The following is a 56,761-nucleotide window of genomic DNA, read 5'->3' as shown; positions in this document are numbered from 1 at the left end:
GCTGCCCCGGTTCGACATCACGCTGCCGTTCTTCACCTTCGCGGTGCTCGCGCTGGGCTGCTACACCTCGGCGTTCGTCTGCGAGACGCTGCGCTCCGGGGTGAACACGGTGCCGGTCGGGCAGGGCGAGGCGGCCCGCAGCCTGGGCCTGACGTTCACCCAGACGCTGGGCCTGGTGGTCCTGCCGCAGGCGTACCGCTCGGTGGTCGCCCCGCTGGGCAGCGTGATGATCGCACTGGCGAAGAACACCGCGATCGCCGGGTCGTTCAGCGTGGTCGAACTGCTCGGCACCTACCGGACCATCAACGAGCTGGGCTACAGCATCGTCTGGACCTTCGTCTGGATCGCGGTCGGCTACCTGGTCCTGACGCTGGCGATCAGCGCCCTGTTCAACCTGCTGGAACGACGGGTGGCGGTGTCCCGATGACGGTGGAGTCCTCCGCGCTGTACGACGTCCCCGGCCCGAAGGCGCTGGCCCGGCACCGGCTGTACGGGTGGCTGGCGCTGCTGGCGATCGCCGCGGTGGTCGGCTGGGTGGTCTACATGCTGTTCCACACCCAGCAGTTCACGTACCAGAAGTGGATGCCCTTCGAGTACAAGGGCGTCCAGGAGCTGCTGCTGCGCGGGCTGGGCAACACCCTGAAGGCCTTCGGCTGGACGGCGCTGTTCGCCCTCCCCTTCGGCGCGCTGTTCGCCGCCGGGCGGCTCTCCGACCACCGGGTGGTGCGCTGGGCGTCGACCGTGGTGGTGGAGTTCTTCCGGGCGATGCCGCTGCTGGTGATGATCTTCTTCATCTTCGTGGCGCTCAAGGCGCCGCCGATGTGGGCGCTGGTCGCCGGGCTGACGCTGTACAACGGCTCGGTGCTGGCCGAGGTGTTCCGGGCCGGGGTGCTCGCGGTGCCCAAGGGGCAGCGGGAGGCGGCGTACGCGCTGGGGCTGCGCAAGACCCAGGTGATGGCGTACGTGCTGGTGCCGCAGGCGAACCGGGCGATGCTGCCGACCATCGTCAGCCAGCTGGTGGTGGCGCTGAAGGACACCTCGCTCGGCTTCCTGATCACCTACGAGGAGTTCCTGCACGCCGGGAAGCTGATCGCCACCAACCTCGACTACGACCTGCCGTTCATCCCGGTGGTGATGGTGATCGCCCCGGTCTACATCGGCATGTGTCTGCTGCTGTCCTGGTTCGCCAAGTGGCTGGAGCGGCGCGGGCGGCGCAGCCCGAAGGTGAAGGGCGGCGCGCCGGTCGCCCCGGCCGGGCTGACGCCCGATCCGCAGGGGTAGCGGACGGTGACCGGCCGGGTCGGTTAGGGTCAGTGGGACCACGATCGGTACCGACCCTCCGAGGAGTTGCCGCATGTCCGTGGAGTCAGCAGGGGCCGTGCTGCCCAGCCGCCGGGGCCTGGGCGAGGCCGAGGTGCTCGACCGGCGGGAGAGCGCGAGCGGCGAGGTGGTGCTGCGGCGGCGCGGGGCGCACTGCGAGGTCATCGTGAACGGCTGCTTCCTGATGGACACCGTCGACGGCCGCTCCGAACGGCTGCTGGTGCGGGCCGCGTCGGACGCGCTCGCGGCGGTGGAGCGCCCCAGCGTGCTGATCGGCGGCCTGGGCGTCGGCTTCTCGCTGGCGCACGCCGCCGCCGAACCGCGCTGGTCGCGGATCGCGGTGGCCGAGCGGGAGGCGGCGATCATCGACTGGCACCGCACCGGCCCGCTCGGCGCGTTCTCCGCCGGGGCGCTGGACGACCCCCGGGTGGAGGTGCTGCACACCGACCTGGTGGCGTACCTGGCGGGGGCGGGCGAGCGCTACGACGCGCTCTGCCTCGACATCGACAACGGGCCGGACTGGACGGTCGGCGCCGAGAACGACCGGCTGTACGGGCCGGCCGGGCTGGCGCACGCCGCCGCCCGGCTCAACCCCGGCGGCGTGCTGGCGGTGTGGAGCGCCCAGCCGTCCGCCGCCTTCGAACGGGCGCTGCGGGCGGCCGGGTTCACCGACGTCCGCACCGAGGAGATCCCGGTCGAGCGCGGCGTGCCGGACGTCGTCCACCTGGCACGCCGCGCCTGAACTACGGCGTCACTTCAGGCCGTTGGCGAGCGCCGTCATCAACTCGCCGTTGGCGGTGTCCCCGTCGAAGGACCAGATCATCGCCCCGGCGAGGCCCTGGTCCTTGATCCAGTTGGCCTTCCGGGTGATCTCGGTGGGGTCGTCGTAGGTGTAGAGCACGGTGCCGTTGTAGAGGTACGCGTGGCCGGCCACCGCGTCCCGGTAGAGGGTGTAACCGCCGCCCGCCAGCTTCTCCTTGAGCTTGTGGTAGTCCTCGAAGCCGTTCTCGTAGCTGCCCGGCGCGGGGCCGGTCGCGGTCTGGAACAGCCCGTTGGTGGTGCCGCGCGGGACGCCCGTCCAGCCGCGGCCGTAGAACGGCACGCCCAGGGTCAGCTTGGACTTCGGGGCGCCGCCGTCGACGTACGCGTTGACGGCGATCTCCGAGCTGAACCGCCGGTCCGGGGTGGACGGGTCGCCCGCGGCGACCTTCAGCGCGGACTGCTGGTTGGTGGTCGTCTCCCAGGCGCCGTGGTAGTCGTAGCCCTGGACGGTGGCGAAGTCGAACGCCCCGAACAGGCCCGGGATGTCGATGCCCGCGGAGATCTTCGCCGGGTCGGCGGGCAGGAAGGCGCTCAGCGTGTAGTGCTTGCCGGTGGTGGCGCCGAGGGCGTCCAGCTGGCGGCGGAACTCCTGGGCCAGCAGGGTGTAGTTGGCCTTGTCGGCCGGGCGGATCACGTTGCCGAGGTGGCCCTCCGAGTTCGGCCACTCCCAGTCCAGGTCGATGCCGTCGAAGATGCCCGCCGCCGAACCGGCGCCGCCGCGGCCGTCGATCACCGGCAGGTTGCCCTTGATGTACAGGTCGATGCAGGAGGAGACCAGCGCCTTGCGGGAGGCGTCGGTGGCCGCCGCGTCGGAGAACCACTTGCTGTAGGACCAACCGCCCAGCGAGATCTGCACCTTGAGGTTCGGGTACTTGGCCTTCAGCTGCTTGAGCTGGTTGAAGTTGCCCGCGAGCTTCTGGTCCCAGGTGTCGGTCGTCCCCGCCACCGAGGTGCCCGCGTCCCAGCCGCGCCCGAAGTCGGCCCAGGCGTCGCCCGCGCCGTCGCCCGCGTTCGGGTCGGAGTCATTGCCCGCCGCCTTGTTGGTGAGGAAGCACTGCTTGGTGGAGGGGTGGATGTTGGCGAACGCGTAGTTCAGGTAGTCCAGCTTCGCGGCGCTGCCCGAGGTGTCCAGCTTCTTCACGCTGTAGCCGCGCGCGTACACCGACCACTGGGTGAAGTAGCCGATGGTCAGGCCGGTCCGCGGGTTGACCTTGCCGGTGCGCAGGGTCACCGGGTTGGAGGCCGGGGAGGTGTTGCCCGCCGCGTCCCTGGCCTTCACGGTGAAGGTGTACGGGGTGTCCGGGGACAGGCCGGAGACCGTCGCCGAGGTGGCGGGGGCGGCGACCGTCAGGGCCGGGGCCCCGCCGTTGTACACGTCGTACGCCGTCACCCCGACGTTGTCGGTCGCCGCGCCCCAGGCCAGGCCGATCGTGCCGGCGCCCGCCGAGGTGCCCACCGGGGTGCCCGGGGCGGTCGGGGCCTCGGTGTCCGGCGGCGGCGGGGTGATGGTCACCGTCGCCGGGGCGGAGGCCGCCGAGCGGTTGGCCGAGGTGTCGAACGCGACCACGGTGAACGCGTGCCGGCCGTCCGCCAGGCCGGTGAGCGTCACCGCCGTGCCGTCGCCCGTCACCGTGGACACCTTGGCGGCGCCCTCGTACACGTCGTACCCGGCGACCCGCACGTTGTCGGTGGAGGCCGTCCAGGACACCGTCGCCCGGCCCGCGCCGGACTGCGTCGCGACCACGTTCGTCGGCACCGACGGCGCCTGGGTGTCGGCGCCGCCGCCGTCGCACGGCCGGCCGTTCAGCTTGCAGTTCTTCAGCTCCGCGAACGGGCCCGAGTAGGCCACGTTGAAACCGAAGTCGTACGAGGCGCCGGGTGCGATCTGCGGCTGCCAGCTCGGGTTCTTCACGGTGACGTGGGAGGCCGCGGCGGTGTACGTGGCGTTCCACAGCGAGCCGAGGGTGTTGTTCGCCGGGAGGTCGAACTCCAGCGTCCAGCCGTTGATCGCAGCACTGCCGGCGTTGGTGATGGTGTAGCCGCCGCCGTAACCCGAGCCCCAGTCCTGGTCCTTGTGGAAGACCGCGGTGGGCTCGGCCGCGTGCGCGCTCTGGGCCGGGAGGGAGACGGCCAGCAGCGGGGCGAGCAGGCTGCCGACGGTGAGGAGGGGGAGGCGGTACCGACGTCTGCGCATGTGGGGCTCCTGTGTCCGGGAGCGGCGCCGCGGGGCGAGGCGCGCGGCGGGCTCCACTGCCTGTGGGGGAGGAGTTGTGCGTGTGCAGGTGCGGATCGCAGGCCGCGGCCCGGCGGGCCGGTGGGCGCGCGGGCAGCGGACTCCTTGGCCGTCGGGGAGCCCTGGAGGTCCTGTGTCATTGGAGGGTAGGGAGCAGGTAATGGAATGGCAATAGGTCTGGACCGCGCGCGGGTTTCCGCGATGAGGAGGGAATTCGCCGCACCGGCGGCCCGTTCGACGGGTGCCGGATCGCGGGGGAGAGGTGGGGGTGATGTGTGCGACATGCGTTCCCATCCGCCCGGCGGTGCGGCATGATCATTGGCATGCTCGAACATCAGATCGAACTGCTGGCCCAGCTCCTGGAGGAGTTCGGCGCCCTGCGGTTCCCCCCGGACTGGTACGACCGGGAACCCCAAGGCGAGTCCCTGGCCACCACGCTCGCCGGCTGCACCGTCGCCACCCTCGACGGCCCGCTCGACGCCCGCCACCGCGAACACCTGCGCCGGCGCCGGGCCCTGCTCGCCGAACTGCTGCCGGCCGTCGCCGCCGACACCTACGCCACCGGGTACTTCGTCGCGCTCTACCGGATGGCCGTCCTCGCGGAGGAGGTCGACGACCGCCGGGCGCAGGTGGCCTGACGGGTCGTTCCGGCGGGTCGTTCCGGGCAGCGTCAGAACAACAGGGTCAGAACAGGGTGTCCTGGCCGGGAACGGGGGCGCGGGCTCGCGCAGGACGGCGTGCAGCCGCTCCGACCCGCCCCGCCAGGTGGGCGGCGTACGTGCACCAGCCCTCGACCAGGTCGGAGTCGGGGCCGAGGGCCCGGGCGACCACTCTGGCCGCGAGCGGACGCAGTTCGACGAGCGACGGCAGCGGCTGCTGGGGACCGTAGCCGCTGGTGACCGGCTCGCCGCCCGGGCACTGCGCGGCCACCAGCGCGGCGGCGGCGACGGTGGGCAGGCCGACGGAGTGGTCCAGGCCGTCCGGGGCGCGCAGGGCGCGGGTCGGCGCGGTGCGGACCAGGGCGGCGCGCCGCTCCGGGGTGGCCTCGTCCAGGCCGTCCGCGAAGTCGGCGGCGACGTCGTTGTCGAAGGGGCCGGTGGCCCAGGTGCCCACGGTGTCGGCCCTCCTGCGGTGGGTGGTGCGGTGACCTTCGCAGGAGGCGCCGACAGGAGGTGTCGACAGGGCGCTCGGACGGCCCGGTCAGCCGAAGGGGCTGGCGGCGGGCGGCGGCGGCGGAGCCTGGGGCTGCGCCGGGGCGGTGGGGGTGCTGGTCTGGGCGAAGGGGTTGAAGTCCGGCGGGGGGACCTTGACCAGGCGGCCCTTGGTGGGGTCGGCCTCTTCGGTCTCCTCGGCGGGCGCGGTGGTGGCGGCGCTGGGGGCCGGGGGTGCGAAGGGGTTGAAGTCCGGCGGCGGGACCTTCACCAGCCGGCCCTTGGTCGGGTCGGCCTCCTCCGGCTCGGCGGCCGGGACGACCGGCGGGGCGCTCGGACGCGGCGGGATCGCCGGGGCCGGGGCGCTCGCGGACGGGCCGGTCACGGTGCCGAACGGGTCGACCGGTTCGGAGGAGAGCGTCGTTCCGAACGGGTCGGCGGCGGCCGGGCGGGGCGCGGCGACCGGGGCGGGTGCCGGGGCCGGAGCGGCCGGGACGGCAGCGAGGGTGGGGGTACTGGTCTGGGCGAAGGGGTTGAAGTCCGGCGGCGGGACCTTGACCAGGCGGCCCTTGGTGGGGTCGGCCTCTTCGGTCTCCTCGGCGGGCGCGGTGGTGGCGCTGGGGGCCGGGGGTGCGAAGGGGTTGAAGTCCGGCGGCGGGACCTTCACCAGGCGGCCCTTGGTCGGGTCGGCCTGCTCGGGCTCGGCGGCCGGTTCCGGGGCCGGGGCGGCGGCGGGGGCCGGGCCACCGAACGGGTCCCGCGCACCGAACGGGTCGCTGCCGGCGAACGGGTCGGCGGCGGGCGCGGCCTGCGCCTGCACCGGGGCCGCGGGGGCGCTGGTCTGGGCGAATGGGTTGAAGTCCGGCGGCGGGACCTTGACCAGCCGGCCCTTCGGCTCCTCGTCCTCGACCTGCGGGGCCGCCGCGACGGGCTGCGGGGCGGGCTCGTGAACGGGCGCGGACGCGAGGACGGGTGCGGGCTCCGGGGTGGGCTCCGGCTCCGGGACGAAGGCGGGCGCGGGCTGCGGGGCGGGCGCGGGCGCGGCGAAGGAGTCCGTGGAGGCCAGCACCGGGGAGGCGGTCGCCTGCGCGGGCAGGTCGCCGGGGGCCGGGGTGGCGAAGGGGTTGAAGTCGGAGGGCGGCACCCGCACCGCCGTCCCCGACGGGCTCTCCGGCGGTTCGGACGCCGCGACCGGCACCTGCACCGGCGGGGCGGCCGGAGGAGCGGTCGGCGGCGCGGCGGGCGCGGGGGCGGTCGCCGCCGGGGCCTGCGCGGGCACCGGCACGGACTGCGCCGGGAGGGTCCGGCCCACCGGCACCGGCGCCGGGGCCACCGCGACGCCGTCCCAGGCGAGTTGGACGGTGCGCAGCAGGTCCGCGAACACCTCGGTGTAGACGTCCCAGCTCTCGGCGTCCGAGGTGGCCAGCTGGACGGTCAGCACGGTGGCTCCGTCCGGCATCGGCACGAAGGCCTCGGCCACGGTGCTCACCACGCGGCCGGTCGGGTTCTCGTCCCGCAGCTCCTTCAGCGCCGGGACGGTCCGGGTCTCCACCAGCAGCGCCGCCGGGCCGGCCGGCAGCAGCACCGTCCACACCTCGGCGTACGGGCGCTCGGTGGACAGCTCCACCGCCAGCTCCTGGATCGGCTGCGAGCACTGGACGGTCGAGACCACCAGCGTCATCCGCGTGCGGCGCCCGTTCACCACCAGCGCGCCGACGCCCGCGTAGGCGATGTCCGCCGCGGCGAACTGCTCGGCGAGCAGCGCGGCCACCACCGCGAAGTCGTTGCGCTCGGCCGGGGAACCGCCCGAGAACACCTCCTCGGCGGTCTCCGCCAGGTGCGCGGACAGCGCGTTGCCCGAGCCGCGGACGGTCAGGGTGTGGAACGCGGGCGGCACCACCAGGCGCGCCTCCACGCCGGAGCCGGTCGACAGCTCCTCGGGCGCGACGATCGCCCGCGGCTCGGCGAGCGCGGCGAGGGCCGGGGTGAACCCGGCCACGTCCTCGCCCTCCAGCCCGGTCGGCTCGACGGACAGGCGCAGCGCGGTGGCTGACGGCAGGTCGGCCAGGCCGAGCGCGGACGCGCCGTAACGCTGCGCCAGCACCGGAACGGCCTCGCGGCCGGCGGCGGCGTTCGGGCGCCGGAGGTTGGACACCTCGACGACGGTGCCGAGCTTCGGCACGGCGAGCAGGCCGGGGCCGATCTGGCTGATCCGCAGGCCGAACAGCGCCTTGGCGGCGGGGTGTTCGGAGCCGCGGAAGGCGGTGAGCGCCTCGGCCTGGTAGTGGGTGGCGCGGCTGCCGAGAAGTGCGGCGCACGCCGCGTCCAGCGTGGCCGTGATCCGGTCTGCGGCGGCGAAGCCGTCCTGCGTCATTCGCCGAGCCCCCTCGTTCTCGGGTGTGGACAGTTCAGCCACTTTGTATCAGACCCGGGTGGCGGTGGTCGGCGGGTCGGGTGGGGGTGTGCGGGTGCGGGTGGGGCGCGGTGGGTCGGGTGAGGACGGATCGGCGAGGTGGGTGGGTCAGGGGCGGGGTGCGGGTGGCGGTGGTTGGTGGGGCGGGGGTCAGGGGGTAGGCGGGGTGGCGAGTCTGAGGAGGGAGTCGGCCAGGGTGGGGGAGGCGAGGGCGGTGGCGAGGTCGCGGACGAGTCGGGCGGTGGGGCCGTCGGGGCGTTCGGCGGCGAAGAACTCGCCGAGGAGGGAGGCGAGTTCGGGCTCGCGGGCGGCGGCGACGGTGAGGGCGGCGACGAGTTCCTGGACCAGGTGGAGCTGTAGCGTCTCGACCGGGACGGGCTTGTCGGCGAGCCAGTCCAGCGAGCTGATCTCGGCGTTGGCGATCCAGGCCCGGACGGTGCGGCGCAGGGTGGGGCCGGGGTCGGGGACGCCGAGGTGCCGCAGGATCTGCTCCTGCGCGGCCAGCCGGACCTGGTCGATGACGGCGCCCGCGTCGGGGCCGGCGACGACCGAGCCGCCGCGCAGCAGCGCGGTGAAGCCCGCCGCGTGGGACTGCACGAAGTCGAGGTAGCGGCCCATGACGCGGTACAGGCGTTCGGACAGCGCCCCCTCGCCGGGTTCCTCGAAGCGCCCGGCCAGCTCTCGCCCGGCCCGGCGCAGCGCCTCCTCGTACAGGGCCTGCTTGCCGGGGAAGTAGTGGTACACCAGCGGGCGGGAGGCGCCCGCGGCGGCGGCGATGTCGTCGATCGAGACGTCCTCGGGCGCGCGGTCCGAGAACAGCTGGAGCGCCACCGCGATCAGCTGTTCGCGGCGCTCGTCGACGCTCAGCCGCCGCCGGGGCGCACGGGTGGCGGAGTGCTGTTCCTCCGCGCGGGGGGCCGCGGACGGCGTACGGGAAGCCATGCGGCCCACCCTAGGGCCTCCGGCGTCGATCAGCCGGTGCTGCGCCGGGCCAGGTAGCGGCGGTAGGCCTCGCGGCCGTCGGGGACGAACTCCCAGGTGTCGAGGCGTTCGGCGAGCTGCTCCTCGGTGAGCCAGTCGTACCAGGCGACCTCCGACTCCTGCGGCTGCACCGGGCCGTCCCAGTCGGCCTCGTGGACGTCGGACCACCAGCTGTGGCGGTCGCCGTCGGTGTACAGGAAGCGGAACAGCGGGCGGGTGCGGATGCCGCTGACGCCCAGCTCCTCCTCGGCCTCCCGGACGGCGGCCTCGGGGTAGCCCTCGCCGGCGCCGACCACGCCGCCGACGAAGCAGTCGTGCGCGCCGGGGGCGAACGCCTTGGTGTCGGTGCGGCGGTGGGTGAAGATCCGGCCCTGCGGGTCGCGGACCAGGACGAAGACGCAGCGGTGGATCAGGCCGTCGCGGTAGACCTCGGAGCGGGGCGCGGTGCGCAGCACCCGGTCCTGCTCGTCGACCACGTCGAGGATCTCGTCGAGGTTGGTTGCGGGGTTCTCCATGTCGGCCATTGTGGCGGGCGGCGGCCGGGCGGCGCGGCGTCGGGGCGCTGCCGGGGCGCTGTCACCCGAAAGAGTTGGTATACGCAGGGATCGGCCCGGGAATGACCAGGCCGGACCGTCAGGAGCCCTCCCGAGGAGCAGAGTTGAAGAACCGCACCGTCGTCCTGTCCGTGGCCGCGGCCGCGCTGGCCGCGCTCGCCACCGCACTGCCCGCCGCCGCCGCGCCCGCCCCCGCCGCCAGGTCCGTCCGCTCGGGCCTGGACTGCACCACCTGGATCCACAACAACGACCCGCTGTACGGGGGCGTCGACTGCACCAACAACACCGGCGGCCCGATCACCTTCCACGCCGACATCGTCTGCGGCTGGGCGCCGGACGTCACGGGCAACTCGGTGACCGCCCGGCCGGGCCAGACCCAGGAGTCCTCCGGCCACTGCGCCATCTACTCCTCCGGCATCGGCCACATCGGGTGGACGGTGGAGTGACGCCCCGCAGTGCATAGGGTGGCGGGGTGGAGATCCAGCAGATCCAGGGGTTCGTGGCGGACGGGTTCGAGCCGGTCCGGGAGGCCTTCGCGGGCAACTTCCGGCAGTACGGGGAGCTCGGCGCCGCCTTCGCGTTGTACCTGGACGGCCGGAAGGTGGTCGACCTGTGGGGCGGGGACGCCCGGCCGGAGGTCGGGGCCAGACCGGCCCCGGCGGTCGGCTGGCAGGAGGGGACGGCGCAGGTGCTGCGCTCCGTCACCAAGGGGCTGACCGCCGCCGCCGCCCTGCACCTCGCCCAGCGCGGGCTGCTCGACCTGGACGCGCCGGTCGCCGCGTACTGGCCGGAGTTCGCCCGGGCCGGGAAGGAGCGCGTCCCGGTGCGCTGGCTGCTCTCGCACCAGGCCGGGCTGCCCGCGCTGGACGTGCCGCTGCGGATCGAGGACGTGCTGGCCTGGGAGCCGGCCGCCGCGGCCGTCGCCGCCCAGGCCCCCGCCTGGGAGCCCGGCACCGCGCACGGGTACCACCCGCTGACCTTCGGCTGGCTGGTCGGCGAGGTGGTCCGGCGGGCCGGGGGCCGCAGCGTGGGGCGGTACTTCGCGGAGGAGGTCGCCGCCCCGCTCGGCCTGGACCTGTGGATCGGCCTGCCCGCCGCCGCGGCCGACCGGGTCGGCCGGCTGGTCGACCTGCCCGCGCCGGAGGCCGCCAGGCTCGGCCCGGGCGGGATGCGGATGCGCCCCAAGCAGTCCGTGCTGGACGCCTACCGGGACCCGCGCTCGCTGACCGCCCGCTCGTTCGGCTCGGTGCGCAGCAGCGTGGACCTGAACGACCCCGCGGTGCAGGCCGTCGAGGTGCCCGGCGCGGGCGGGATCGGCACCGCCCGCTCGCTGGCCCGGTTCTACGCCGCGCTGATCGGCGCCGCCGACCGGGCCGACGCGCCCGGGCAGCGGCTGCCCGCGCTGTTCGAGCGGGAGACCCTGGCCGAGGCGGCCGGCCCCTCGGTGCAGGGGCCGGACCGGGTGCTGATCGTGAACACCGCCTTCGGGCAGGGCTTCTTCCGGCACGGCGGCACCTCGCCGATGGCCTCCCCGGCGAGCTTCGGCCACCCCGGCCGGGGCGGCTCGCTCGGCTTCGCCGACCCGGAGCTGGGCATCGGCTTCGGCTACGTCACCAACGGCATGCAGCCGGGCGTCACCGGGGACGTCCGCTCCCGGGCGCTGATCGCCGCCGTCCGGCAGTGCCTGGCGGCGTGCGGCTGAACCGGGGAACGGCTGAACCGGCGCGCGGCCGGGTGGCGGGACGGGCGGCGGGGCGTCAGGCCTGGCCGGTCTCGAACCGGCTGACCCGGCCCTCCGGGGTGACGGTGAAGCGCCAGGCGGTGCGCATCTCGCCCCAGGTGTCGTTGCGGTAGTCGGCGACCAGGGCGCGGCCGCCGGACTTCTCGGTCTGCACCTCGATGTGCCCGTGCGAGGAGAAGATCTCCCGGTCGACCCAGTCCGCCAGGTCGCGCTCGGAGCCGTCGTCGGACATCGTGGCGTCCTCGGTGAGGGTGGCGAAGAAGGCCTCCCGGTCGCCGGAGTTCACGGCGCCGATCAGGCGGCGGACGGCCGGGTCGGAGAGCTTGTCGACGGCGATGGTCATGACGCTTGGCTCCTCGGTGCGTGGATCGGTACCGGGCCGGTACCCGTCCGGACGGACGTGCTTCGACGGGACCACGCGCGGCCGCGGGCCGCCAGCCGCCATGGGCCACCCGGAGCCCGGCCGGGGGGCGGAGGGCAGCCGTTCGGACCACCGCCCCGGTCCGGCCGTCACCAGAGCTGGTCCCACCACCAGGCGATCTCGGGGTAGGGCGGCGGGGTGAGCCGGCCGTCGGCGGGCCGTTCGGCGCGCACGGCCGGGGGTAGTGCCCCGGGCGCCCGCTCGGTGTAGCGGGCGGAGGTGAAGCCCCACTCCAGGTTGCCGCTCACCAGGTTGGACAACTGCTTGATGTAGCGCTGCAGTTCGGCCCCGGCGCGGCGGGAGGTGCGGTCCGCGAGGCGGAGGAACAGGCACATGGTGCGGTCGTGCAGGGCGGCCGCCTCCAGCAGCGCCTGCTCCTGCCCGCAGCCCAGGTGCCGCTGGAGGGCGTCCACGATGTTGCTCTCCAGCGCGCCGTGGTGGTCCTCGCGGCGGAAGGAGTAGACGTCGGCCGAGACCAGCACCAGGAACTTGGCGGCCTCGGTGAGCGCGTGCACCCGGGGCGAGTCGAGCTGGGACTGCGGGATGGCGGTGCGCTCGCAGACCTCGATGATCTCGATGCAGGAGCGGCTGCCGCGGTCCAGCGGGCCGATCGTCAGGTACTCGGAGAGCGTCATCGGCCGGCGCTCGGAGCGGTAGGCGACCACGGCGGCGGCGCCGATGAAGGACTCCAACTGGCTGTCCGCCCAGCGCTTCACGGAGAGCGCGGGGGCCCAGGTGCGGGCCCGGCCGAACACGTCGCGGACGGAGGCGACGTAGAGGTCGTCCTCGTTCGGGTGCGAGTTCGCCGAATTGATAACAGCGAGTAGCGTGGCTGCTATGGTGAGTACGCGGGAGGGGTCCCGGCTGAGCCGTCCGGTGTCCCACTCGTCGTCCAGGGTGAGCATGCTGCACAGCCACTGCGAGACCAGTTCCAGGCCCGTGGTGCCCTCGGCGTCCCGGGCGATCCGGCAGACGAACTCGTGCGCGCCGATGGCCAGCAGGCGGCTGCGCCGCTCGGCGTCGGCGGTGAAGCCCATGGTGTCGAGCCAGAGTTCGGTGCTCTTGCCGACGGCCTCGTGCGCCGGGTGCAAGCTGGACGGGATGGGGCAGAAGAGCGGGGGTATAGCAGCCAACGTGTCTCCAGAGCAGCCTGTACCGGTGCAGCGCGGACCCGTGGGGTGCGGACCCGGCCGATGGCCTTCCCCCGCGAAGATCAATCACACCCTCGTGGCCTGAAAGTTATCCGATCGGATCGTCAGATGCCATGACTGGTAAGGCATTTGCCCCGGGCAATGGTCCCTAACCCTGCCCCGGGCGCCCCTGCCTGGGCGAACGCCGCCCGTACGGCCGACGGCGGCGCTAAGGTCGGGAACGGAGTGCCGGACGGTGAGGCGGAGGGGACGGACGTGGCCGAAGAGCAGAACGGGCCGCAGGAGAAGACGGCCGACGCGGGGCCGGTCGGGCCGCAGCTGTGGGAACGCGATCACGAGATGCGCTCCATCGAGCAGGCGGTGGAGAAGCTGTGCCGGGAGTTCGCCGCGGGCGGCCTGAAGATCGGCGAACTGCTGCTCTTCTCGGGCATGCCGGGCATCGGCAAGACCACCATGCTGGAGCAGGCCCGCCGGATCGCCGGAGCCCGCGAGGGCTGCACGATGCTGTTCGCCCGGGGCAGCGAGCGCGAGCGCAAGGAGCCGTTCCGCGTGCTGCGGCAGCTGCTCATGCCGGTGCTCGGCGGCCTGGGCGAGGACGAGCGCAAGGAGGTGTTCGGCAGCTGGTACAACATCGTCGCGCCGGCCATCGGCCTGGCCCCGCCGTCCGGTGAGATCGAGCGGATCGACCCGCAGGGCATCCACGACGGCCTGGACTTCGTCATCACCCAACTGGCGCCCCGCCGGGCCCCGTTGGTGGTGATCGTCGACGACCTGCACGCCGTCGACCAGGAGTCGCTGAGCTGGCTGGCCTCCTTCGCGGTGCGCGCCCGCGAGCTGCCCGTGCTGCTGGTCTTCGCCTTCCGGCACGAGTTCGAGGAGGAGGCCCTCCCGTTCGCCCGGCAGATCAAGGAGCGAGCCGCCCACAAGCACGAGCTGATGCAGCTCAACCCGGTGTCGGTGGCCGCCATCGTGCACGACGAGTTCGCCGAGGCCGACGACGCGTTCTGCCGCCAGGTCTGGGCGGTCACCGCCGGCACCCCGTTCGACACCCTGGCGCTGGTGCGCGAGGTCCGCGACCAGAACCTCGAACCGATCGAGGAGAACACGCCCCGGCTGCGCGACCTGGCCGCGGCCGCCCGCGGGCAGGGCCGCGACTACTGGCTGGAGAAGCTCGGCGTCACGGTCATCCGGTTCGCCTGGGCCGCGGCCCTGCTCGGCACCGAGATCAAGGAGGAGGTGGCCGCCGCGATCTGCGGCCAGAGCCCCACCCAGGCCGCCGAGTCGATCCGGGTGCTGCGCCGGATGCGCGTGCTCACCGGCCAGCCCGACGGCCGGCTGGAGTTCGTCCACCCGCTGATCGCCACCTCGATCTACCAGTCGATCCCGCCCAGCACCCGCACCGGCATGCACGGCCAGGCCGCCACGGTGATCGAGAACGCGGGCGGCTCGCTGCTGGCCGCCTCCCGCCACCTGCTGGAGACCCACCCCGGCGAGGGCGACGACGCGATGGTGCGCAAGCTGCGCCGGGCCGCCGCCGAGAACCTGGCCATCGGCGCCCCCGAAGCCGCCCGCCGCTGTCTGGAGCGCGCCCTCAACGAGCCGCCGGACGAGGAGGACCAGGCCGAGGTGCTGTTCGAGCTGGCCTGCGCCAGCCTGCTCACCGACCCCGAGGCCACCGCCAACCAGCTGCGCCGCGCCATCGACATGGACCCCGGGCTCAGCCCCGACCTGCGGGTCGAGGCGGTCTTCCGGCTCTCCGAGGTGGTGGCCCACAGCGGCGACCTGGGCGGGGCCGCCGCGCTCTGCCTGGACGAGTCCGAGCGCGCCGCCGAGGGCCCCGGCCGGCTCCGGCTGCTGGTCGCCCACCTGCTGTACACCGCGTTGCAGCGGGAGGAGAAGGACGGCCCCGAACGCGCCGAGCGGGTCCGCCGGCTGGTCGCCGAGGTCGACCCGGACAGCGAGGCGGCCCGGCCGGTCCGCGCCCTGTACGCCTGGGACCTCACGCTCCGCGGCCGCGGCAACGCCGAAGCGCTGCGGGCCGCCGAGGACGCCCTGGTGGACGGCCGGCTGCCGCGCAGCCTCGGCTGGACCAACACCACCTGGAACTTCGAACTGCCCGCCCTGCTCGGCCTGTGCTTCGCCTACAACGACGAACTCGCCCGCGCCGAGAAGCTGTTCAGCTCCGCCATCCTGGAGTTCGAGATCGCCGGGTGGAGCGGCGCCCACCGCGGCTTCGCCTACTTCCTGATGGGCTACGCCCGGCTGCGCCGCGGCTTCCTCCCGGAGGCGGAGGACTTCCTGCGCCGCGGCCTGCGGATCGCCGACCGGATGGGCACCGGCCTCCCGCTGACCTGGAACCTGGTGGGCGTACTGATCGACACCCTGCTCGCCCGCGGCCGCACCCAGGAGGCCTGGGAGATCGCGGTCAAGTACCGCTTCCAGCCGCCCTACCACCAGACCGCGCTGGTGCTCCCCGACGTGGCCACCACCTACGGCAAGCTGCTGATCTCGCGCGGCGAGCACCGGGCGGCCGTCGAGGTGCTGCGCGAGATCGGCGACCGGCTGGACCGGCGCGGCTGGCGCTCCGCCGTGCACGCCCCGTGGGCCGGCCACCTGGCCGTCGCCACGGCGGCGCACGACCCGGCGGCCGCCCGGGAGATCGCCGAGGACGCGGTCGAGCGGGCCAAGGAGTCCGGCGTCCCGTCGGCGATCGGCACCGCGCTGCGGCTGGCCGCCGCGGTCCGGGAGGGCGCGCAGGCCGTCCGGCTGCTCCAGGACGCGGTCGGCTGGCTGGGCCGCTCCCCGGCCGGCTACGAGCACGCGCACGCCCTGGTCGACCTGGGCGCCGCGCTGGCGCAGGCCGGACGCAGCCTGGAGGCGGCGGAACACCTGTACCAGGGGCTGGAGCTGGCCAAGCACTGCGGCGCCGACGGGTTGGAGGCGCGGGCCCGCGAGGTGCTCGCCGCGGCCGGGCTTCAGCCCAGCCGCCCGGCCGCGCCCGCCAAGGACACCCTCAGCCCGCACGAGCTCGCGGTCGCCCGGCTCGCCGCGCGCTCGCTGCCGCCGCAGCGGATCGCCGAGGAGCTGAAGCTCCCGCTGGGCATCGTCAAGCAGCGGCTGGCCTCCGTCCACCGCAAGCTCGGCACCGGCCCCGGGGGACTCGCGGACGCGCTCGGATTGCCCACCGACGGCCCCGGGCAGGCTGACTGACGGACCGGTCGATCCTGTCGGCGCGCGGGGCGGGTCGCCGGTCCGCGCGCCGGGTCGGGCTACGCTGACCGGGCAGGATGATCACGAACCGAGGAGCAGCCCCATGACCGCGCCGGCCGAGCCCACCGAGGTGCACCGGGCACCGTACGACCACTCCGGCGCCGGGATGGGGCTGGAACGCTGGACGCTGCGGGCCGGCCCGGTCGAGGCGACGGTGATCACCCTGGGGGCCGCGCTGCACACCCTCACCGCCCCGGACCGCTCCGGCGCCCCGGCCCAGCTGCTGCTCACCAGCGCGGACGTGGGCACCCTGCTCGGCCCGGCCAAGCACTACGGGGTCACCGTCGGCCGGTACGCCAACCGGATCGCCGACAGCCGGATCACCCTCGACGGCGAGGACCACCCGCTGCTGCCCACCGGCCACGGCGTCACCCTGCACGGCGGCCCGGACTCCTTCTCGCACCGGGTGTGGGACGCCGAGGAGATCCCCGACGGGGTGCGGATGCACCTGCACTCGCCGGACGGCGACCAGGGCTTCCCGGGCGCGCTGGACGTCTGGGTCGACTTCACCCTCACCGGCCGCGACCTGGCCATCTCCTACCGGGCGGTGACCAACAAGCCGACGGTGCTCAACCTGACCAACCACGCCTACTTCAACCTGGCCGGCGAGGGCCGCGGCGACGTGCTGGGCCACCTGCTGACCCTCGACGCGGACGCGTACACCCCGGTCGACGAGCGGCAGATCCCGTACGGCCCGTACGAGCCGGTGGCGGGCACCCCGTTCGACTTCACCACCGCCCGGCCGCTCGGCGAGGGCATCGCCGAGGGGCACCCGCAGCTGAAACTTTCCCGCGGCTACGACCACAACTGGGTGCTGCGCGAGCGCCCCGCGGACGGGCCGCCGGTGCGCGCGGCGCTGCTGGCGGACCCGGACAGCGGGCGGACGCTGGAGGTGCTGACCACCGAGCCCGGCATCCAGGTCTACACCGCGAACGGCTTCGACGGCGCGGTCACCGGCCCGTCCGGCACGGCCTACGGCCCGTACGCGGGGGTGGCGCTGGAGACCCAGCACCACCCGGACTCGCCGCACCAGCCGTCGTACCCGTCGACCGAGCTGCGGCCGGGGCAGGAGTTCCGCTCCACCACCGTGCTGCGGGTGGGCACCGCCGACTGACCGCCGGACGTCCGGCGAAGGGCCCCCGGGAGCGCTGCTCCCGGGGGCCCTTCCGCATGTCGGGGCCCGGTGACTGCAAGGAGTTTCCGCAAGGCGACGGATGGTCAAGGCGCGCGATGGCAACTCTAAGGACACGTGGACGTAACGATCCCCGTCATCTTGCAGAAACTTGCTGCAAGACCTTTCAGCAACGTTCGCCGCGCTGTTACGTTCCTGCTCAAGCCCGGCGGCCGCAACGGCGCAGTCGGCTTCGGACAGCCATTATGCGCCGTCCTCCTCCATCTCGGGCACCCCCACCTTTCATAGGAGTTTCCATGCGGCGTGGCATCGCGGCCTCCGCTCTCGTTGCGGCTCTGGCGGTCTCCATGGCGGCCTGCAGCAGCAGCGGCTCCGGCTCGGACGCCAAGGGCGACGGCGGACCGGTCACCATCACCTACTGGGACACCTCGAACGCCACCAACGAGGCCCCCAACTACCAGGAGCTGGTCAAGAAGTTCGAGGCCGCGAACCCGAACGTCAAGGTCAACTTCGTCAACGTGCCGTTCGACACGGCGCAGAACAAGTTGCAGACCGCGATGGGCGCCAAGGGCGCGCCGGACGTCTTCCGCGCCGAGGTCGGCTGGACCTCCGCCTTCGCCAAGGCCGGCTACCTGGAGCCGCTGGACGGCACCCCCGCGCTGGCCGACGCCTCCGTCTTCCAGCCCTCGCTGATCAAGCAGGCCACGTACTCGGGCAAGGTCTACGGCGTCCCGCTGGTCACCGACACCCTCGCCCTGATGTACAACAAGGACCTGTTCGCCAAGGCCGGCATCACCGCCGCCCCCACCACCTGGGACGAGCTCAAGGCCGACGCCGCGCAGCTCAAGGAGAAGGCGGGCGTCGACGGCTTCTGGCTGAAGGCCGGTGACGGCTACTACGCCATGCCGTTCCTGTACGGCGAGGGCACCAACATGGTGGACGCCGCGGGCAAGAAGATCACCGTCAACTCGGCCGAGGCCGTCAAGGCCGTCGACACCTACAAGTCGATGTTCACCTCGCCCGGCACCGCCAAGGCCGACGTCACCACCGACGCCTACGCGCACATGATGGACGCCTTCAACAACGGCAAGGTCGCGGCGATCATCCAGGGCCCCTGGGAGGTCACCAACATCTACAAGGGCACCGCGTTCGCCGACAAGAAGAACCTCGGCATCGCCGCCGTCCCGAACGGCTCCACCGGCAAGGGCGGCGCCCCCACCGGCGGCCACAACGTCTCCGTCTACGCCGGCTCCGACGCCGCCCACAAGGCCGCCGCCGAGAAGCTCGCCGCGTTCCTGACCTCCGCCGAGAGCCAGACCTTCCTCGCGCTGAAGAACGGCACCCTGCCCACCCGGACCGACGCCTACACCGACGAGGTCAAGGCCAACCCCGGCATCGCGGACTTCCAGGCGATCCTGACCTCCGCCCAGCCGCGCCCCGAACTGCCCGAGTACGCCTCGCTGTTCGGCTCCTTCGGCACCAACCTCGGCAAGATCGTCCAGGACCAGTCGGACACCAAGGCCGGTCTCGACGCCACCGCGACCGACTACGCGAAGCTCCTCCCGGACTTCACCAAGTAAGCCGACCGGCCGCCCGGCCCACACCTGACGGTGGGCCGGGCCGGCCCGTCATCCCCCCAGCAGTCGCCGAGGCAGGCGGCGGACCTCCCGGAGAAGGTGTCTTTCCATGGCAGTTGCGGTCGCACAGCGCATCAGGCTGTCGTACTCGAAGTACTGGTACGCGTACGCTATGATCGCGCCGGTCGTGATCGTCCTCGGCGTGCTGGTCGGCTACCCGCTGGTGCGCGGCATCTACCTGACCCTGACCAACGCCACCAGCCTCAACGTCGGCCGGCAGATCGGCGTCAACCACATCCCCGACAGCTTCGACTTCATCGGGCTGGACAACTACGCGGACGTGCTGTGGGGGCCGACCGCGTACGACCGGTTCTGGTCGCACTTCATCTGGACCGTCGCCTGGACCGCGATCTGCGTCGTCCTGCATTACGGCATCGGCCTGGGCCTGGCGCTGCTGCTCAACCGGAAGATGCGCGGCCGCGGCCTGTACCGGCTGGTGCTGATCCTGCCCTGGGCGGTGCCGACCTTCGTCACCGTCTTCTCCTGGCGCCTGATGCTCGCCGACGGCGGCGCCGTCAACGGACTGCTCTCCTTCCTGCACCTGCCCGAACCCGCCTGGCTGTCCGACCCGCTGGCGCAGAAGGCCGCCGCGATCCTGGTCAACACCTGGGTCGGCGTGCCGTTCATGATGATCTCGCTGCTCGGCGGACTCCAGTCGATCCCGCAGGAGCTCTACGAGGCCGCCGAGATGGACGGGGCCGGCCCCTGGCAGCGCTTCCGCCACGTCACCCTGCCCGGTCTGCGCACCGTCTCCTCGACCGTCGTGCTGCTCGGCGTGATCTGGACCTTCAACCAGTTCGCGGTCATCTTCCTGCTCTTCGGCTCCGGCGCCCCCGACGCGCAGATCCTGGTCACCTGGGCCTACCGCCTCGGCTTCGGCCAGCAGCCCTCCGACTACGCGCAGTCCGCGACCTACGGCATCCTGCTGCTGTCGATCCTGATCGTGTTCACCACCTTCTACCGCCGCTGGCTGGCCCGGAACGAGAAGGCCAACGGATGAGCAGCCGGACCACCCACCAGACCGAGGAACCCGACCAGGCAGGCAGCCCCATGACACTCACCGCCGACCGCCCCGCCGCCGAGACGGCCACCACCGAGCGCCCCGCCAAGGTCCGCCGGCGCGGCCGGTCCTCGCCGCTGGCCACCGTGCTCGCGCACGGCACGCTGATCGCCGCCAGCCTGGTCGCGCTGTTCCCGGTGCTGTACATCGCGTACATCTCGCTCGGGCCGGACGACAATGACTACCTGCACCCGGCGAAGATCTTCGACAAGATGACCTTCGCCAACTACACCAAGGTCATGAACGACACCGGGTTCTTCACCTGGTTCGGCAACTCGGCGATCGTGGCCGGCGGCACCACCGTGATCGGCGTGCTGATCGCCGCCTCCACCGGCTACGCGGTCTCCCGGATGCGCTTCCCCGGCTACCGGCAGCTGATGTGGACCCTGCTGGTCACCCAGATGTTCCCGATCGCGGTGCTGATCGTGCCGATGTACTACATCCTGTCGAACCTCGGGATGCTGGACAGCTACACCGGCCTGATCCTGGTCTACTCGGCCACCACCGTGCCGTACTGCGCCTGGCTGCTCAAGGGCTACTTCGACACCATCCCGATGGAGATCGACGAGGCCGGCCGGGTCGACGGGCTCTCCCCGATCGGCACCTTCTGGCGGCTGATCCTGCCGCTGGCCCGCCCGGGCCTGGCGGTGGCCGCGTTCTACTCCTTCCTCACCGCCTGGGGCGAGGTCGCCTACGCCTCGACCTTCATGCTCTCGTCCGACAAGTACACGCTGGCGGTCGGCCTGTCCTCGTTCGTCAGCGAGCACGACCACCAGTGGCAGCTGATGGCCGCCACCTCGGTGCTGATCGCGCTCCCGGCCGCGGTCGTCTTCTACCTGGTGCAGCGCCACCTGGTCACCGGTCTGACGGCCGGCGCCGCGAAGTCCTGAACGACCCGTCACCTCCCACGTCACTTCCACAGCCTCCAAGGGATGACCGTCCAATGACCCAGAACCTGGCCGACGCCTCCAGGCCCGCCGTTCCCGCCGCCGTTCCCGCCGCCCGGACGACTGCCGCGAACGACGCCGCCAGAGACGGCTGGTGGCGGGACGCGGTCATCTACCAGGTGTACCCGCGCAGCTTCGCCGACGGGAACGGCGACGGCATGGGCGACCTGCCCGGCATCCGGGCCCGCCTGCCCTACCTGCGCGACCTGGGCGTGGACGCCGTGTGGCTCTCGCCGTTCTACGCCTCCCCGCAGGCCGACGCCGGCTACGACGTGGCCGACTACCGGGCCGTCGACCCGATGTTCGGCACCCTGCTGGACGCCGACGCGCTGATCCGCGACGCCCACGACCTGGGCCTGCGGATCATCGTCGACCTCGTCCCCAACCACTCCTCCGACCGGCACGAGTGGTTCCAGCGCGCGCTGCGCGAGGGCCCCGGCTCCCCGCTGCGCGAGCGCTACCACTTCCGCCCCGGCAAGGGCGAGAACGGCGAACTGCCGCCCAACGACTGGGAGTCGATCTTCGGCGGCCCGGCCTGGACCCGCACCGCGAACCCCGACGGCACCCCCGGCGAGTGGTACCTGCACCTGTTCGCCCCCGAGCAGCCCGACTTCAACTGGGACAACCCGGCGGTCGCCGACGAGTTCCGCTCCATCCTGCGGTTCTGGCTCGACATGGGCGTCGACGGCTTCCGGATCGACGTCGCCCACGGCCTGGTCAAGGCCCCCGGCCTGCCCGACCTCGGCAGCCACGACCAGCTCAAGCTGCTCGGCAACGACGTCATGCCGTTCTTCGACCAGGACGGCGTGCACGCCATCTACCGCAGCTGGCGGCAGATCCTCGACGAGTACCCGGGCGCCCGGATCGGCGTCGCCGAGGCCTGGACCCCGACCGTCCAGCGCACCGCCAACTACGTCCGCCCCGACGAACTGCACCAGGCCTTCAACTTCCAGTACCTGGGCACCGGTTGGGACGCCGCCGCGCTGCGCGAGGTGATCGACGTCTCGCTCGACTCGATGCGCCCGGTCGGCGCCCCCACCACCTGGGTGCTCTCCAACCACGACGTCACCCGGCACGCCACCCGGTTCGCCAACCCGCCCGGCCTGGGCACCCAGATCCGCACCCCCGGCGACCGCGAACTGGGCCTGCGCCGGGCCCGCGCCGCCACCCTGCTGATGCTCGCGCTGCCCGGCTCCGCCTACATCTACCAGGGCGAGGAGCTCGGCCTGCCCGACGTCACCGACCTGCCCGACGAGGTCCGCCAGGACCCGTCGTTCTTCCGGCAGGCCGGCCAGGACGGCTACCGCGACGGCTGCCGCGTCCCGATCCCGTGGTCCGGCACCGAGGCCCCCTACGGCTTCGGCCCCGAAGGCGGCCCCAGCTGGCTGCCGCAGCCCGCCGAGTGGGCCCGGCTCTCGGTGGAGGTCCAGACCGGTGACCCGACCTCGACGCTGGAGCTGTACCGCTCCGCGATCGCCGTCCGCCGCGAGCAGCCCGCGCTCGGCGCCGGGTCCGACGTCGCGTGGCTGCCCGCCCCCGAGGGCGTGCTGGCCTTCCGGCGCGAGTCGTCCGAGGGGTCGTTCGTGTGCACCGTGAACGCCACCGGCGAAACCGTCCGGATTCCCGCTCCCGGCCGTATGCTGCTGTCCTCTACTGAGGCTGTCGTGACGGAGAACGGCGTCGAACTCCCGGCCGACAGCACCGCATGGTGGGCGGTCTGACGTGGTTGCAATAGGCTCTGGGATCGTGACTACGGCGCGACTCTCCGACATCGCGGCGCAGGCGGGGGTCAGCGAAGCCACCGTCAGCCGCGTACTCAACGGCAAGGCGGGCGTTTCCGCGACGACCAGGCAGACCGTGCTGGCCGCGCTCGACGTCCTCGGCTACGAGCGGCCCACCCGGCTGCGCCAGCGCAGTGCCGGGCTGATCGGCCTGATCACTCCGGAGCTCAGCAACCCCATCTTCCCGGCGCTCGCCCAGGTCATCGAACAGGTGCTCAGCCGGCACGGCTACACGCCGGTGCTGTGCACCCAGACCCCGGGCGGCTCCACCGAGGACGAACTCGTCGAGATGCTGGTGGAACGCGGCGTGGCGGGCATCGTGTTCGTCTCGGGCCTGCACGCCGACACCACCGCCGACCACGACCGGTACGCCAAGCTGATCGGTCGCCAGGTCCCGTTCGTGCTGATCAACGGCTACAGCGAGAAGATCGCCGCGCCGTTCATCTCCCCGGACGACCGGGCCGCGATGTGGATGGCCGTCCAGCACCTGGTCGAGCTCGGGCACGAGAAGATCGGCCTCGCGGTCGGCCAGAAGCGGTACGTGCCGGTGCTCCGCAAGATCGAGGGCTTCACGGCCGCCGTGCGGCAGCTCACCGGGCGCACCGAGGAGCAGGCCGACGAGCTGGTCCACCACACCCTGTTCAGCGTGGAGGGCGGCCACGCCGCCGCCCAGGCGCTGCTCGACAAGGGGTGCACGGCGATCGTCTGCGGCTCCGACATGATGGCGCTCGGCGCGATCCGGGCGGTGCGCCAGCGCGGGCTGACGGTGCCGCAGGACGTCTCGGTGGTCGGCTTCGACGACTCGCCGTTGATAGCGTTCACCGAGCCGCCGCTGACCACCGTCCGCCAGCCGGTCGAGGCGATGGCCACCGCCGCCGTCGACGCCCTGCTGGAGGAGGTCGGCGGAAACCCGGCGCAGCGCTCCGAGTTCATGTTCCAGCCCGAGCTGGTGATGCGCGGCTCCACCGGCTCCGGCCCGCGCAACGGCTGAGACCGCGGGGCGCGTCCTCGGCGCGGCCCCCGGGAGGACCTCCTCCCGGGGGCCGCGCCGTCCTCACGCGTAGAGCTGCTCGACGTCGCGCCGGTAGGCGGTGCCGACGGCCTGCCGGCGGATCTTCAGCGAGGGCGTCAGCAGGCCGCGCTCCTCGGTGAAGTCGCCCGCCACCACCCGCGCCCGGCGGATCGACTCGGCGCGCGAGACCGTCGAGTTGACGCTCCGCACCGCCTCGGCGAGCGCCGCCAGCACGGCGGGACGGACCGGGACGGCGCTGCCGATGCCGACCCCCTCCGGCAGCGGACCGGGCTCCGGCGGGCCCGAGGCGAGGAACAGCTCGACCGCCTCGGCGTCCAGGGTGAGCAGCGCGCCCACATACGGGCGGCCGTTGCCGACCACCAGCGCCTGGCTGATCAGCGGGTGGCCGCGCAGCCGGTCCTCCAGCGGGCCGGGGGAGACGTTCTTGCCGCCGGAGGTCACCAGGATCTCCTTCTTGCGGCCGGTGATGGTCAGGTAGCCGTCCTCGTCCAGCCGGCCCAGGTCGCCGGTGGCGAACCACTGCGGCCGTCGCGGCCGCGGCCGACCCAACTCGTGGTATCCGTCGAAGAGCTGACCACCGCTCAGGAACACTTCGCCGTCCTCGGCGATCCGCACCGCGCTGCCCGGCACCGGCTGCCCGACCGTGCCCGGGCGCGGCCGCAGCGGCGGGTTCACCGTGGACGGGCCGCTGCTCTCGGTCAGCCCGTAGCCCTCGTGCACCAGCACCCCCGCCCCCGCGAAGAACAGCAGCAGCTCCGGGTCGATCGAGGAGCCGCCGCTGATCGCGTACCGCACCCGGCCGCCCATCGCGGCCCGCACCCGCCGGTACACCAGCAGGTCGTACAGGCCGTGCGCCACCCGCAGCGAGAACGGCGCCGGCCGGCCCGCGCCCGCCCGCGCGTCCAGCTCGGCCCGGGCGTAGCGCACCGCGACCTCGGCCGCCCGGTCGAACACCTTCGCCGCGCCCTTCGCCTGCGCCTCGGCCCGGCCCAACTGGTGGATCTTCTCGAACAGGTAGGGCACGCCGACCAGGAAGGTCGCGCCGAAGGCCGCCAGGTCCGGCCGCAGGTCGGCCGGCTTCAGGGACGGGCTGTGGCCGATCCGGACCCGCCCGTACACGCAGGTCACCTGGATCATCCGGCCCAGCACGTGCGCCAGCGGCAGGAACAGCAGGGTGCACGGCCGCACCCCGGTCGCCTCCTCGAACACCGGCTCCAGCAGGGCGTGGCAGTTCGCCGCCTCGGTGAGGAAGTTGGCGTGGGTCAGCAGGCAGCCCTTGGGGCGGCCGGTGGTGCCCGAGGTGTAGATCAGCGTCGCCTCGTCGTCCGGGCCCAGGGCCGCGCGGCGGCGCTCCAGCTCCTCGGCGGGGACGGACGCGCCGAGACCGGTCAGGGCGCCGACCGCGTCCTCGTCCAGCCGCCACAGCGGCACCGTCCCGCCGGTGCGGGCGATCGCCACGGTCAGCACCTCGGCGGTCTGGGCGTCCTCCGCGAGCGCCAGCACCGCGCCGGAGTCCCGGACGATCCACTCCGCCTGCTCCACCGCGGCCGTCGGGTACACCGGCACCACGCAGGCGCCGGCCGCCCAGGCGGCGAAGTCCAGCAGCGTCCACTCGTACCTGGTCCGCGACATCAGCACGATGCGGGCGCCGGGGCGGACCCCGGCCGCGACCAGGCCGCGGGCCAGCCCCGCGACCTGCTCGGCGAACTGCCGGGCCGTCACGTCCAGCCACCCGCCGTCCGGCTGACGGCGGGTCACCACCACGGCGTCCGGGTCGGCCAGCGCGTTGCGGAACGGTAGCTCCGCGAGACTGCCCTCCGCGGGCGGCGGTACCAGGTACGGCGCCCGGGCCTCGACGACCTGCCCGGCGGCGCGGCGGACCTCGACGGGTGGGCGGTCGGTGCGGGCGGCACGGGTGAGGGGGTGTGCCATCAGCGAACTCCCTTGAGTGGGGTGGGGGTTCGCCCAGGGTAGGTACTCGCCGGTAAACTTACTAGACGGTAAGTTACTTGACAGTCGCGTAAGTTGCGGGCGAGGGGAGGCCGGGGTCCGGCCGGCGGATCGTCAGCCCTCTTCGGCCACCGGGGGGTTGGGGAGGAAGCGGTCGCCGTCGCGGGTGCCGCCGGTGCGGGCGATGGTGCGGCTGTCGGTGGCGAGGTAGTCGCGCAGGACCAGTTCCACCGCGTCCTGGGGGTTGGTGGTGCCCAGCCGCAGCATCGCCTCCAGGGCCAGGTCCGCGTCCAGCGTGATCGTCAGTTTCGCCATGGTGCCGCTCCCCGGTCGTCGAGCCTTCTCCGGCCGAGGATAGGCCGCTGCCCCCGGGGCCGACCAGGGTCCCCGGGGGCAGCGGTGTGCCGTTCGCCGATCAGACGCGGCCCGCGAAGTCGGGGGCCCAGTTGGCGATGGTCTCGGTGCGGACGCCGGCGCTCGGGTTCGCCGCCTCGACGTACTTGCCGTCGCCGACGTACAGGGCGACGTGGTAGACGCCCGAGTTGGAGCCGTTGCTGGACCAGAACAGCAGGTCGCCCGGCTGCAGGCTGTCCAGCGAGACGCGGGTCGAGTAGTCGGCCTGGTCGGCGGCGACGCGCGGCAGGCTGATGCCGGCCTGGCGGAACGCGGCCTGGGTCAGGCCCGAGCAGTCCCAGCCGCCGTTGCCGGTGCCGCCGTAGACGTACGCCTGGCCGACCTTGGAGAGCGCGAAGTCGATCGCCGCGGCCTTCGAACCGGTCGCCTTGGTGGCGGTGGTGGTGGTCGAGGCGGTCGAGGTGGTGGCCGTGGCGGCCTTGCTCGCGGTGGTGGTGCTCGTGGTCGACGCGGTGCCGGTCGAGGGCTTCGCGGCGGAGCGGCTGCTCTTCCAGGACGAGCCCTTGTACGAGGACGAGGACGAGGACGACGAGGACGACGACTTGGTGGCCGGCGCGGACTTCTGCGCGGTCGTGGTGCCGCCCAGCGAGAGCTGCTGACCGGGGTAGATCATGTCCGGGCCCTCGGTGAGGACCGAGCGGTTCAGGTCGTACAGCTTCTGCCAGCCGCCGTCGACGTGCTGGCTCTGCGCGATGGCGGACAGCCAGTCGCCCGCCGCGACGGTGTAGGTGCCGGCGGACTGCTCGGTGGCGGCCGGGGTGCTCTGCTGGGCCTGCGGCTGGGCCTGGGCCTGGCTCCGGGACTGCTGGGACTTGCCCTGCGACCAGGAGTGCTGCGACTGGCTCTTGCCGGTGGACTGCCCGGAGCCCTGCGAGGAGTCCTGCGCGGAGCCCTGCGCGGCGGAGGAGGAACCGTTCGAGGAGGAACCGTTCGAGCCAGAGCCGTTCGAGCCGGAGGTGTCGACCTGGGGGGCGGCGCCGCCCTTGGTCAGACCGGCCTGGATGGAGCACACCGGCCAGGCGCCGGGGCCCTGGGAGGCCAGCACCTTCTCGGCGACGGCGATCTGCTGGTCCTTGGTGGCCAGGTCGGCGCGCGAGGCGTACGCGGTGCCGCCGAACTCGGCCCAGGTGGAGGAGGTGAACTGCAGACCACCGTAGAAACCGTTGCCGGTGTTGATGGACCAGTTGCCGCTGGACTCGCACTGGGCGACCTTGTCCCAGGTGGCGACGGTCGCGGCGGAGGCGGTGCCGGTGGTCAGGCAGGGGATGGTGAGCCCGATGCCGACGACACCGGTGGTGGCGATCAGGCGGCGGGCGCGCTTGGCGCTGATGGGCAGCATGAAGAAGCGTTCCTCTCCCACGCCTGCGAGGTGAGCTGTCGGATTCGGGCTGGAGTTGCCCGGCCGCGCGCACCGCGTGGTGCGTTCGGCTTCACCCCTAGCCCCGTGCGGTCCTTCGACCGCCCGGGGCGACTTACCTGGTTCCCCCGCCCCTGCCGTGGTGCGTTGTGCATGAGCCGACCCACCCGGCGGCAGGACTCGGCGTTCCGGGTGAGCTGGGTCCGTGTGTCCACGAACGTGGGCAGGAGATTAAGCGGATTCGAGGAGGATTCGCAAATGCCTGTGATCGGCGTCATAGTGTTCGGAATTCACGATCAAGGAATATCCGGCGAACTCCCCGACCGGTGGCGCGGCCTGGTCGCGCGTCAGGCAATTGGTGATCTTGCGCCCGTTTTGATGCGTTATGCAGGGCGGTGGGGGAGTATTCGGCTTTTGTGGCCATTCGCAGACGGGCATTTGTGCCCGATCGCCGGTTTGTCCGGCCGGGCCGGGCGCCCCGGCTCCGGGCTCCGGCGGCCCGGGGAATTCACCCGCGGGTCGGCGGCCGGAAAGCTCCGGCCCACGGCTCCGGAAGGCCGAACAGATGACTGATGGTACGTCAGGATGCTTAAGCGAAACGAAAGATGCCGCTTTCCGGGTCCGTTTCTGCCTATGCTGCCCCCGACGACGCGGGGTCGCGGGCCCCGGAAGGGCGGCCGAGGTGGAACAGCAGCGCAAGGGCGACCAACCGGCGCGGCACCGGCGGCCGCTGGTCGGGCGGCGCCGGATGCTGACCTGGCTGGCGGTCGGGACGGTGACGGCGCTCGGCGGGGGAGTGGTCCTCCGGCAGTCCCTCGCGGGGGCCGACGAGCCCGCCGCCCTCCCCGGGCCGGGCGGCGGCCCGCCGCCGACCGGCCACCGGCACGGCACCGAGACCGGTGCCCCGCCGCCCGCCTCGGCGTCCCCCCGGCCGTCCGCACCGCCCCCGTCGGTCGACCAGGGCGGCCGCCGGTGGTCGGACCCCAAGGGCTGGGGCGGCACGGTGCCCGGCCCCGGCAGCGCGGTGCGGATCACCGACAAGGTGCTGCTGGACGCCGACGCCCAGGTCGGCTCGCTGCTGGTGGAGAAGACCGGCTCGCTGGTGTTCGCCGCCGACAAGTCGCTGACGCTCGCCAGCGCGGGCAACGTCGAGGTGCGCGGCACCCTGGCGCTCGCCCCCGACGGCGCGCACACCCACACGCTGCGCTTCCCGGAGGTCGACGAGCGCCGCTTCGCCGGCGGCGGGATGACCGTCGTCGACACCGACACCGGCCTGTGGGTCACCGGCCAGGGCTACCTGCGGCTGGACGGCGCCCCCCGCACCGCCTGGACGCGCGCCGCCACCGCCCTCAAGCCCGGCGACACCACCGTCAAGCTGGCCGCCGCCCCCGTCGGCTGGCAGCCCGGCGACGAACTGGCCGTCACGCCCACCGCGCCGCCCGACACCGACGGGTTCTCCACCTCGTACGACCTGGTGACCGTCAAGCGGGTCGACGGCGCCACCGTCACCCTCACCGGACCGCTGCAGAACGCCCACCCCCGGGTGGCGCTCGGCGGCGGCGCGACCTTCGGCGCCGAGGTGCTCAACCTCAGCCGCAACGTCCGGGTCGAGGGCACCGAGCAGGGCCGGGCGCACGTCCACCTCACCTCCAGCCGCCCGGCCGACGTCCGGCACGCCGCGCTGCGCTGGCTCGGGCCGCGCGGCGACGGCAAGGACAGCTGGAACGGGAAGCCCGTCACCGAAGCGGTGCTCGGCCGGTACGGGCTGCACTTCCACATGCTGCTGGACACCTCGCGCGGCACCGTGGTCGAGGGCGTGGTGGTCCGCGACACCGGCAGCCACGCCTTCGTGCCGCACGCCAGCCACGGCATCACCTTCCGCGGCTGCATCTCCCACAACACCTGGGAGGACGCGTACTGGTGGGACGGCCCGATCGACACCCGCACCCCGCAGGGCCCCTCCGACGACATCGCCTACGAGGGCTGCGTCGCCTCCCGCACCGTCTTCGAGCCCAACCCGCGCGGCTACCGGCTCACCGGGTTCAGCCTCGGCGCCGGGACGGGCTCCTCGGCCCGGGACTGCGTGGCCGTCGGCGTCCAGGGCGCCACCGGCGCGTCCGGCTACGAGTGGCCGGAGACCAGCGAGGGCGTCTGGACCTTCGAACGCTGCCTGGCGCACAACAACCTGGAGAACGGCATCTTCGTCTGGCTCAACGCCGAGCACCACCACACCGTCACCCAGTACGCGGCCTACCACAACGGCGGCTGGGGCATCGAGCACGGCGCCTACCTGAACGACTTCGACTACACCGCCTCGGTGCTGTACGGCAACGCGGCCGGCGGCATCGCCGTGCACGCGCTGGGGCGGGACCAGGGCACCGTCTTCGACGGGCTGCTGATCGACGCCGCCGGGCAGTCCGACTACGCGGTGGCCACCCTCAAGCACCAGCTGGACGGCGAGTCGGTCACCCTCAGCCGCAGCCGGCTGACCGGCTACCGCAAGGCCGGAGTGGCGTTCCGGGCCACCGGCGACGGCAAGCCCGACGACATCGCCGTCCTGGACTGCGAGTTCGGCGGCCCCGGTGGCAGCGAGCTGTGGCTCGACCCGGACGCGCCCGACCCCAAGCGGATCCTGTTCCGCAAGGCCGGGCAGTCGCAGACCGTCTCGCTCGGCAAGGGCGGGGGAGGGCAGGGCGTGGCCGGCACCCCGTGGAACGCCACCACCGCCCCGGCCGAGGCGCCCACCCCGCCGCGGGCGGTCGCGCTGCCCGCGCTCGCCTTCACCGACAGCGCGCCGAAGACCGGGCGGGTCACCGCGGGCTGAACGAAGAGCTGAACGGGGGGAGGGGAGGGCTGAGCGAGGGGACGGGCGAACGGTCGAGCGTGCGGCCGGGCGGACGGTCGAGCGTGCGGCCGACCGCGGGTTGACCACCGGTGGCCGGGCGGTGTGCGGGTGCCGGGAAAAGCGCGACGGGCGGGAGCGCGTCGATTCGCTGCCCCTGCCCGTCGCGGTCCCTGGTCGGCGTCAGCGCGCCGCGTGCGCCCCCGGAGAGGTGCGCTGCTGCTCGGCGGCCGCCTCGGCGGCCTCCAGCTGCTCCTGGGTGGGCTCGGGGAGCGCCGCCAGGTAGGCGGAGGCGATCAGCTGGCCCACCGTCGGGTACGCGCCGATCGGGGCGGCGCTGGCGCAGCCGGTCTCCTCGGCGGCGGTGGCCAGCAGCTCGGGGTCGGCCTCCGGGCCGATCACCAGCGGGGCCAGCGCGGGGCGCTCGGAGCCGGTGGCGCGCAGGTGCGCGACGGCCGCGGCGACCGAGCCCGGCACGTCCAGCGCGGCCGGGACCACGGGCACCGCCAGCCGGGAGGCCAGCAGGACGCCGGTGATGCCCGCCGAGGCGGCCGCCTCCTCGCCGCCGACCGTGGTCAGCACCACGCCGTCGGCGGCGGTGGCGATGGCGAACAGCCGGGCCCGGTCGGCGCGGGCCAGCCCGGCCTCGGACAGCCGCACGTGCACGGCCTCGGCCAGCAGCGGGTGCGGGCCCAGCGGGTCCAGCACCTGGGCGCCGGTCTCGGCGGCCAGCTTGTGCAGTTCGGGCAGGAAGTCGTGCGCTCCGGGGACCAGCGGCACGATCACCGGCGCGGGCAGGCCCGCCTCGGCGGCGGCCGCCAGCAGGCCGGCCACCGTCGGCGCGTCCTCACCGCCGAGGTAGGCCGCCGTCACCTCGATGCCCGACTGCTCGGTGCGGACGACGGAGAGCAGCTCCTCGACGACCGGGCGGCTCTCCGGCCCGGCGACGGCCGGAACCGCCAGCACCAGGGCGGGCGAACCGGACATGATCTCGGGGCGCTCGGGACGGCGGTGGCGCCCCCGCGCACGGGAGCCTGGCGTACGGACGGGCAGTGGCGCGCCCGGGATGGCTGCTGTGCTCATGCGCCAGATCGTAGGACATGTCCCCGCGCGCGTTGCAGTCGGATACCGGCAGCGGGCGGCTTTCCGCCAGGAAGTGACAGTGATCACAGCGCGAACCGTGACTGCCTGTGAACCGCGTTGTAGGGGGTGATGATCGACAACGCGCTGACAGGTGTGTGCGGACGGTCATGGAGTGACTGGCGTTTCGCCCGGCTGTGTCCGCTTACGCACCGTCAATTACGCTGCTGTGAAGGCTTGGTGTCGGCATCGGCACGTTCCTTTGCACGGGAGATTTCCCATGCTGATGCACGTGCATCCGGGTTATCATCACGTCAAGTGAGGCATTCGCCAGGCTTTGGGGAGAAGACAATGCGTGAGGCGTACAACGGCATGGCGGCGACCGACCTGGACGGGGTGGTCTGGCAGAAGAGCCGTCACAGCAACTCGAAGGGCAACTGCGTGGAATTCGCCGCGCTGCCGAACGGCGACGTGGCGATGCGCAACTCGCGCTTCCCGGAGGGCCCGGCGCTGGTCTACACCCGCGCGGAGATCACCGCGATGCTGCTCGGCGTGAAGGACGGGGAGTTCGACCACCTGGGAGGCACGCCCTGACTGGGCGCCAACTCCCGTGCACCCGGGCCGTCGTGGGATGACACCACGACGGCCTCCGTGTTTTTCCGGACGAGACGGGTTGCCGGGCGGGTCTCCCGGCGTGCCCCCGGGAACGGGCCCCCGGGCCCCCGGGCCGGCGGTTCGGGCGCGGCCGGGGGTTCGGGCGTGGGTCGGGGGTTTAGGCGGGTCGGGAGTTCAGGCGGAGCGGCGGTGGCGGCCGGGGTTCGGCAGCTGCTCCGGGCCCGGCCCGGCCGCGTGCGCGTCGAACAGCGCCCAGACCACCTTGCCCGCGCCCGCCAGCGGGTGCCAGCCCCAGGAGCGGGAGAAGGAGTCCACCAGGTGCAGGCCGCGGCCGGACTCGGCCACGAAGTCGGCCTCCCGGGCGACCGGGCCGGTGCTGGACGGGTCACTGACCGCGCAGACCACCTGCGGGGAGCGGTGCACCAGGCTGATCCGGATGGGCAGGATCTCGGCCGCCTGCGGACCGTTCCGGAGCGGCACCCGGGACGGTTCGCTCTGGCCGAGCGCGTGCCGCAGCGCGTTGGTCACCAGCTCGGAGGCCACCAGCGCGACGTCGTCGAAGATCTCCGCCAGGCCCCAGCCGTCCAGCGTCCGTCTGGTGAACTCCCGTGCGGTGCGCACCGCTTCGAAGCGGGGAGCGAGGGTGCAGCTGACCACATGAGGGTCGGTCGCCAGGACCGTACCGGTGCTCATGAAGAGCTCCTCCCATAAGGGGGCGGACACGGCGGGACCCACCGGGGTCATGCCGGTCACCTCCGACTCGCTCGGCCGCCGAGCCGCCGGGTCGACCGGTCCGCACACACAAGTGCCCAGCGACGCGCGGGCGTTGCCGGGAGGGTGTGCGGGTTCGCGCATGGGGTCGACGCGGAGCCCGCGGGATTGCCAGGGCGTGCAAGTGCACGTGCACCATGGTCCTCTGCGCTTACGGCAGATGCAAGAGTCGATTCACGTGCAGTCGTGCGATTGGCATATGCATGGTCCGGATGCACGTGCAAGATGGACCCGATGTGGCCGAAGCGGTAGCCCGCTGCACCACTACCGGCACTCAGTGCGCCCAACTGATGGCAGACTGTGCAACTGGTCCGTCCAAGTGGAGGTTTGGTCAGATGACCACAGTTCAGCCCGGCGGGGGCTCGATGGTGCGCCGCATCCTCCTCGGCTCCCAGCTCCGTCGGCTCCGCGAGGGCTGCGCCATCACCCGGGAGGACGCCGGCTACGCGATCAGGGCCTCCGAGTCCAAGATCAGCCGCATGGAACTCGGCCGGGTCTCCTTCAAGGAGCGCGACGTCGCCGACCTGCTCAGCCTCTACGGGCTGGCCGCGGGCCCCGACCGCGAAGCCCTGCTCGCCCTCGTCCGCGAGGCCAACAAGTCCGGCTGGTGGCACAGTTACAACGACGTGCTGCCCAACTGGTTCCAGACCTACATCGGCCTGGAGGAGGCCGCCGCGCTGATCCGCACCTACGAGGTGCAGTTCGTCCCCGGTCTGCTCCAGTGCGAGGAGTACGCCCGGGCGATCTTCGCGCAGAACCGGCCCGCCCTCGACGACGAGGAGATCGACCGCCGCGTCGCCCTGCGCACCCGTCGCCAGACGCTGCTCACCGAGGGCCGCGGCCCCAAGTTCTGGGCCGTCATCGACGAGGCCGCGCTGCGCCGCCCGGTCGGCGGCCCCGAGGTGATGCGGGCCCAGCTGGAGCACCTGGTGGAACTGGCCCAACTGCCCAGCGTGGTCGTCCAGGTGATGCCGTTCCGGTTCGGCGCGCACGCCGGTGAGAGCGGCGCCTTCTCGGTGCTGCGCTTCCCCGAGCAGGACCTGCCCGACGTGGTCTACGTGGAGCAGCTGACCAGCGCCCTCTACCTGGACAAGCGCGACGACGTCGACGAGTACCTGCAGGTGATGGAGCGGCTGTGCGTGGACAGCCTCACCCCGCAAGAGACGCTCGACCTGCTGCAGTCGATCCTCAAGGGGCAGTGACCGGCGGTCGGGTGGTCGGGTGGTCGGATGGTGGGGCGGTCGGGTGGTCCGGTCGTCCGGCGGTTCGCGGCGGCCGTGCGGTCCGGTGGCGGTCGTCCGGTCCGGCGGGGCCGGCGCGGGGGAGCCGTCCGCGGGCGCCGGTGTGCGCCGGTGCCCGGCGGTGGTGCGGGCGGCGCAGGTGGTGCGCCGCCGACCTCCTTGCCGTCGGCGGCGGTTCGGTATCGGCGGCGCCGGTCGGATTGACCGTGGCCCGGCGAACTGCCATGGTGTCTGCTCCGAAGTCCGCACCGCCCCTCCGGGCCGCGTGCGGACGGCGCACCGGCTCCACCAACACGGGGGTTTGGTGGAGCCGGGTACCGCTGCACCAGCGGGGCGCTCCGGGCGGCGAGGGGTCGACCGCCCGGGTGTTCCTCAGTGCGCCGACCGCACCTCCTTCGCCTTGGCATCCGCCTTCGCATCCGCCTTCGCATCCGCCTTCGCACCCGTCGCCTCCGGCGCCGCCGCACCTGCCGCCGACACCGCGCGGCCGGAGCGGAGCGCGCCGGTCAGCGCGATCAGCAGGCCGAGCGCGGTGGTGCCCGTCACCAGCAGCAACGCGGGCCGGTAGCCCGCCAGTTGGGCGTGCGCGTCGGTGCCGCCGGCGCTGCCCGCGGTGAGCACCGCGGTGGTGACGGCCAGCACGATCGCGCCGCCGACCTGGAGCGCGGTGTTCACCAGGCCCGAGGCCAGGCCCTGTTCGTCGTCCGACACCCCGGAGGTCGCCGCCACGTTGATGGAGGGGAAGGCCAGCGCGAAGCCCGCGCCGATCAGCAACATGCTCGGCAGCACCAGGCCGAGGAAGCCGCTGTGCTCGTCCAGCCGGAGGAACAGCGCGTAGCCCAGCACCATCGAGGCCACGCCGACCGGCAGTACCCGGGCCGAGCCGAACCTGTCCAGCAAGCGGCCGACCGCGCCGGCCGAGAACGCCACCACCGCGCCGCCCGGCAGTAGCCCGAACGCCGTCTCCAGCGCCGACCAGCCCAGCAGCCGCTGCAGGTACAGCGTGGCCACGAACTGGAAGCCCGCGTAACTGCCCATCAGCGTCAGCGCCGTCAGGTTCGCCCGGCGGACGCCCGCGTCCCGGAAGATGCCGAGCCGGACCAGCGGGTGGGCGGTACGTGCCTCTATCAGCAGGAAGGCCGCGGCCAGCGCCGCCACCAGCAGCAGCGACCCGATCGTGCGGGCCGACAGCCAGCCCGCGCCCTGGGCCTCCGTCACCGTGAACACCAGCAGCAGCACCGCCGCGGTGCCTGTGATCGCGCCCGCCACGTCGTACCCGCCCGAGGCGCGGTGCTCGTCGCCGCGGCGGGGCAGCAGCTTGACGCCGGCGACCAGGGCGATCAGCGCGACCGGGACGGGCATCAGGAACGTCAGCCGCCAGCCGGCCGACGTCAGCAGGCCGCTGATCACCAGGCCGAGCGAGAAGCCGGCCGCCGAGCAGGTGGTGTAGATGGACAGCGCCCGGTTGCGGGCCGGGCCCTCCGGGAACGTCGTCGTGATGATGGAGAGGCCGGCCGGGGCGGTGAACGCGGCGCTGACGCCCTTCAGGAAGCGGGCGCCGATCAGCAGCGGCCCGCTGTCCACCAGCCCGCCCAGCAGCGAGGCGCCGGCGAACACGGCCAGCGCGACCAGGAACACCCGGCGGCGGCCCAGCAGGTCGGCCGCCCGGCCGCCGAGCAGCAGCAGCCCGCCGTAGCCGAGGACGTAGCCGCTCACCACCCACTGCAGGGCGGAGTCGGACAGGTGCAGGTCGGCGCCGATGGAGGGCAGGGCGACGCCGACCATCGAGACGTCCAGCGCGTCCAGGAACATCGCGGCGCACAGGACCACCAGGGCGCCCCACAAGCGCGGACTCCAGCGGGTGCCGTCGGCCGGGCCGGGGATCGGGCCGTCGGTCGGGGCGCCGGCCGGGCGGGCGGCCGGATCGGCGGTCGGGTGGGCGTCGGGCCCGGGTGCGTCGAGCACGGGAGTGCGGATCACTGTCGTGTCGGTCATGGCACCGTACGCTACATGCATGTGCATGGGATGCAAACGCATTTAATGTGGCTGCATCAAATGCGTGTGCATGTGCTAACCTGGCGGCGTGACCGACTTCGACCCAGACCACGACCCGGCCGCGGAGACGGCGCTCAGCGAGCAGTGGCGCGCCCTGCTGGCCCGCCACGCGGCCACCTCCTGCGCCATCGACCGCGAGCTGGGCGAGGCGTTCGGGCTCGGCGTCAGCGAGTTCGAACTGCTGGAGCGGCTGCGGGAGTTCGAGCTGGAGAAGCCGGGCGGCGGCGAGCGCGCGCAGACCCTGGCCGGCACCGTCCACCTCAGCCAGAGCGCGTTCTCCCGGCTGGTCGCCCGGATGGAGAAGGCCGGCCTGCTCCGGCGCACGCACTGCGTCGACGACCGGCGCGGCATCTACATCGCGCTCACCGAGGAGGGCCGCGAGCGCTACCTCAAGGCCCGCCCCGTGCACCGCCGGATCCTCGCCGAGACGCTCGGCCCCGAGGGCTGAGCCGAGGACTACCCGAGGACTGCCCGAGGACTGAGGGAGCGGGGCGGCAGCGGGGGAGGCCCCCGGGGAGGGGCGCCGGGCCCCGAACCGCCGTCAACCGGCGGGCCGGGCGCGCGATTTCACGACCGGTCGGCCCGGAGCGTTCGTCCGGAGGCCGCCCGGGGCGTTCGCCCGGAGGCCGGATCGGGGACGCCGCGCCCGGCGGTTCAGAGCAGCGTCGACAGCCCCGGCGCCGCCGCCAGCAGCACCGCGCCCAGCGGGGCCGCCAGCGCCGCCAGGGTCCACCCCAGCCGGGCCGGCACCGGCAGCCGGGGCTCGCCCAGCAGCAGCCGGTCCACCCGCGCGGGGGACTGCGCCAGCTGGGCCGGCGGGCAGGAGGCGAACACCGAGCTGTTCAGCTCCGCCAGCGCCAGCGCCGTGGTCACCCGCCCGTGCCGCCGCGCCGCCCGGTCGTCCGCCGCCAGCTCCACCAGCACCGCCACCTGGTCGCGGAACGCGGAGAACACCCCCACCCCCGGGAACCCGGTGGCCAGCGCCTGCGCGCACTGCGCCAGCCAGTGGTGCCGGGCCCGGACGTGGCCGCGTTCGTGGCTCAGCACCGCCGCCAGCTCCCGGTCCGACAGCTGTTGCAGGGCCCCCGTGGTCACCACCAGCCGGGCCCGCGGCCCCGGCAGCGACCAGGCCTGCGGCCGGACGTTCTCCAGCACCACCAGCGGCTCCCGCACCCGGCGCCGACGCGGCAGCAGCGAACTCGGCAACTCCGGCGCCCGACTCACCAGTTGGGCGTGCCGGTGGCCGCGCTCGGCCCGCGCCGAACGGATCTCCCGGGCCAGCGACACCGCCGTCCACACCCCGCCCGCCGCCAGCACCGCCGCCGACAGCCGGCCCCAGCCCTCCAGGCCGGCCAGCCCGTACGCGTCCTCCACCCCGGCCGGAGCGCCCGCGAACACCGCGTCCCGCCAGTCGGGCAGCGCCGCCGCACTCGCCAGCAGCAGGCTCAGCACGCAGCACAGCAGCACCGCGACCACCAGCATCTGCCACACCAGCAGGGCCAGCACCGGTTCGCGCTCCGGCCAGCGGGCCCGGGCCAGCCGGCTCGGCGCCACGGTGGCGAGCAGCAGTCCGAGCAGCAGCAGGCTCAGCAGTGCCGTCATGGCAAGGTCTCCCCGAGGGAGGGGGCGAGGGCGCGGCGGTGCGCCTCCCCCAACCTATGCCGCCGCACGCCCGCGCGGAACGCCCGGGTGGGTCCAGTGACCAAGGCCACGCCCGGGCACCGCCCCCGACACCCCGTCAGCCCCCGCCGGGGCCCGCCGGACCGCGCGCCCGTACGCCCCCCGCGCCCGCGTTCACATCGACAGCAGCATCGCGAACATCCCGATCCCCATCGCCGCCCGGCACGCCTGCGGCAGCGGCGCCGCCACCGCCGGACCGCCCACCGCCGGACCGCCCGCCGCCGGACCGCCCACCGCCAGCACCCGGCTGCCCTCCCACAGCGCGTACGCCCCGAAGTACACCAGCAGCACCCCCGTCAGGACCGGCAGCCCGTCCGGCTGCCCGTGGTGCCCGGCGTGCCCGCCCGCCGTGCCGCCCCCGCCCGCCATCGCCAGCGCCATGTACGCCATCGCCAGCGCACCGATCCCGTGGTGCAGCCGGTGCGCCCGCAGCCCCGCCCCGCGCCCGGCCAGCGCGCCCACCAGCAGCACCGCCGCCAGCAGCGCGTACGGCCACCCCCAGAACACCCCCGGCAGCAGCGCCATCCCGGCCATGCCCAGGCCCATCGCGGCCTCCAGCACGTCCGACTCCCGGCGCGCCCGGTGGTGCCCGCCGCAGGCCGGGTCGGTGCTCCAGCGGCGCACCCGCCACCCGCAGTAGCCGCCGCTGCCCGCGGCCAGTGCGGCCAGCAGCCAGCTCACCAGCGCCGGACCGTGCATCGCGTCCCCCTCCGTGCCCTCGGCACCGGACCCGCCGGGTCCGGCCGCTCCCCCCACGATCACCGACCCCGCCCGGGCGCAGCAGGGCGCGAACGGGGGCGCACCGAGGCGTTACCGGCCCGGTGCGCACCGTGGGCGCCCCGGTGGCGGGCCGGTGGGCCCCGGGGCATGGTCGGGGCAGATCGGACGCCCGTCCCCGCCGACGCCGGATCTGTCCGGTTTCATCCACGGCGGCGGGAACGGCGGACGGCGGTACTACGAACTGGAGCGTCTACCGTCAAACTGGCCTTGAGCCGGAGAACCTTTCGCATTTAACGTGGTCCTGTCGAAATAACTCCTGTCGAAGTGAGCCTGTGATGCAGAATCTTTCGCCGACGCTCGCGCTCGCGGGCGACGCCCACGCCACCGAACCGGCCGCGGGCCAGGCCGCGGGTGCGGCCGGCCGCCCCGCCTGGTCGCGCCTCAAGACCGCCGTGGAGGCCCTCCGCCCGCTGCAGTCCAAGGACGGCTCGATCGACCTGGCCGCCGTGCCGCGCGCGGACGTCGACCCGCTGGTCGAGACCGTGCAGCAGGCCGTCGCCGAACTGGCCCCGCTCTTCCCGCACGACGCCGACTACCTGGCCGCCGTCCGCGCCGACCTGCGCAAGTGGGCCGGCACCGGCTACCGCGAGCCCGACTTCCTCGACTCGCTGCTGGCCTTCCGCCCCGACGAGCACCGCGTCGACGGCACCGGCCACCTGGTCGTCTTCCCGATGTACACCCAGAACGGCAACCCGGACCGCAACCTGGAGGCCGTCCTGCTGAAGGTCGTCTGGCCCGACTGGATCGCCGAGCTGGAGCGCACCCGCTTCGACAACCCCGGCTACCTCGGCATCGCCTTCGAGGACTTCACCGCCGGCTACGACACCAACTCCGCCGTGCTCTTCCCCGAGACGGTCGCCGTCCGCGAGGCGCCGGAACGTTTCACCTGGGGCGGCATCTTCTGCGACCGCGAAGCCGCCCGCTTCCGCGCCGTCACCACCAGCGCCGTCCGCCAGCTCGGCCTGGACATCCCCGCCGACGCCGCCGGCCTGCTCCGGGACCAGGACCGCACCCAGCAGACCTTCGTCCTGTGGGACCTCGTCCACGACCGCACCCACAGCCACGGCGACCTGCCGTTCGACCCCTTCATGATCAAACAGCGCAGCCCGTTCTGGATGTACGGCCTCGAAGAGCTCCGCTGCGACCTCAACACCTTCAAGGAGTCGGTCCGCCTGGAGGCCGAGGGCCACCCCCAGGGCCGCGACGTCCAGTACGCCATCCTCTTCGACCGGCTGTTCCGCTTCCCGGTCAGCGGCGACCGCGTCCGCAACTACGACGGCCTCGGCGGCCAGCTGCTCTTCGCCTACCTCCACAAGCACGACGCCCTGCGCTGGCGCGACAACCGGCTCACCATCGACTGGAGCCGGGTCGCCGACACCACCAACCAGCTCTGCGCCGAGATCGAGACCCTCTACCGCGACGGCATCGACCGCCCCAAGACCGCCCACTGGATCGCCGCCTACCAGCTGGTCTCCCGCTACCTCACCCCGCACCCCGCCTCCACCTGGGCCAAGGGCCCCGAGGCGCTCCCGCTGGACCTCGCCGACGACAAGGCACTGCGCAAGGCGCTGTGCGACGCCGTCCACCCCGACGAGTTCCCGCTCAGCATGTTCTACGAAGCCCTGGCCAAGAAGCTCGGCCGCGTCATCGCCGGCACCAAGGGCATCACCGGCACCAGCACCCAGGAGGTCGCCGCATGAGCGCCCGCACGGACGCCCGCCCCCTCGACGGAAAGGTGATCGCCGTCGCCGGAGCCAGCGGCCCCGCCGGCCGGGCCACCCTGCGCCGCCTCGCCGCCGACGGCGCCACCGTCATCGGCGCCGACATCGACCAGCACCGCCTGGACGCCGCCCTCGGCACCGTCCGCGCCGCCGTCCCCGGCGCCCGGGTCGACGGACAGGTCATCGACCTGCTCGACCCGCAGGAGGTGCACGACTGGGCCGACCACCTGGAGGCCGAGCACGGCCGCGTCGACGGACTGCTCCACCTCGTCGGCGGCTGGCGCGGCAGCAAGACCTTCTTCGACTCCCGCATCGACGACTGGGACTTCCTGCACGACACCGTCGTCCGCACCCTCCAGCACACCTCGCTGGCCTTCCAGCCCGCCCTGCTGCGCAGCCCCGCCGGCCGCTACGCCATGGTCTCCGCCGCCGCCGCGCACAAGCCCACCGCGGGCGGCGCCGCGTACGCCGCGGCCAAGGCCGCCACCGAGGCCTGGACCCTCGCGATGGCGGACTCCTTCCGCAAGGAGACCACCGCCCCGGACGGCGCCCCCACCGCGGCCGCCGTCATCCTGGTCATCAAGGCCCTGGTCAGCCCCGAGATGCGCACGGAGAAGCCGGACGCCAAGTTCCCCGGCTTCACCGACACTGCCGACCTGGCCTCCACCCTGGCGTCCCTCTGGGAGCGCCCCGCAGCAGAACTGAACGGACAGCACCTGTGGCTGACAGCCCGATGACCCCTCCCGTGACCGGCCCGACCGACGCGGTGCGGCACCACGACCCCGCCGTCCGCGGCTTCGCCAGCGACAACTACGCCGGCGTCCACCCCGAGGTGCTCGCCGCGATCGCCCTCGCCAACGACGGCCACCAGATCTCCTACGGCGAGGACGCCTACACCGAGCACCTGCAGACCGTCTTCCGCCGCCACTTCGGCGACCGCGCCGAGGCCTACCCCGTCTTCAACGGCACCGGCGCCAACGTCGTCGCGCTGCAGGCGGTGCTCCCGCGCTGGGGCGCCGTCATCGCCGCCGAGAGCGCGCACATCAACGTCGACGAGTGCGGCGCCCCCGAGAAGCTCGCCGGCATCAAGATCCACACCGTCCCCACCCCCGACGGCAAGCTCACCCCCGCCCTGATCGACCGGCAGGCCTGGGGCTGGGGCGACGAGCACCGCGCCCAGCCGCTCGCCGTCTCGATCACCCAGTCCACCGAACTCGGCACCCTCTACACCGTCGACGAGGTCCGGGCGATCTGCGAGCACGCCCACGAACGCGGCATGCTCGTCCACATGGACGGCTCCCGGCTCGCCAACGCCGCCGCCTCCCTCGGCGTCCCGTTCCGCGAGTTCACCACCGACGCCGGTGTCGACGTCCTCTCCTTCGGCGGCACCAAGAACGGCCTGCTGCTCGGCGAGGTCGTGGTCGTCCTCGACCCCGACAAGGTCCGCAACCTCAAGTACCTGCGCAAGATGTCGATGCAGCTCGCCTCGAAGATGCGCTTCGTCTCGGTCCAGTTCGAGGCCCTCCTCACCGGCGACCTCTGGCTCCGCAACGCCGGCCACGCCAACGCGATGGCCCGCCGCCTGGAGGCCGCCGTCCGCGACATCCCCGGCGTCACCGTCGTCCGCCCCGTCCAGGCCAATGCCGTCTTCGCCCTCCTCCCGCGCGAGGTCAGCGAGCGCCTCCAGAAGCGCTACCGCTTCTACTTCTGGGACGAGCACACCGGCGAGGTCCGCTGGATGGCGGCCTTCGACACCACCGAACAGGACATCGACGCCTTCGCCGCCGCGATCGCCGAGGAGATGGCCCGCCAGGCCTGACAAGGACGTTCGACTCGTGCGCCGGGTCGGGAACGGGACGCTGTTTGCACCCGCTCCCGATCCGGCGTAGTGTTGACTGGTCGCTCGGCAGGGAGCACCGGACACGCATCTGTGTGGACGGTCCCGGGGCGGCCAATCCCCTGAGAAACCAGTTCGATGATCCGTGACGGGTCGCGTCCTTTTCGCGTCCCCGTTCGTATTGTCGGCGTGCGCTTTTCCGGAGATTGCGGCCGATTCGCTTTACGGAGCGGGGATCGGCTAGAGTTTGAAACGTCGGACGGGGCGTCAAGCCGCAGAAGACGAAAGCGAGTCGGGAAAGAGCACAGGCTCGGATCTGATAAGCTGGGAACACGAAAGAACGAAGCGCCCGGAGATGCGGTCGGAAGGCCGGTCGAAGGAAGCATCCGTTCCTTGAGAACTCAACAGCGTGCCAAAAGTCAACGCCAGATATGTTGACATCCCCGGCCGGCCGGTATCGGTTGGTTGGAGATTCCTTTATGAAGTATCACTAGCGAGGACGCAGTGCGCGGGGCCGCCTTATTCCGGTGGTTGCTGTGCCGCTCTTTCGTGAGAAGCATTCACGGAGAGTTTGATCCTGGCTCAGGACGAACGCTGGCGGCGTGCTTAACACATGCAAGTCGAACGGTGAAGCCCTTCGGGGTGGATCAGTGGCGAACGGGTGAGTAACACGTGGGGAATCTGCCCTGAACTCTGGGACAAGCCTTGGAAACGAGGTCTAATACCGGATACGACCGTCTCCCGCATGGGGGTCGGTGGAAAGCTCCGGCGGTTCAGGATGATCCCGCGGCCTATCAGCTTGTTGGTGGGGTAATGGCCTACCAAGGCGACGACGGGTAGCCGGCCTGAGAGGGCGACCGGCCACACTGGGACTGAGACACGGCCCAGACTCCTACGGGAGGCAGCAGTGGGGAATATTGCACAATGGGCGAAAGCCTGATGCAGCGACGCCGCGTGAGGGATGACGGCCTTCGGGTTGTAAACCTCTTTCAGCAGGGAAGAAGCGCAAGTGACGGTACCTGCAGAAGAAGCACCGGCTAACTACGTGCCAGCAGCCGCGGTAATACGTAGGGTGCGAGCGTTGTCCGGAATTATTGGGCGTAAAGAGCTCGTAGGCGGCCTGTCGCGTCGGATGTGAAAGCCCGGGGCTTAACCCCGGGTCTGCATTCGATACGGGCAGGCTAGAGTGTGGTAGGGGAGATCGGAATTCCTGGTGTAGCGGTGAAATGCGCAGATATCAGGAGGAACACCGGTGGCGAAGGCGGATCTCTGGGCCATTACTGACGCTGAGGAGCGAAAGCGTGGGGAGCGAACAGGATTAGATACCCTGGTAGTCCACGCCGTAAACGTTGGGAACTAGGTGTTGGCGACATTCCACGTCGTCGGTGCCGCAGCTAACGCATTAAGTTCCCCGCCTGGGGAGTACGGCCGCAAGGCTAAAACTCAAAGGAATTGACGGGGGCCCGCACAAGCAGCGGAGCATGTGGCTTAATTCGACGCAACGCGAAGAACCTTACCAAGGCTTGACATACGCCGGAAACGTCTAGAGATAGGCGCCCCCTTGTGGTCGGTGTACAGGTGGTGCATGGTTGTCGTCAGCTCGTGTCGTGAGATGTTGGGTTAAGTCCCGCAACGAGCGCAACCCTTGTTCTGTGTTGCCAGCGAGTAATGTCGGGGACTCACAGGAGACTGCCGGGGTCAACTCGGAGGAAGGTGGGGACGACGTCAAATCATCATGCCCCTTATGTCTTGGGCTGCACACGTGCTACAATGGCCGGTACAAAGGGCTGCGATGCCGTGAGGCGGAGCGAATCCCAAAAAGCCGGTCTCAGTTCGGATTGGGGTCTGCAACTCGACCCCATGAAGTTGGAGTTGCTAGTAATCGCAGATCAGCATGCTGCGGTGAATACGTTCCCGGGCCTTGTACACACCGCCCGTCACGTCACGAAAGTCGGTAACACCCGAAGCCGGTGGCCTAACCCGTAAGGGGAGGAGCCGTCGAAGGTGGGACCAGCGATTGGGACGAAGTCGTAACAAGGTAGCCGTACCGGAAGGTGCGGCTGGATCACCTCCTTTCTAAGGAGCACATGGCCGGATGCGAGCGAATGTCTCGCACGGTTGCTCATGGGTGGAACGTTGACTATTCGGCACAGGGCGTGAGCCCCACTAGTACTGCTTCGGCGTGGAACGTGTGGGTGATGGTCCTGGGTCGGGCACGTTGTTGGGTCCTGAGGGAACGAGTAATCGTTGTCTCTGGGATGCCGGCCTCATGCCGGGCGCCTCCTTGATGGGGTGTCGGGTTTGGGTGTCTGGTCGTTGTTTGAGAACTGCACAGTGGACGCGAGCATCTGTGGCCAAGTTTTTAAGGGCGCACGGTGGATGCCTTGGCACCAGGAACCGATGAAGGACGTGGGAGGCCGCGATAGGCCCCGGGGAGCTGTCAACCGAGCTTTGATCCGGGGGTGTCCGAATGGGGAAACCCGGCAGTCGTCATGGGCTGTCACCCATACCTGAACACATAGGGTATGTGGAGGGAACGCGGGGAAGTGAAACATCTCAGTACCCGCAGGAAGAGAAAACAACCGTGATTCCGGGAGTAGTGGCGAGCGAAACCGGATGAGGCCAAACCTTGAGCGTGTGAGACCCGGCAGGGGTTGCGCTCGAGGGGTTGTGGGAAAGTTCTTCAGTCGTCTGCCGGCGGCTGGGCGAGTCAGAAACCGTATGGGTAGTCGAAGGACATGCGAAAGGTCCGGCGTAGAGGGTAAGACCCCCGTAGACGAAATCTGTACGGCTCGCTTGAGCTTCTCCCAAGTAGCACGGGGCCCGAGAAATCCCGTGTGAATCTGGCGGGACCACCCGCTAAGCCTAAATATTCCCTGGTGACCGATAGCGGATAGTACCGTGAGGGAATGGTGAAAAGTACCGCGGGAGCGGAGTGAAATAGTACCTGAAACCGTGTGCCTACAAGCCGTGGGGGCAGCCTTCGGGCTGTGACTGCGTGCCTTTTGAAGAATGAGCCTGCGAGTTTGCGGTGTGTAGCGAGGTTAACCCGTGTGGGGTAGCCGTAGCGAAAGCGAGTCCGAATAGGGCGTTCGAGTTGCATGCCCAAGACCCGAAGCGGAGTGATCTAGCCATGGGCAGGTTGAAGCGGAGGTAAGACTTCGTGGAGGACCGAACCCACCAGGGTTGAAAACCTGGGGGATGACCTGTGGTTAGGGGTGAAAGGCCAATCAAACTCCGTGATAGCTGGTTCTCCCCGAAATGCATTTAGGTGCAGCGTCGTGTGTTTCTTGCCGGAGGTAGAGCACTGGATAGGCGATGGGCCTCACCGGGTTACTGACCTTAGCCAAACTCCGAATGCCGGTAAGTGAGAGCGCGGCAGTGAGACTGTGGGGGATAAGCTCCATGGTCGAGAGGGAAACAGCCCAGAACACCGACTAAGGTCCCTAAGCGTGTGCTAAGTGGGAAAGGATGTGGAGTCGCAGAGACAACCAGGAGGTTGGCTTAGAAGCAGCCACCCTTGAAAGAGTGCGTAATAGCTCACTGGTCAAGTGATTCCGCGCCGACAATGTAGCGGGGCTCAAGCACACCACCGAAGTCGTGTCATTGCAGCAATACTCCCAACGGAGGCTGTGATGGGTAGGGGAGCGTCGTGTGCCGGGTGAAGCAGCCGAGGAATCGAGTTGTGGACGGTTCACGAGTGAGAATGCAGGCATGAGTAGCGATACAAGAGTGGGAAACTCTTGCGCCGATTGACCAAGGGTTCCTGGGTCAAGCTGATCTGCCCAGGGTAAGTCGGGACCTAAGGCGAGGCCGACAGGCGTAGTCGATGGACAACGGGTTGATATTCCCGTACCCGCTTTGAAGCGCCAACGTCGAACCAGGTGATGCTAAGGCCGTGAAGCCGGCCCGGAGTCTTCGGACGATGGGACGTGGTGGAGCCGCCGGTCCGAGCCTGTAGTAGGTGAGCGATGGGGTGACGCAGGAAGGTAGTCCAGCCCGGGCGGTGGTAGTCCCGGGGTAAGGGTGTAGGACGTTGCGTAGGCAAATCCGCGCAGCACATAGTCTGAGACCTGATGCCGAGCCGATTGTGGTGAAGTGGATGATCCTATGCTGTCGAGAAAAGCCTCTAGCGAGTTTCATGGCGGCCCGTACCCCAAACCGACTCAGGTGGTCAGGTAGAGAATACCGAGGCGTTCGGGTGAACTGTGGTTAAGGAACTCGGCAAAATGCCCCCGTAACTTCGGGAGAAGGGGGGCCATTGCTGGTGACGGGATTTTCTCCCCGAGCTGGTGGTGGCCGCAGAGACCAGCGAGAAGCGACTGTTTACTAAAAACACAGGTCCGTGCGAAGCCGTAAGGCGATGTATACGGACTGACGCCTGCCCGGTGCTGGAACGTTAAGGGGACCGGTTAGTCCGACTTCGGTCGGGCGAAGCTGAGAACTTAAGCGCCAGTAAACGGCGGTGGTAACTATAACCATCCTAAGGTAGCGAAATTCCTTGTCGGGTAAGTTCCGACCTGCACGAATGGCGTAACGACTTCTCGACTGTCTCAACCACAGGCCCGGTGAAATTGCATTACGAGTAAAGATGCTCGTTTCGCGCAGCAGGACGGAAAGACCCCGGGACCTTTACTATAGCTTGATATTGGTGTTCGGTTCGGCTTGTGTAGGATAGGTGGGAGACTGTGAGACCCGGACGCCAGTTCGGGTGGAGTCGACGTTGAAATACCACTCTGGTCGTGCTGGATGTCTAACCTGGGTCCGTGATCCGGATCAGGGACAGTGTCTGGTGGGTAGTTTAACTGGGGCGGTTGCCTCCTAAAGGGTAACGGAGGCGCCCAAAGGTTCCCTCAGCCTGGTTGGCAATCAGGTGTTGAGTGTAAGTGCACAAGGGAGCTTGACTGTGAGACTGACGGGTCGAGCAGGTACGAAAGTAGGGACTAGTGATCCGGCGGTGGCTTGTGGAAGCGCCGTCGCTCAACGGATAAAAGGTACCCCGGGGATAACAGGCTGATCTTCCCCAAGAGTCCATATCGACGGGATGGTTTGGCACCTCGATGTCGGCTCGTCGCATCCTGGGGCTGGAGTAGGTCCCAAGGGTTGGGCTGTTCGCCCATTAAAGCGGTACGCGAGCTGGGTTTAGAACGTCGTGAGACAGTTCGGTCCCTATCCGCTGTGCGCGTAGGAGTGTTGAGAAGGGCTGTCCCTAGTACGAGAGGACCGGGACGGACGAACCTCTGGTGTGCCAGTTGTCCTGCCAAGGGCATGGCTGGTTGGCTACGTTCGGGAGGGATAACCGCTGAAAGCATCTAAGCGGGAAGCCTGCTTCGAGATGAGCACTCCCACCTCCTTGAGAGGGTAAGGCTCCCAGTAGACGACTGGGTTGATAGGCCGGATATGGAAGCCCTGTGAGGGGTGGAGTTGACCGGTACTAATAGGCCGAGGGCTTGTCCTCAGTTGCTCGCGTCCACTGTGTTGTTCTGAAACAACGACCCCCACCCCCGCTCCGGCGGGCGGGTGGGCGGTGCACAGTTTCATAGTGTTTCGGTGGTCATAGCGTGAGGGAAACGCCCGGTTACATTCCGAACCCGGAAGCTAAGCCTCACAGCGCCGATGGTACTGCAGGGGGGACCCTGTGGGAGAGTAGGACGCCGCCGAACAATCATTGGGAGAAAGCCCCCTGACGGGAAGTCGGGGGGCTTTCTCGCGTTTCCGGGGGAGTTCCCGGGGTCGGACACGGGGATGAAAGGTGCCGGCCGGGGTGTTGGTCGTTGTGCGCGGGCCGTTGGGGCGGACGATCGGGAAGAGGTGCGGGGCGGATGGTCGGGTTGCGGGTGGGCGTGTCGCTTCAGCCGGGGTGGCCGGTGGGGGACGGGCGGGCGGTGCTGCGGGCCGCGGGGGTGGCCGAGGAGCTGGGGTTCGATCATGTGGCGGTCGGGAACCGGGTGTTGGAGAGCGGGTTCGGGGTGGACGCGGATCCGTTGGTGCTGTTGGGGGCGGTGGCGGGGGTGACCTCGCGGGTGCGGTTGCTGACATCGGTGCTGGTGGTGCCGTACTACCGGGCGGTGGTGCTGGCGAACCAGGTGGCGACGTTGGACGTGGTGTCGGGCGGGCGGCTGGTGCTGGGCGTGGGGACGGGGTGGAACCCGGAGGAGTTCGCGGCGGCGGGGGTGCCGGTGCGGGAGCGCGGGGCGCGGACGGACGACCACCTGGGGGCGGTGCGGGCGTTGTGGGGGGAGCGGCCGGCCGCGTTCGCGGGGCGGTTCACGGGGTTCGAGGGGGCCCGGTCGGGGGTGGCGCCGGTGACGGCGGGCGGGCCGCCGGTGTGGGTGGGCGGGCACAGTGAGGCGGCGTTGCGGCGGGTGCTGCGGTTCGGGGACGGGTGGTACGGGACGGGGGTGGACGCGGGGCAGGTGCGGGAAGTGCGGCGTCGGCTCGGGGAGTTGGCGGAGAACGGCGCGGACCGGACGGACGTGGAGCGGTTGGCGGTGGCGGGGGCGGTGTTCCTGACGCCGCCGGGGGTGCCGGTGGCGCTGGAGGCTCCGGGGCGGCCGTTGGGCGGGGCGGCGGCGAGCGCGGGGAGCGTGGTGGCGGAGCTGGGGGAGTTGGCGGAGGCGGGGCTGACGGACTGCACGCTGTGGCTGCCGGTGGCGGCGGAGCACCTGGTGCCGGCGATGGAGTGGGTGGCGGCGGAGGTGGTGCCGCAGTTGGGGTGAGTGGCGGAGGTGGCGGAGTGGCGTGTTCCGGGAGTGGGCGGGGGCGGGATCTTCTAGGCTCGGCTTCCGGACCGGCCGGGTCGGACCGGTCGGGTCAGCTGGAAGGGACGTCGGCGTGCTGCTCGGTCTTCGGACGGTCATTCATCCTGCGCGGGACCTCGCTGCGGCGAAGGCGTGGTGGAGCTCGGTGCTGGGGGTGGAGCCGTACTTCGACGAGCCGTTCTACGTGGGGTTCAACGTGGGCGGCTACGAGTTGGGGCTCGATCCGAACGCTGATCCGGCGGTCGGGCCGGTGTCGTACTGGGGCGTGCGGGACGTCGACGTGGCGGTGGCGCGGTTCGTGGCGGTCGGGGCGGCGGTGCGGGAGCAGGTGCAGGAGGTCGGCGGCGGAATCCGGGTGGGGACGGTGATCGAGCCTTCGGGTGCGGTGGTCGGGCTGATCGAGAACCCCCATTTCGTGCTGCCGGAGGGCAAGGAGGACAAGGAGGGCGTGGGCGACGAGGGCGAGGGGCCGGGCCGCTGAGGAGGGGGACGGGTGGGGTACCACGGGTGGTGGATGCTGGGGGTGGTGCCCGACGGGGCTGCGGCGGCGGTGCGCTGGCCGGGGCGCCCGGCGGGTGCGGCCGCCTCCTTGGCGTGGTGGCGGGAGCATCCGGGGGCGGACCGGGAGCGGTTGCGGGTCCTGTTCGAGTCCTGGGGGCACGAGGAGGGCGAGGAGGAGCAACTCGACGAGACCCGCTGGGAGTTGCTGAGGATGCTGGAGGGGCGTCCGGAGCAGGAGCGCTGGGCGTTCGGGGTGCGGAAGGCGTTCCCGTTCCACGCCTTGGCGTTCGCGCTGGGGCCGGACGGGGTGGAGCGGTTGCCGGGCTGGGCCGGCGAGTTCGTCTGGGACGCCGGGCAGGTGCGGGAGCGGTTGCCCGAGGTGGAGGCGGTGCTGGGGGTGACCGGGGCGGCGCGGGAGGCGGCGTTCGGGCGCGCGGCGGAGTGGTTGGCGGGGGTCGGTGACGGTGACGGGCAGGTGGCGGAGCTGTTCGAGGAGCCGTTGCGGGTGCTGCGGGCCGCGGCGCGGGCGGGGGAGGGCGCGATGGGGGTGGAGATGGTGTTCTGAGGACGAGGAGGAGGACGGGCCGCCGGCGGGTCAGCGGGCGTGGTGGTCGTTGGCGACCAGGACGCGGGCCAGGCGGGCGGCGGCGGTGGTGACGGCGGGCCAGGCCGGGGAGTTCAGGTGGTCGGCCGAGCGGGGGTCGGGCGGGAGGCCGGCCCGGAGGGTGCGGAGGGCGGCGCCGAGGTCCGCGATGAGGGCGGCCTCCTCGCCGGTGCGCAGGGTGTGGCCGATCCACGGGAGCGGGTCGTCGGCGTCGCACGCCTCGGTGAACAGGGTGGTGAGCAGGGGCGCGGGGTCGAACGCGTCGTCCTGCAGGCCGGGAGCGGCAAGGGTGAGGACCGCGGCCACCAGCTGGTGGCGCAGCGCGGGGAGGGCGGGGCCGCGGTCGGTCACCGGGGGAGCGTACCGGCCGGGGGGTGAACGGTCAGGCGTAGGGGGCGAGTCGGGGGTCGACGGGGGCGTCGGTCAGGCGGTTGGCGAAGGTGGAGAGGGTGTAGGCGCCGATGCCGAGGACGATCTCCAGGGCGTTGCGTGGGGTGAAGCCGTGGCCGAGGAAGGCGGCGAGGTCGGGTTCGGGGACGGCGCCGGTGTGGTCGAGGACGGAGTGGACGAAGGCCCGGACGGCCTCCAGCCGGGCGTCGGGCAGCGGCTGCTGGGCGCGCAGGGCGGCGATCAGCTCGGGGGCGGCGGCCAGCCCGGTGAGGGTGGCGGTGTGCATGGCGACGCAGACGTGGCAGCCGTTGCGGGCGGCGATGGTGAGGATGACGGTCTCGCGGACCACCGGGTCCAGCTCGGTGCGGTCGAACATGGCGGTCAGCTTGAGGAAGCCGTCGAGGAGTTGGGGCGCGTGGGCGAGGCGGGCGGCGGCGGAGGGCAGGTAGCCGAGGTGGCGGGTGACCTGGTCGAGCTGGCGGCGGGCGTCCGCGGGGGCGGTGTCGGGGGTGAGGTCGGGGAAGTACGCGCCGGTGGTCGGGACGGTCGGGACGGCCGGGGAGGCGTGGGCGGGCGTGGGCATGGGTGTGCCTTTCGGGCGTGATGGCGTGATGGCGTGCCGGGGCGGCCGGGAGGGCGGGCTCCGGCTGCGCGTCCTAGAATGGACAACGTGGTTGACCAAAACGTAAACCAGGTTGTCGATTCGCGCAACGGGGATCCCGACGGGCCGGGCCGGGCCGGGTTCGAGCTGCCGCTGCTGCTGTTCGCCGGATTCCGCACGATCATCGACGAGTTGCACGCCGAGCTGGCCCGGCAGGGCCACCCGGACGCGCGGCCCGCGCACGGCTTCGCGCTCCAGGCGATCGGCGTGGACGGGGCCACCGCGAGCGAGCTCGGCCGCCGGCTGGGGGTGTCCAAGCAGGCGGCGGGCAAGACGGTGGACCGGCTGGAGGCGCTCGGGTACGCGGAGCGGGCGGACGACCCGCAGGACGCCCGGCGCAAGCTGGTCCGGCTGACGCCGCGCGGGCTGGACATGCTCGCCAGGTCGGCGGCCGGGTTTGACGAGATCCGGGCCCGCTGGGCGGCCGTGCTCGGGGAGCGGCGCCTGCGCGAACTGGAGGACGGGCTCGCGGAGTTGGTCGGCCCGTCCGGCTTCCGGCTGGACGCGGCGGGCTGGTTCACCGGCTGAGCGGGAAGCGGCCCGGCGGGAAGCGGACGCGCGGCAACCGGCCGGAGAGCCGGACGCCCCCGGCGCGCGGACGGCGGGCCGGGGGCGGAGCGGATGGAGGCGGATGGAGAGGGCGGAGCGGTGGCGGAACGCGGTCGCGGCGGGGGCTACTTGCCGTTCTTGTCGGGGTCGGCGGCGAAGGTGATCACGCCGAGGTAGCCGTCACCGTCCTCGGTGACCTTCAGCAGCATGGACGGCTGGTAGATGCCGTCCCCGTCGTTGAAGGTGTCGCGGCCGCTGTGGGTGCTGTACGGGGTCTTGGCGAACACCGCGCTGTTCAGCGACTCGTCCATCATCACCTGGGTGGTGAGGGTGCGTTCGTCGCCGATGTGCACCATCGCGTGGACGTGGACGGTACGGCCCGAGTACCAGCCCGGCCAGATGGTGGTGAACTCGACGATGCCGTCCTGGTTGGTGACCTGGGCGCCGCGCAGGTAGCGCTTGTCGTCCTGCGGGGTCAGGTCGGCCATGCCGTCGTCGGCGCCGCCACCGCCACCGCCGACGTCCGGGCCGCCCGACGGGGGAGTGCCGCCACCGCCGGGGCCACCGCCCGTGCCGCCGCCACCGCCGCCGCTGGACAGCTGCTCGGCGCCCGAGTACTTCCCGGCGGCGTCGCAGTGCCAGATCTCCACCACCGCGCTCGGGATCGCCTTGCAGGTCTCGCTGTCCTGCACCCGGAGGGCCAGGCGCAGCCGGACGCCCGCGCGGTCCTCGCGGATGTCGCTGCGGATCCTGTCGGCGTCGAAGTAGTACGGGCCCTGGGTGGTCTGCGCGGTCAGGGCGCAGGTGTTGGTGTCCGCGAACAGGCCGGTCAGGTCCTCGGTGGTGGAGGACTGCGGGGAGATCGGGGCGTCGGCCCCGGTGGTGGTCTTCGCGCTGGTGCCGCCCCCGCCCCCGCCAACGCCGGAGCAGGCCGCCAGCAGCGCATCGGATGAGAGGACGATGGCCGCACCGAGGGGGCGTCAGCGGGCGGGTGCGGTACCGGCGTCAGCGGGCGGCGCGGCGCTCGGCTTCCGCCTCGTCCTCGGCCTCGGCCTGCTCCAGGGTCGGCGCGGTGCCGCCCAGGTGCGCGGGCAGCCACCAGCTGTCGGCCGGACCGGTCGGCTCGGCCGGGTACTCGCGCTGGGCGCGGTCCAGCATCTCGGTCATCGCGGCGCGCAGGCGGCGGGTGACCATGACGGGCTTGTCGGTGGGGGCCAGGTGGATCGGCTCGCCGATCATGATGGTCACCGGGACGTGCCGCTTGGTCAGCGTCTTGGGGTGGCCCTTGGTCCACAGCTGCTGGGTGCCCCACAGGATGACCGGCAGCAGCGGGGTGCCCGAGTCGGCGGCCATCCGGGCGGCGCCGGTCTTGAACTTCTTCAGCGTGAACGAGCGGCTGATGGTGGCCTCCGGGAACACCCCGACCACCTCGCCCTCGCGCAGCGCCTTCACCGCGGCCTCGTACGCGGGCTGGCCGTCGGCGCGGTCCACCGGGATGTGCTTCATGCCGCGCATCAGCGGGCCGGAGACCCTGTGCTTGAACACGTCGTCCTTGGCCATGAACCGGGTCTTGCGGCGGCCCACCCGGTACGCGCCGAAGCCGGCGAAGATGAAGTCCAGGTAGCTGATGTGGTTGCTGACCAGGACGGCGCCGCCGGTGGCGGGGACGTGCTCGGCGCCGACGATGGTGATCCGCAGGTCCAGCGCCTTGAAGGCGGCCAGTGCGGTGCGGATCACCGGCGGGTACACGAACTCAGCCACGGTCAGCCCTACTTCCCACGGGCCATGCGCCCGGTCCGGCGGTACCCGGGGCCCGGGGGCCGCCGGACCGGGAGGTCGCGGCACGCCGCGGCGGCCACGGGTGTTTCCCTCCGATGATCCCCTGAACGGGCACGGTCTGTCACGCCCGCGCGGGGGTGGGGGAGGCGACCCTCCCACCGGGAACTTTCCGGTGGGACGGCGGGACGGCGGGACGGGCGGGCGGCGGGTGCCCGGGCCCGGCCGGTTCCCCGCCCGCCGTGCTCAGCGCAGGCGGCTGAGCAGGAGGTAGCACTCGCAGCCCAGGCAGTAGTCGAAGGCGGCGTTGAGGAAGGCGGCGGCCAGGGCCATGGCGGTGAGGGCGGTGGCGAGCCAGGGGAGGCCGGCCAGGGCGGCGAGGGTGGCGAGCAGGGTGAAGGCGAGGCCGACGCCCTGGGCGAAGCGCGGCGGGCGGGGGTCCTCCAGTTCGGCGGGCGGGCCGAGGCGGGGGCGGACCAGGGTGCGGAAGAGCCAGCCGTAGGGGGCGAGGCGGTGGCCGCCGAGCGCGCCGGCGGCGAAGACCAGGGTCTGCAGGGCGAGCAGGAGGGTGCTGCCGGTGATCAGGGCGGCGGCCAGCACGAGGCTGGTGAGGACGGCGGCGAAGCGGGGGCCGCGGGGGTCTATCGGTGCGGAGGGCACGGAGGGGCTCCGGAGGGGGTCGCTGACGGGACGTCGGACGTCGGGGAGGTGCGGTCAGCGACAGCGGGTGGTGCAGGCCCGGCACAGGTCGATCACCCGGCGGCTGGTCAGCCGGGGGTTCGACGACGGGGTGCGGGCGGTCACGGCGCCGATGCTACCGGGGCGGGCCTTCCGGGCCCAGCGGCGGGTTTGTCACACTGGTCGGGTGACCGGACTGATCGTGTGCCTGGTGGTGCTGGCGGTGGCCGGCGGGTTCGGAGCGGTGCGCAGGGCGCGGGACGGGAGGCTGCGGGTGCGGGGCGGTGCGGAGGGTGCGGTGCGGCTGACCGGTGCGGAGCTGGGGGCGCCGCTGGGCGCGCGGGCGACGCTGGTGCAGTTCTCGACCTCGTTCTGCCAGCCGTGCCGGGCGACCAGGCGGACGCTGGCCGAGGTGGCCGGGATGGTCGAGGGCGTCGCGCACGTGGAGGTGGACGCCGAGTCGAGCCTGGAGCTGGTGCGGCGGCTGGAGATCCTGCGGACGCCGACCGTCCTGGTGCTGGACGCGTCCGGCCGGGTGGTGCGGCGGGCGGCGGGGCAGCCGCGCCGGGCGGACGTGATCGCCGCGCTGGGCGAGGCCGTCTGAGCCGGTCGCGGGGACCCGGCGGGGTGCGCGCGCGTTCAATCTCACAGGCGATCTGGCGTGGAGTCAGGTGGCAGCGGGGTCGGCCTGGGGCAGGATGGGCCCAGGCCGCGGTGGGTGTCCGGCCGGGTCGCGGGCAGCGTAAGCTACTGGCGAGTAGTGACGGCTGAGCTACTCGTGGGTATGCTGCCGGGGAGTTCCGGAGGGACACCTGCGCACGCCGCTCGGGCCGCGGGCCCCGCCGCGTGGACCGAGGACCGCTCGGTACGGGCGGACAGCCGCCGCAGCCGCCGGATCGGACCAGTAACAGGAGAGCAGGCCGTGAGCTTGAGGATCGTTGTCTGTGTGAAGTACGTGCCCGACGCGACCGGTGACCGTCGCTTCGCGGACGATGCCACCACCGACCGGGAGGGCGTGGACGGCCTCCTGTCGGAGCTGGACGAGTACGGCGTCGAGCAGGCGCTGCGGATCGCGGAGGCCAACGAGGGTGCCGAGGTGACGGTGCTGACCGTGGGCCCCGACGACGCGAAGGACGCGCTGCGCAAGGCGCTGTCGATGGGCGCGGACAAGGCCGTGCACGTCAGTGACGACGGCATCCACGGCACGGACGCGATCGGCACGTCGGCGATCTTGGCGGCGGCGCTGGAGCAGACCGGCTACGACCTGGTGGTGTGCGGGATGGCCTCCACCGACGGGGCGATGGGCGTGCTGCCCGCGCTGCTGGCCGAGCGCCTGGGCGTGCCGCAGGCCACGCTGCTGTCCGAGGTGTCGGTCGCGGGCGGGAAGGTGAGCGGGCGCCGGGACGGCGACAGCGCGACCGAGCAGGTCGAGGCCGCGCTGCCGGCGGTGGTGTCGGTGACCGACCAGTCCGGTGAGGCCCGCTACCCGTCCTTCAAGGGCATCATGGCCGCGAAGAAGAAGCCGGTGGCCTCGCTGGACCTGGACGACCTGGGCATCGACGCCGCCGCGGTGGGCCTGGCCGGCGCCTGGAGCAAGGTCGCCGACGTCACGGCGCGCCCCGCCCGCACCCAGGGCGTGCTGGTGACCGACGAGGGCGAGGGCGGCAAGCAACTCGCCGCCTACCTCGCCCAGCAGAAGTTCATCTGACCGGCCGCCGGGAACACAGGGATACGGAGCAAAAAACACATGAGTGAGATCCTGGTCCTGGTCGACCACGCCGACGGCGCCGTGCGCAAGCCCGCCCTCGAACTGCTGACGCTGGCCCGCCGCCTGGGCACCCCCGCCGCCGTCGTGCTGGGCGCCGGCGACGCGGCCGCGGCCATCGCGGCCAAGGCCGCCGAGTACGGCGCCGCCACCGTCCACACCGCCGACGCCGAGGAGTTCACCACCCAGCTGGTGGTGCCCAAGGTCGACGCCCTCACCCAGATCGCCGAGGCCACCGGCGCCACCGCCGTGCTGCTGACCTCCTCCGGCGAGAACAAGGAGATCGCCGCCCGCACCGCCCTGCGCCTGGGCGCCGGGCTGATCACCGACGCCGTCGACCTCGCCCCCGGCGAGGGCGCCCCGATCGCCACCCAGTCGGTGTTCGCCGCGTCCTTCCAGGTCACCTCGACCGTCACCACCGCCACCGCGGTCATCACCGTCAAGCCCAACAGCACCGCCCCCGAGGCCGCCCCCGCCGCCGGCACCGTCCAGAGCGTGCAGGTGGCGCTGAGCGGCACCGCGGCCACCGTCACCTCCCGCACCCCCCGCACCTCCACCGGCCGCCCCGAGCTCACCGAGGCCGCCATCGTCGTCTCCGGCGGCCGCGGCGTCGGCGCCGCCGACGGCTTCACCGTCGTCGAGGACCTCGCCGACGCCCTCGGCGCCGCCGTCGGCGCCTCCCGCGCCGCCGTCGACGCCGGCTGGTACCCCCACAGCAGCCAGGTCGGCCAGACCGGCAAGCAGGTCTCCCCCCAGCTCTACATCGCCGCCGGCATCTCCGGCGCCATCCAGCACCGCGCCGGCATGCAGACCAGCAAGACCATCATCGCCGTCAACAAGGACCCCGAAGCCCCCATCTTCGAACTCGTCGACTACGGCGTCGTCGGAGACCTCTTCACCGTCCTCCCCCAGCTCACCGACGAGGTCAAGTCCCGCAAGGGCTGATCCCGCGGCACTCGGTGAAGGGCGCGGTCCCCGCGGGGGCCGCGCCCTTCGTCATGCCCGGGGCGGTCAGCGGCCCGCGAGCGAGTGCACGAAGCGGTTGCCGTCGATGGTGCCCAGGCCGGAGGCCAGGTCGTAGCCCTT

48 protein-coding genes, 3 rRNA genes and 1 riboswitch (2 of these 52 running past the window's edge) are annotated in these 56,761 nt (G+C 72.1%); of the genes, 30 read left to right on the top strand and 21 right to left on the bottom strand.

The window, feature by feature from the left end; genetic code table 11:
• The 3 genes from HUT16_RS07415 to HUT16_RS07405 all read left to right on the top strand — a co-directional run.
• A protein-coding gene (locus HUT16_RS07415) for an amino acid ABC transporter permease (RefSeq protein WP_176186633.1) crosses the window boundary here: on the top strand, positions 1-427 show its 3' portion. The gene continues 218 nt to the left of window position 1, outside the view; only the last 427 of its 645 coding nucleotides appear in the window; its start codon lies off the left edge, out of view; it ends in the stop codon at positions 425-427.
• Positions 424-1,281 (top strand): amino acid ABC transporter permease, encoded by an 858-nt coding sequence (locus HUT16_RS07410; protein WP_176186631.1) that lies wholly within the window; start codon positions 424-426, stop codon positions 1,279-1,281. The genes HUT16_RS07415 and HUT16_RS07410 overlap by 4 nt, the downstream gene beginning before the upstream one ends.
• 73 nt (positions 1,282-1,354) lie before the next feature.
• Positions 1,355-2,062, top strand: a complete 708-nt coding sequence (locus HUT16_RS07405; protein ID WP_254897682.1) for a spermidine synthase — start codon at positions 1,355-1,357, stop codon at positions 2,060-2,062.
• Positions 2,063-2,071: 9 nt separating this feature from the next.
• On the opposite strand, the gene HUT16_RS07400 is transcribed toward HUT16_RS07405, so the two are convergent.
• A complete protein-coding gene (locus HUT16_RS07400; protein ID WP_176186629.1) occupies positions 2,072-4,336 on the bottom strand; it encodes a glycoside hydrolase family 18 chitinase in 2,265 nt (754 codons plus the stop codon).
• Between the two features lie 362 nt (positions 4,337-4,698).
• Here HUT16_RS07400 and HUT16_RS07395 point away from each other — a divergent pair, with 362 nt between their 5' ends.
• Complete coding sequence (locus HUT16_RS07395; RefSeq protein WP_176186627.1) at positions 4,699-5,013, top strand: hypothetical protein; 315 nt, start codon at positions 4,699-4,701, stop codon at positions 5,011-5,013.
• Between the two features lie 46 nt (positions 5,014-5,059).
• Here HUT16_RS07395 and HUT16_RS07390 read toward each other — a convergent pair whose 3' ends face one another.
• From HUT16_RS07390 to HUT16_RS07375, 4 genes are all read right to left on the bottom strand, one after another.
• A complete protein-coding gene (locus HUT16_RS07390; RefSeq protein ID WP_176186625.1) occupies positions 5,060-5,488 on the bottom strand; it encodes a DUF4259 domain-containing protein in 429 nt (142 codons plus the stop codon).
• An 87-nt stretch (positions 5,489-5,575) separates the two neighbouring features.
• Complete coding sequence (locus tag HUT16_RS39155) at positions 5,576-7,900, bottom strand: hypothetical protein (RefSeq protein WP_176186623.1); 2,325 nt, start codon at positions 7,898-7,900, stop codon at positions 5,576-5,578.
• Between the two features lie 189 nt (positions 7,901-8,089).
• A complete protein-coding gene (locus HUT16_RS07380) occupies positions 8,090-8,881 on the bottom strand; it encodes a TetR/AcrR family transcriptional regulator (RefSeq protein WP_176186621.1) in 792 nt (263 codons plus the stop codon).
• Positions 8,882-8,910: 29 nt separating this feature from the next.
• On the bottom strand, positions 8,911-9,444 hold the full coding sequence (locus tag HUT16_RS07375; RefSeq protein ID WP_176186620.1) for an NUDIX hydrolase: 534 nt from the start codon (positions 9,442-9,444) through the stop codon (positions 8,911-8,913).
• Positions 9,445-9,578: 134 nt separating this feature from the next.
• On the opposite strand from HUT16_RS07375, the gene HUT16_RS07370 reads away from it, so the two are divergent.
• Together HUT16_RS07370 and HUT16_RS07365 are read left to right on the top strand one after the other, a co-directional pair.
• Positions 9,579-9,920 (top strand): hypothetical protein, encoded by a 342-nt coding sequence (locus HUT16_RS07370; RefSeq protein ID WP_254897678.1) that lies wholly within the window; start codon positions 9,579-9,581, stop codon positions 9,918-9,920.
• A 32-nt stretch (positions 9,921-9,952) separates the two neighbouring features.
• A complete protein-coding gene (locus HUT16_RS07365) occupies positions 9,953-11,176 on the top strand; it encodes a serine hydrolase domain-containing protein (RefSeq protein ID WP_176192535.1) in 1,224 nt (407 codons plus the stop codon).
• Between the two features lie 55 nt (positions 11,177-11,231).
• Here HUT16_RS07365 and HUT16_RS07360 read toward each other — a convergent pair whose 3' ends face one another.
• Positions 11,232-11,558: a nuclear transport factor 2 family protein gene (locus HUT16_RS07360; protein ID WP_176186619.1), complete on the bottom strand. Its 327-nt coding sequence runs from the start codon at positions 11,556-11,558 to the stop codon at positions 11,232-11,234.
• A gap of 167 nt (positions 11,559-11,725) precedes the next feature.
• Positions 11,726-12,727 (bottom strand): hypothetical protein, encoded by a 1,002-nt coding sequence (locus HUT16_RS07355; RefSeq protein WP_176186618.1) that lies wholly within the window; start codon positions 12,725-12,727, stop codon positions 11,726-11,728.
• A gap of 315 nt (positions 12,728-13,042) precedes the next feature.
• On the opposite strand from HUT16_RS07355, the gene HUT16_RS07350 reads away from it, so the two are divergent.
• The 7 genes from HUT16_RS07350 to HUT16_RS07320 all read left to right on the top strand — a co-directional run bounded on the left by HUT16_RS07350 (position 13,043) and on the right by HUT16_RS07320 (position 23,605).
• The gene (locus HUT16_RS07350; protein ID WP_176186617.1) at positions 13,043-15,997 is read left to right on the top strand and encodes an AAA family ATPase; all 2,955 of its coding nucleotides are present in this window, start codon (positions 13,043-13,045) and stop codon (positions 15,995-15,997) included.
• A gap of 103 nt (positions 15,998-16,100) precedes the next feature.
• On the top strand, positions 16,101-17,171 hold the full coding sequence (locus HUT16_RS07345; RefSeq protein WP_176186616.1) for an aldose epimerase family protein: 1,071 nt from the start codon (positions 16,101-16,103) through the stop codon (positions 17,169-17,171).
• Between the two features lie 314 nt (positions 17,172-17,485).
• On the top strand, positions 17,486-18,769 hold the full coding sequence (locus tag HUT16_RS07340; protein WP_176186614.1) for an extracellular solute-binding protein: 1,284 nt from the start codon (positions 17,486-17,488) through the stop codon (positions 18,767-18,769).
• A gap of 106 nt (positions 18,770-18,875) precedes the next feature.
• Entirely contained in the window at positions 18,876-19,826 is a 951-nt protein-coding gene (locus tag HUT16_RS07335; protein WP_176186612.1) for a carbohydrate ABC transporter permease, read from the top strand.
• A gap of 50 nt (positions 19,827-19,876) precedes the next feature.
• Positions 19,877-20,776, top strand: coding sequence for a sugar ABC transporter permease (locus tag HUT16_RS07330; RefSeq protein WP_176192534.1), 900 nt, complete (start codon positions 19,877-19,879; stop codon positions 20,774-20,776).
• Between the two features lie 53 nt (positions 20,777-20,829).
• Positions 20,830-22,554, top strand: coding sequence for a glycoside hydrolase family 13 protein (locus tag HUT16_RS07325; protein ID WP_176186610.1), 1,725 nt, complete (start codon positions 20,830-20,832; stop codon positions 22,552-22,554).
• A gap of 25 nt (positions 22,555-22,579) precedes the next feature.
• A complete protein-coding gene (locus HUT16_RS07320; RefSeq protein ID WP_176186608.1) occupies positions 22,580-23,605 on the top strand; it encodes a LacI family DNA-binding transcriptional regulator in 1,026 nt (341 codons plus the stop codon).
• Positions 23,606-23,668: 63 nt separating this feature from the next.
• Here HUT16_RS07320 and HUT16_RS07315 read toward each other — a convergent pair whose 3' ends face one another.
• The 3 genes from HUT16_RS07315 to HUT16_RS39150 all read right to left on the bottom strand — a co-directional run bounded on the left by HUT16_RS07315 (position 23,669) and on the right by HUT16_RS39150 (position 27,350).
• Positions 23,669-25,579 (bottom strand): long-chain fatty acid--CoA ligase, encoded by a 1,911-nt coding sequence (locus tag HUT16_RS07315; RefSeq protein ID WP_176186606.1) that lies wholly within the window; start codon positions 25,577-25,579, stop codon positions 23,669-23,671.
• A gap of 132 nt (positions 25,580-25,711) precedes the next feature.
• Positions 25,712-25,912: a hypothetical protein gene (locus HUT16_RS07310; RefSeq protein ID WP_176186604.1), complete on the bottom strand. Its 201-nt coding sequence runs from the start codon at positions 25,910-25,912 to the stop codon at positions 25,712-25,714.
• Between the two features lie 100 nt (positions 25,913-26,012).
• Complete coding sequence (locus HUT16_RS39150; RefSeq protein ID WP_176186602.1) at positions 26,013-27,350, bottom strand: transglycosylase family protein; 1,338 nt, start codon at positions 27,348-27,350, stop codon at positions 26,013-26,015.
• Positions 27,351-27,355: 5 nt separating this feature from the next.
• A riboswitch (cyclic di-AMP (ydaO/yuaA leader) is annotated at positions 27,356-27,525 on the bottom strand.
• A gap of 525 nt (positions 27,526-28,050) precedes the next feature.
• Here HUT16_RS39150 and HUT16_RS07300 point away from each other — a divergent pair.
• The gene (locus tag HUT16_RS07300) at positions 28,051-30,192 is read left to right on the top strand and encodes a hypothetical protein (RefSeq protein ID WP_176186600.1); all 2,142 of its coding nucleotides are present in this window, start codon (positions 28,051-28,053) and stop codon (positions 30,190-30,192) included.
• Positions 30,193-30,393: 201 nt separating this feature from the next.
• Here the strand turns inward: HUT16_RS07300 and HUT16_RS07295 are convergent, their stop codons facing one another.
• On the bottom strand, positions 30,394-31,293 hold the full coding sequence (locus HUT16_RS07295; RefSeq protein WP_254897677.1) for a sirohydrochlorin chelatase: 900 nt from the start codon (positions 31,291-31,293) through the stop codon (positions 30,394-30,396).
• 348 nt (positions 31,294-31,641) lie between these two features.
• Between HUT16_RS07295 and HUT16_RS07290 the strand changes: the two genes are divergently transcribed.
• Positions 31,642-31,884: a DUF397 domain-containing protein gene (locus tag HUT16_RS07290; protein WP_033222278.1), complete on the top strand. Its 243-nt coding sequence runs from the start codon at positions 31,642-31,644 to the stop codon at positions 31,882-31,884.
• Between the two features lie 195 nt (positions 31,885-32,079).
• Here the strand turns inward: HUT16_RS07290 and HUT16_RS07285 are convergent, their stop codons facing one another.
• Positions 32,080-32,598: an ATP-binding protein gene (locus tag HUT16_RS07285; protein WP_217712039.1), complete on the bottom strand. Its 519-nt coding sequence runs from the start codon at positions 32,596-32,598 to the stop codon at positions 32,080-32,082.
• Between the two features lie 413 nt (positions 32,599-33,011).
• Here HUT16_RS07285 and HUT16_RS07280 point away from each other — a divergent pair, with 413 nt between their 5' ends.
• A complete protein-coding gene (locus HUT16_RS07280; RefSeq protein ID WP_176186598.1) occupies positions 33,012-33,878 on the top strand; it encodes a helix-turn-helix transcriptional regulator in 867 nt (288 codons plus the stop codon).
• A 411-nt stretch (positions 33,879-34,289) separates the two neighbouring features.
• On the opposite strand, the gene HUT16_RS07275 is transcribed toward HUT16_RS07280, so the two are convergent.
• Positions 34,290-35,912 carry an MFS transporter gene (locus HUT16_RS07275; RefSeq protein ID WP_254897676.1) on the bottom strand — a complete coding sequence of 541 codons (1,623 nt, stop codon included), beginning with the start codon at positions 35,910-35,912 and terminating at the stop codon, positions 34,290-34,292.
• 88 nt (positions 35,913-36,000) lie between these two features.
• Here HUT16_RS07275 and HUT16_RS07270 point away from each other — a divergent pair, with 88 nt between their 5' ends.
• Positions 36,001-36,420 (top strand): MarR family winged helix-turn-helix transcriptional regulator, encoded by a 420-nt coding sequence (locus HUT16_RS07270; protein ID WP_176186596.1) that lies wholly within the window; start codon positions 36,001-36,003, stop codon positions 36,418-36,420.
• Between the two features lie 206 nt (positions 36,421-36,626).
• Here HUT16_RS07270 and HUT16_RS07265 read toward each other — a convergent pair whose 3' ends face one another.
• The gene (locus tag HUT16_RS07265; RefSeq protein ID WP_176186594.1) at positions 36,627-37,574 is read right to left on the bottom strand and encodes a M56 family metallopeptidase; all 948 of its coding nucleotides are present in this window, start codon (positions 37,572-37,574) and stop codon (positions 36,627-36,629) included.
• Between the two features lie 192 nt (positions 37,575-37,766).
• Positions 37,767-38,351 carry a DUF5134 domain-containing protein gene (locus HUT16_RS07260; RefSeq protein ID WP_176186592.1) on the bottom strand — a complete coding sequence of 195 codons (585 nt, stop codon included), beginning with the start codon at positions 38,349-38,351 and terminating at the stop codon, positions 37,767-37,769.
• 356 nt (positions 38,352-38,707) lie between these two features.
• Here HUT16_RS07260 and HUT16_RS07255 point away from each other — a divergent pair, with 356 nt between their 5' ends.
• From HUT16_RS07255 to HUT16_RS07215, 9 genes are all read left to right on the top strand, one after another.
• Positions 38,708-40,132 (top strand): DUF6421 family protein, encoded by a 1,425-nt coding sequence (locus tag HUT16_RS07255; protein WP_176186590.1) that lies wholly within the window; start codon positions 38,708-38,710, stop codon positions 40,130-40,132.
• Positions 40,129-40,890, top strand: a complete 762-nt coding sequence (locus HUT16_RS07250) for an SDR family NAD(P)-dependent oxidoreductase (protein WP_176186588.1) — start codon at positions 40,129-40,131, stop codon at positions 40,888-40,890. Before HUT16_RS07255 ends, HUT16_RS07250 begins: the two co-directional genes overlap by 4 nt.
• Complete coding sequence (locus HUT16_RS07245) at positions 40,887-41,972, top strand: low specificity L-threonine aldolase (protein ID WP_176186587.1); 1,086 nt, start codon at positions 40,887-40,889, stop codon at positions 41,970-41,972. The genes HUT16_RS07250 and HUT16_RS07245 overlap by 4 nt, the downstream gene beginning before the upstream one ends.
• 577 nt (positions 41,973-42,549) lie before the next feature.
• Positions 42,550-44,066, top strand: a 16S ribosomal RNA gene (locus HUT16_RS07240).
• A gap of 276 nt (positions 44,067-44,342) precedes the next feature.
• Positions 44,343-47,448 (top strand): 23S ribosomal RNA (locus HUT16_RS07235).
• 88 nt (positions 47,449-47,536) lie between these two features.
• Positions 47,537-47,653: ribosomal RNA gene (gene rrf / locus HUT16_RS07230) — 5S ribosomal RNA — on the top strand.
• Together the 16S, 23S and 5S rRNA genes form the textbook arrangement of a ribosomal RNA operon.
• Positions 47,654-47,812: 159 nt before the next feature.
• Positions 47,813-48,709 carry a TIGR03619 family F420-dependent LLM class oxidoreductase gene (locus tag HUT16_RS07225; protein WP_176186585.1) on the top strand — a complete coding sequence of 299 codons (897 nt, stop codon included), beginning with the start codon at positions 47,813-47,815 and terminating at the stop codon, positions 48,707-48,709.
• 115 nt (positions 48,710-48,824) lie between these two features.
• Complete coding sequence (locus HUT16_RS39145) at positions 48,825-49,232, top strand: VOC family protein (protein ID WP_176186583.1); 408 nt, start codon at positions 48,825-48,827, stop codon at positions 49,230-49,232.
• Positions 49,233-49,244: 12 nt separating this feature from the next.
• On the top strand, positions 49,245-49,817 hold the full coding sequence (locus HUT16_RS07215; protein WP_176186581.1) for a hypothetical protein: 573 nt from the start codon (positions 49,245-49,247) through the stop codon (positions 49,815-49,817).
• Positions 49,818-49,847: 30 nt separating this feature from the next.
• On the opposite strand, the gene HUT16_RS07210 is transcribed toward HUT16_RS07215, so the two are convergent.
• Both HUT16_RS07210 and HUT16_RS07205 read right to left on the bottom strand, forming a co-directional pair.
• Complete coding sequence (locus HUT16_RS07210; RefSeq protein ID WP_176186579.1) at positions 49,848-50,207, bottom strand: hypothetical protein; 360 nt, start codon at positions 50,205-50,207, stop codon at positions 49,848-49,850.
• Between the two features lie 31 nt (positions 50,208-50,238).
• Entirely contained in the window at positions 50,239-50,829 is a 591-nt protein-coding gene (locus tag HUT16_RS07205) for a carboxymuconolactone decarboxylase family protein (protein ID WP_176186578.1), read from the bottom strand.
• Between the two features lie 78 nt (positions 50,830-50,907).
• Here HUT16_RS07205 and HUT16_RS07200 point away from each other — a divergent pair, with 78 nt between their 5' ends.
• Positions 50,908-51,435 carry a MarR family winged helix-turn-helix transcriptional regulator gene (locus HUT16_RS07200; RefSeq protein ID WP_176186576.1) on the top strand — a complete coding sequence of 176 codons (528 nt, stop codon included), beginning with the start codon at positions 50,908-50,910 and terminating at the stop codon, positions 51,433-51,435.
• Between the two features lie 146 nt (positions 51,436-51,581).
• Here HUT16_RS07200 and HUT16_RS07195 read toward each other — a convergent pair whose 3' ends face one another.
• The 3 genes from HUT16_RS07195 to HUT16_RS07185 form a co-directional block, all read right to left on the bottom strand.
• On the bottom strand, positions 51,582-52,148 hold the full coding sequence (locus HUT16_RS07195; protein ID WP_217712038.1) for a hypothetical protein: 567 nt from the start codon (positions 52,146-52,148) through the stop codon (positions 51,582-51,584).
• A gap of 313 nt (positions 52,149-52,461) precedes the next feature.
• Positions 52,462-53,217, bottom strand: a complete 756-nt coding sequence (locus HUT16_RS07190; RefSeq protein ID WP_176186574.1) for a 1-acyl-sn-glycerol-3-phosphate acyltransferase — start codon at positions 53,215-53,217, stop codon at positions 52,462-52,464.
• A gap of 261 nt (positions 53,218-53,478) precedes the next feature.
• The gene (locus HUT16_RS07185) at positions 53,479-53,892 is read right to left on the bottom strand and encodes a DUF4395 domain-containing protein (RefSeq protein ID WP_176186572.1); all 414 of its coding nucleotides are present in this window, start codon (positions 53,890-53,892) and stop codon (positions 53,479-53,481) included.
• Positions 53,893-54,097: 205 nt separating this feature from the next.
• Between HUT16_RS07185 and HUT16_RS07180 the strand changes: the two genes are divergently transcribed.
• From HUT16_RS07180 to HUT16_RS07170, 3 genes are all read left to right on the top strand, one after another.
• Entirely contained in the window at positions 54,098-54,514 is a 417-nt protein-coding gene (locus HUT16_RS07180) for a thioredoxin family protein (protein ID WP_176186570.1), read from the top strand.
• Between the two features lie 318 nt (positions 54,515-54,832).
• Positions 54,833-55,618 (top strand): electron transfer flavoprotein subunit beta/FixA family protein, encoded by a 786-nt coding sequence (locus HUT16_RS07175; protein WP_217712037.1) that lies wholly within the window; start codon positions 54,833-54,835, stop codon positions 55,616-55,618.
• A 39-nt stretch (positions 55,619-55,657) separates the two neighbouring features.
• Positions 55,658-56,620, top strand: coding sequence for an electron transfer flavoprotein subunit alpha/FixB family protein (locus HUT16_RS07170; protein ID WP_176186566.1), 963 nt, complete (start codon positions 55,658-55,660; stop codon positions 56,618-56,620).
• A gap of 66 nt (positions 56,621-56,686) precedes the next feature.
• On the opposite strand, the gene HUT16_RS07165 is transcribed toward HUT16_RS07170, so the two are convergent.
• On the bottom strand, positions 56,687-56,761 hold the 3' portion of the coding sequence (locus HUT16_RS07165; RefSeq protein WP_176186565.1) for a S8 family serine peptidase. It continues 1,299 nt past the right edge of the window; only the last 75 of its 1,374 coding nucleotides appear in the window; the start codon falls outside the window, past its right edge — the gene reads right to left on this strand; it ends in the stop codon at positions 56,687-56,689.

Origin of the sequence: Kitasatospora sp. NA04385 (assembly GCF_013364235.1) — a bacterium.
In the GTDB taxonomy this organism is placed as follows: Bacteria; Actinomycetota; Actinomycetes; order Streptomycetales; family Streptomycetaceae; genus Kitasatospora.
The sequence above is the reverse complement of the archived record's forward strand: the minus strand, read 5'-3'. Positions and strand labels throughout refer to the sequence as shown.

What these genes read in the sequence shown, in the direction of transcription:
- HUT16_RS07410 (WP_176186631.1), top strand. Translation starts at nt 424, where the DNA reads ATGACGGTGGAGTCCTCCGCGCTGTACGACGTCCCCGGCCCGAAGGCG.
- HUT16_RS07405 (WP_254897682.1), top strand. Translation starts at nt 1,355, where the DNA reads ATGTCCGTGGAGTCAGCAGGGGCCGTGCTGCCCAGCCGCCGGGGCCTG.
- HUT16_RS07400 (WP_176186629.1), bottom strand. Translation starts at nt 4,336, where the DNA reads ATGCGCAGACGTCGGTACCGCCTCCCCCTCCTCACCGTCGGCAGCCTG.
- HUT16_RS07395 (WP_176186627.1), top strand. Translation starts at nt 4,699, where the DNA reads ATGCTCGAACATCAGATCGAACTGCTGGCCCAGCTCCTGGAGGAGTTC.
- HUT16_RS39155 (WP_176186623.1), bottom strand. Translation starts at nt 7,900, where the DNA reads ATGACGCAGGACGGCTTCGCCGCCGCAGACCGGATCACGGCCACGCTG.
- HUT16_RS07380 (WP_176186621.1), bottom strand. Translation starts at nt 8,881, where the DNA reads ATGGCTTCCCGTACGCCGTCCGCGGCCCCCCGCGCGGAGGAACAGCAC.
- HUT16_RS07375 (WP_176186620.1), bottom strand. Translation starts at nt 9,444, where the DNA reads ATGGCCGACATGGAGAACCCCGCAACCAACCTCGACGAGATCCTCGAC.
- HUT16_RS07360 (WP_176186619.1), bottom strand. Translation starts at nt 11,558, where the DNA reads ATGACCATCGCCGTCGACAAGCTCTCCGACCCGGCCGTCCGCCGCCTG.
- HUT16_RS07345 (WP_176186616.1), top strand. Translation starts at nt 16,101, where the DNA reads ATGACCGCGCCGGCCGAGCCCACCGAGGTGCACCGGGCACCGTACGAC.
- HUT16_RS07340 (WP_176186614.1), top strand. Translation starts at nt 17,486, where the DNA reads ATGCGGCGTGGCATCGCGGCCTCCGCTCTCGTTGCGGCTCTGGCGGTC.
- HUT16_RS07335 (WP_176186612.1), top strand. Translation starts at nt 18,876, where the DNA reads ATGGCAGTTGCGGTCGCACAGCGCATCAGGCTGTCGTACTCGAAGTAC.
- HUT16_RS07330 (WP_176192534.1), top strand. Translation starts at nt 19,877, where the DNA reads ATGACACTCACCGCCGACCGCCCCGCCGCCGAGACGGCCACCACCGAG.
- HUT16_RS07325 (WP_176186610.1), top strand. Translation starts at nt 20,830, where the DNA reads ATGACCCAGAACCTGGCCGACGCCTCCAGGCCCGCCGTTCCCGCCGCC.
- HUT16_RS07315 (WP_176186606.1), bottom strand. Translation starts at nt 25,579, where the DNA reads ATGGCACACCCCCTCACCCGTGCCGCCCGCACCGACCGCCCACCCGTC.
- HUT16_RS07310 (WP_176186604.1), bottom strand. Translation starts at nt 25,912, where the DNA reads ATGGCGAAACTGACGATCACGCTGGACGCGGACCTGGCCCTGGAGGCG.
- HUT16_RS39150 (WP_176186602.1), bottom strand. Translation starts at nt 27,350, where the DNA reads ATGCTGCCCATCAGCGCCAAGCGCGCCCGCCGCCTGATCGCCACCACC.
- HUT16_RS07295 (WP_254897677.1), bottom strand. Translation starts at nt 31,293, where the DNA reads ATGAGCACAGCAGCCATCCCGGGCGCGCCACTGCCCGTCCGTACGCCA.
- HUT16_RS07290 (WP_033222278.1), top strand. Translation starts at nt 31,642, where the DNA reads ATGCGTGAGGCGTACAACGGCATGGCGGCGACCGACCTGGACGGGGTG.
- HUT16_RS07285 (WP_217712039.1), bottom strand. Translation starts at nt 32,598, where the DNA reads ATGAGCACCGGTACGGTCCTGGCGACCGACCCTCATGTGGTCAGCTGC.
- HUT16_RS07280 (WP_176186598.1), top strand. Translation starts at nt 33,012, where the DNA reads ATGACCACAGTTCAGCCCGGCGGGGGCTCGATGGTGCGCCGCATCCTC.
- HUT16_RS07275 (WP_254897676.1), bottom strand. Translation starts at nt 35,912, where the DNA reads ATGACCGACACGACAGTGATCCGCACTCCCGTGCTCGACGCACCCGGG.
- HUT16_RS07265 (WP_176186594.1), bottom strand. Translation starts at nt 37,574, where the DNA reads ATGACGGCACTGCTGAGCCTGCTGCTGCTCGGACTGCTGCTCGCCACC.
- HUT16_RS07260 (WP_176186592.1), bottom strand. Translation starts at nt 38,351, where the DNA reads ATGCACGGTCCGGCGCTGGTGAGCTGGCTGCTGGCCGCACTGGCCGCG.
- HUT16_RS07255 (WP_176186590.1), top strand. Translation starts at nt 38,708, where the DNA reads ATGCAGAATCTTTCGCCGACGCTCGCGCTCGCGGGCGACGCCCACGCC.
- HUT16_RS07250 (WP_176186588.1), top strand. Translation starts at nt 40,129, where the DNA reads ATGAGCGCCCGCACGGACGCCCGCCCCCTCGACGGAAAGGTGATCGCC.
- HUT16_RS07245 (WP_176186587.1), top strand. Translation starts at nt 40,887, where the DNA reads ATGACCCCTCCCGTGACCGGCCCGACCGACGCGGTGCGGCACCACGAC.
- HUT16_RS07225 (WP_176186585.1), top strand. Translation starts at nt 47,813, where the DNA reads ATGGTCGGGTTGCGGGTGGGCGTGTCGCTTCAGCCGGGGTGGCCGGTG.
- HUT16_RS07205 (WP_176186578.1), bottom strand. Translation starts at nt 50,829, where the DNA reads ATGCCCACGCCCGCCCACGCCTCCCCGGCCGTCCCGACCGTCCCGACC.
- HUT16_RS07200 (WP_176186576.1), top strand. Translation starts at nt 50,908, where the DNA reads ATGGACAACGTGGTTGACCAAAACGTAAACCAGGTTGTCGATTCGCGC.
- HUT16_RS07170 (WP_176186566.1), top strand. Translation starts at nt 55,658, where the DNA reads ATGAGTGAGATCCTGGTCCTGGTCGACCACGCCGACGGCGCCGTGCGC.